This window comes from Spirosoma sp. 48-14, from assembly GCF_001898575.1.
In the GTDB taxonomy this organism is placed as follows: Bacteria; Bacteroidota; Bacteroidia; order Cytophagales; family Spirosomataceae; genus Spirosoma.
Window position 1 is genome coordinate 57672 of the sequence record NZ_MKUD01000063.1, and the last position, 57671, is coordinate 115342.

Sequence of the window (57671 nt, forward strand, 5' to 3'; positions counted from 1 at the left end):
AACAGAGGAAATCACCGGATTCGTAGTAGCGCGAATTGCTTCCGTTGGCCCCCGTAGCATTGCGAAACAGGTTGTTTTGCGCGTTCTGATCAGCCCAGTAATATTTCGGAACCTCCGTCTGATCGCCCGGCTTCTTCCATGACTGAAGGGCTTCCTTCGAGATGTTAATATCTCCCTGAAACTGCCCGATCATCTGGGCGCGGGGATAGTTGAAAATAGTATGTCCCGTTGTGTAATCGGCCCGAGCGTAGAAACTAAGACCCTTGTAGGTCAACGTATTCGAAAAGCCACCCGTCCAGGTGGGGTATGGATTGCCTACATACACCCGGTCGCGGGCATCGATGGAGCCGTTGCCATCGGCATCCAGCCAGATCACATCCCCGCCGTATTTGGTGCGGTTGCTCCGGGTAATCAGATAGTCGATGGGCGCTTTGGCTGCTTGCTCGTCGGTGGCATAAATCCCGAGTTGTTTATACGAGAACATATCCCCAACCCGACCGCCTTCCTGCAAACCACCTTTGTAGACGTACGATTTGGTGGCATCGTCCCAGATTTCAATACCACCGATCCGATTATTGGCGTTGCCATTTTCGGGAAGTTTGAGTATTTTCTGCTGCGTTTTGGTCGCATTCACTGAAACAACCCATTGCAGTGCTGAGTTAGACGGTAATACGCTGGCCCTCAGTTCGAGTTCGATCCCTTTGTTTTCGAGACTACCCAGGTTGGTACGCACACTGGAAAAGCCGGTCGATAAGGGTAAGCTCAGGTCGGTCAGCAGATTATCGGTTACCCGACGGTATACATCGATAAGCATACTGATCCGGTTGTTCCAAAGGCCAACATCGGCTCCCAGATCCACGGTTTTCGAGCGTTCCCATTGCAGGTTCGCATTTGGCAGAATGGTGTTGGTGATAGCCGAATTGCCATTATACAACGATCCGACGCTATACTGGCCCTGTGCCTGAAAGTCGTTCAGGCCCGCAATATTGCCATTGACACCGTAGCTGGCCCGTAGTTTCAGCCGTAACTTATCCTCCGAAATACTTTTCCAGAAATTTTCCCGATGCAGGTTCCAGCCTACAGAAACCCCCGGAAAGAATCCCCACTGATGCGATGCTCCCAGATTGGAGGCTCCATCGTACCGGGCATTCAGCGACACCAGGTACTTGTCCATATAGTCGTAGTTGATCCGGGAGAAATACCCCACCAGCACCTGACGACTTTCGTAACCCGATACCGACACTGGCGTTGCCGAAGCATTCAGCGTTGGTATCAGATCGGACGATGCCCCCTGACCAGCCGCGCTCAACCCCGTCGTATCCCTCTGGTAATAAGAAAAGCCCAGTTTGACCTCCACATTATGAACGCCCTGAATCAATTTGGCATAGCTGAACACCCCATCGGCCTGGTACTGCGTCCGCTTGCCATACAGGCCCGTAGCCGCACGGGAGGTTATATACGACGTAGGCCCATTGTAATAAGCCTGCTGAAACGAACGGCCATCGCCACTGGTTTCATAAAGCGAAAGTTGTGGATCGAACGAAAGACCGGGCAGAATTTGCCAGTGTCCACCAACGGCCATCGACAGGTTGGTAGTCAAATTTTTACCTTTCAGCTTGTTTAGATAATACTCTGGGTTCCCGAGCGACATGGCCAGACCGGGAGCCAACGAACCATCCTCAAAAACGTATTTGGTCGTCATCGGAACATCGAGTGAACGTTCGAAAATACTGTTATTAGAAAACACCTGGTTATTCCCCGACCGGGAGTACATCATCCGACCAAACAGTTTTAGTCGATCATTGACCAGCAATTCGCCGTTCATGTCGAAGTTCAGGCGCTGGTAGTTGGTGGTGATGACAATCCCCTGCGCATCCATATACCCCAATCCGGCACTAAACGTAGCCTTTTCACTCCCGCCCGAAAGCGACAGATGGTGATTCTGGGAGATAGCCGTTCGAAACAAAACATCCTGAAAGTTCGTCCCTTTGAAGATGATCGTTTTGGACGGATCGGCCGGATCAGGCATACTTTCCCAGCCTTCGTTCAGCTTATATTTGTTCTGATCGGTCAGGTATTGAGTCGTAAAGGCGGTCGAGTTCGTTAAATCGTTACCCGTTCCGTAGCCCGACTTTCCTGTCAACTGGGTCAGGTACGTAGCGTTTCCCGAAACCTGTGCCGTCGCCAGAACGCCCAGCCGCTGGTAAGTCAGTAAATCTCGGGCCGAAGCCAGTTCATAGCCCTTCGCCAACTCAGACGATGACAGATTGTACTGATAATTGACCCGCAACTTGCCCGTTTTACCCGACTTGGTCGTTACGATCACAACCCCATTGGACGCCCGCGCTCCATAAATAGCAGTCGAAGCAGCATCTTTCAGCACCTGCATGGATTCGATTTCTTCGGAACTGATGTCGTTCAGGTTAGGGCGAATCACACCATCGATAATATAAAGTGGAGCCGCCCCATTCGGGTTATTGATTGATGTGCCGCCACGCAGAATCACACGGGGAGCCGCGCCGGGTTGTCCCGAAACACTCTGTACCCGCACGCCCGCAATAGTCCCCTGTAGCGACGAAGCTGCATTTTGATACGGTATGTTTTCGAGTACCTTATTATCGAGTCTCGAAATAGCCGTTGTCACCTTATCCCGAGCCTGCGTGCCATAGCCTACTACCAGCACTTCGCTCAGGTTCGTAGATTCGGGCTCCAGCGTAATGTCCAGCGTTGTCTGTGCAGCAAGCGTTACTTCGCGGGCCTTATACCCTACAAAGCTGAACACCAGCGTTTGGCCAGAAGCGGCCGCTATTGAGAAGTTCCCTTCGGCATTGGTAGTTGCCCCGGTTTGAGTCCCTTTTACCAACACACTGACGAACGGCATGGGAGCCTCATCTTCCTTAGAACGTACCGTTCCTTTCACTAATTGCTGAGCCATCGACGGTATACACGAACAGATTCCGACGACAACCAAAAGAACTAGCGGCAATGTTGACTTTAGCTTCTTTTTCATCAAGATAAACGTTTTGGCATACATTGTTTATTCGTTAACTCGGTCAATAGAGGAAATTTTCTTCTTAAATTTATTTGTAGGACAAATGTAATGATCCTAATTAATTATCAATGTAATTGTATAAAAAAATAAATTTTTAATCTGACTTTCTTCCCAATGCGCTATCTTGCATAACCTTTATCGGGAAACTGTATGTCTGTCACCAAATTAGATACCCTGGAGCCGCTGGAAAGCTTGTCGATGACTGATCGAGTCGAAAACAGTCTTAGAGGCTATTTCACCGAGAATGGCTTTAAGCCAGGTGACGCGCTGCCCAATGAGCAGGAGATTGCTCAAAAACTCAACGTTAGCCGGAATGTAGTCCGGGAAGCCCTCAGCCGGTTGCGGATGCTGGGGATGGTCGAAGCCCGGCCACGACGGGGAATGGTCATGGCCCAGCCCGATCTGCTGGTTGGTATTGAGAAAGTATTGAATCCAGCGCTACTCAGCCAGGACAACCTCAAAGATATTTTTGAGATGCGGCTTATTCTGGAGATGGGAATTCCGGAGTTTCTGTTTGCTCGAAAAACGGAGAAGGACCTGAATGAACTGGACGAGATCCTATCCCGGCAGCAAGACGCCACGACGGTAACCAAAGAAGAAGAAATTGCCTTTCACGGCAAACTGTATGAAATGACGGGCAATGATGTGTTCAAACGGTTTCAGACTCTGCTCATGCCCACCTTCGATCATGTTTTTACGGGATATTACGATCAGGAAAAAAAGATTGAAATCGCCAACCCCATTACGCATCACGACCTGGTTGCCATTCTGAAAACCGGCACTCCCGACGAGTTCCGCAAGGCAATGTACACTCACCTGGCCGTTTACTTTGCTTCAATTATTTAAAGCAGGTTACTGGCCGGTCAGTTTTCTATACATGTAGCAAGGTTGAAAAATTAAACTACTGAGCATAGCATACCTATATTTAATCCCTATTCGCTACTACCTATGGGGTCGCCGTTGTGAAGACCTCCTGACCATGAGTTTGGTTTTTAGAACATTGCCTACCGAAGGCATCTGGCCACCGGGGTTCTTAATCATATTGATTAACAGATTTGCTGCCGTTTGCCCCATCTCAAAGGTAGGTTCGGCTACGGAGCTTAAAGGAGGATTTAACAGGGAGGCAATCGGTAAATCGGCAAATCCAATCAGGGCGATCTCCTGCGGCATGGACAGACCTAATTCGTTAATGGCAGCATGACTTCCTAACGCAATGGCATCGCTGGCGGCAAAAATACCATCGGGCCGATGGGGCCTACTTAGCAGTTCCCGGGTAACGGCTAACGATTCTTCGGGGCTAAACGGTAAGGGAATAATCCACTCATCTACAATCGGGCGGTGGTGACGTTGCAGGGCAGCCCGGTACCCATCAATCCGCCGTCGACTCGTGAGCAGGTGTTCAGGCCCTGACAGGAGCGCAATCTGCTGACAGCCCTGGTCAATCAAATGCTCCGTGGCCATATACGCCCCTTCAAAATCATCGACAGACACGCTAGGTGTATCGATGTCTTCACAAACCCGGTCAAAAAAAACGATAGGAAAACCACGGTCACGCATCGCCTGGAAATGCGCAACGTCTTTGGTTCCCGTTGCAATTGATACCAGTAAACCATCTTTCCGTTGCTGGAGGATATGCTTTACATTCAGAACCTCCCGCTCGTAACTGTCATGGCTTTGGTAAATAACCACCTGGTATCCCTGCGCGAAGGCAATATCTTCAATACCCGCAATGACGACGGCAAAAAAAGGGTTGGCTATTTCGGGAACGATCACTCCGATTTCCCGGCTATGACTGCTCAGTAAATGCAGGGCCGCTGGATTTGGATTGTATTCCAGCCGTTTCGCCAGTTCGATTACCCGTTGCTTGGTGGGTTCGCTGATCTCCCAACTATCCCTCAAGGCTCTGGAAACAGTGGAAATGGACAGGTTCAACTCTTTAGCAATGTCTTTAATCGTCACTTGTTTCATTACGAGCACTTATAAAAATAATCCTATTTCATTAACAAACGACCCAAAGTCATTACACGAAGCGGTCACTGCTTAAATCTGATTTTGCTTCCTGGCAAGCCCTGAACAGGCACCCGAAAACAAGGTTTACGCAAAGGTTCCCGAGAACCTTTGCGTAGAAAAATACATCTATTTTCGGCTTTTTTTTTGGTTTTCTATCAAACTGGACTCTACCTTTTGAAAGATTTCTTTACATACTTCTGCATTGGTCGGCCGATTGGTTCGCTATTTTTTACAATAACTGAAATGTGAGCCTATGATCCCTGCCGAACAAACAAGACGAAGAAGTACGACAAAATGACTTAACCTAGTCGATACCGGATTCTTTGCCCGGCCGTTTTAACTCGCTTAGGAAACGATACACCGTCTAACTTGACACGAATGATTCAGACTACCCAGTCGAAGGGCCGAATTGGAAATTACCGCTGGTTTATCTGTGCCATGCTGTTTGCCGCTACCACCATCAATTACCTGGACCGGCAAATTCTGGGCTTGTTAAAACCTACCCTGGAGAAAATTTTCAGTTGGACGGAATCCGATTACAGCTATATCGTAATGGCTTTTACGGCAACCTATGCACTGGGGCAATTGCTCTATGGACGCGTAATCGACCAGATCGGAACCCGGCTGGGCTATATTATTTCGGTGAGCATCTGGAGCATCGCAGCCGTTATGCACGCGTTCATTCGTACGACCGTCGGGTTTGGCCTGGTCCGGGCTTTGCTGGGTATAGGTGAATCGGGCAATTATCCGGGAGGGGTAAAAACGGTGGCGGAGTGGTTCCCCAAAAAAGAACGGGCGCTGGCAGTCGGCATTTTTGATTCGGGCTCCAACATTGGTGCCTGCGTGGGCCCTATTCTGGTGCCTTTCATACTGGCGCTGTACGGCTGGCAGATGGCGTTTATTATTACCGGCTCGCTGGGCTTTATCTGGCTGCTTGTCTGGCTTTTCGTTTATGAAGTCCCTGCGCGGCAAAGCAAGCTGAGTCGCGCCGAGTACGACTACATCCATAGCGACAACGACGTTGAAACGCCTTCGGCAGGAGGTTTATCGTGGGGGAAGCTGCTGCGTCTTCGGCAAACCTGGACGTTTATTGTCGGCAAGTTTTTTACCGACCCCATCTGGTATTTTTTTCTGTTCTGGCTCCCCGCCTATTTCAACGCGTCGTTCCACCTCGACCTGAAAAAGCCCAGCCTGCCCCTGGTTATCGTGTATACGGGTACCATGATTGGTAGCATCGGTGGAGGGTATCTGTCATCGTGGCTGATTCAGAAAGGGTGGCCCGTTTATAAAGCCCGTAAAATGGCGCTGCTCGTATCAGCCATTGCTGTCGTCCCTATTCTGATCACACGTTATACAAACGATATGTGGCTGGTCGTATCACTGATCAGCTTGTCTGTAGCGGCCAACCAGGCCTGGAGTGCCAACATTTTCACCATCGTGTCCGACATGTTCCCCAAAAGGGCGGTGAGTTCGGTGGTTGGATTGGGCGGTATGGCCGGGGCTGTCGGTGGGGTATTGTTCGAAAGCCTCATCGGATACATTCTGGATGTTTTCAAAGCATCGGGCAACATCGTCCTGGGCTACAACATCATCTTCCTGGTGTGCGGCAGTTCATTCCTGATCGCCTGGCTCATCATCCACTGGCTTACCCCAAAAATGGAGCCGGTAAACCTCTGAACTATTCCTAACCTCTAACCCGACTCAACCGTGAATTTCATCCGAAAAACTGAATTATACGCTCTGGATTAATCGCTTTGGGCGCGCCAACTGAGCACTGGCGGAATCTGTGATCAACAGGTTAATCGTGGATTTGCAGGGAAATTTTACCGCTAATCGATAGCGGGCTGCTAAACACGTCCCTAAAGAGCCAGACTCAGCTACAGTTGGTACACAGTTGCCTATAGGTCATTTACCAAATCATTGTACGAAGCCGGCGAATCATCGCTTTTTCTAACCCGGCCAACTTATGAACGCTTTACTCCTTAGTACCCTCATCGCCCTATCTACAGTAGCCAGTGCTACGGATTTCAACGTGTTGACGTTTGGAGCCAAAGGGGATGGCAAAACCGACAACACCACCGCCATTCAAAAAACCGTTGATGCCTGCGCGGCATCGGGAGGGGGCCTGGTGATTTTTCCCGCCGGTAATTTTCTATCCGGCACCATCCAGCTCAAAAGCCATGTTGTACTTCACCTGTCGGCAGGCTGTCAGCTTACAGGCACGACCGTACTGGCCAAATACCCTTATCAACAGCATGGATTCAGGTTTTACGGGGCCGAATGGGCCAGGCAGAGCTTAATTTATGCCCATAAGGTCGACGATGTAGGCATTGAAGGGTATGGCACCATCGACGGACAAGGGGCCAGCTTTGTCACGACGACCTTGAAGAAACCCGACCGCTACCGAAATCGACCTTACCTGCTCTGGTTCATCGAGTGCAAAAAAGTCAGGGTCAGCGGGATCACCCTGCGCAATTCGGCTTTCTGGATGCAGCATTATCTGGGCTGCGAGGATGTGAGCATCAACGGCATCAGCATCTGGAACCACTCCAACAAAAATAACGACATGATTGACATTGATGGCTCACGAAACGTGACCATCCAGAATGTCAAAGGCGACTCGGACGACGATGGGCTGACCCTGAAAAGTACCTCTCCCCTGATCACAGAAAACGTTACGGTGATGAATTGCGTACTGAGCAGCCACTGCAACGCCCTGAAGCTGGGGACCGAATCGACAGGGGGCTTTCGGAATGTGGCCATTACCAACTGCGTCATCAGACCATCAGCTCAGAAAACCACCATCTACGGCAAACCGGCAGGCATCAGCGGCATTGCCCTCGAAATGGTAGACGGGGGTGTCATGGAAAATATATCCATCAGTAATATCGTGGTGGAGGGTCCCGAAGTACCGATTTTCATTCGCCTGGGCAACCGGGCCCGCAAGTATGACGAACAGGCGTCTATACCGGGTACCGGACGCGTCCGCAATATCCGCCTGTCGGGGATAACGGCTACGGGAAGCGGCCAGACGGGCTGCTCCATCACAGGGATCGAAACGGCGAAACTCCACGAGATCAGCCTGAGCGACATTTCCATCGACGTTGCAGGCGGGGGCGCTGCCAGCGACATGATGAAATCGGTTCCCAGGCTGGACGATCAGTACCCCGAAGGGACTATGTTCGGCATGCTGCCAGCTTATGGTTTTTACCTGGCCCACATCGAAAACATTCAGCTCAGCAACGTACGCTTCACCTGCCTTACACCGGACAACCGGCCCGCTCTGGCACTGGACGATGTTCGTGATTTCGCACTGGATCGGTTAACCATGCCCACTACCGCAACAGCCGCAGCAGCCGTGTATGTGACAGGCGATAGCCGGGGAGCGATCCGTCATAGTAAAGCTACCGGCGCTGCCAAAAGCTTTGTCGCAAAATCAGGAGCCAGCACGCAGGTAAAACTGATCGAAAACGACCACCCACAGATACGCATCACCGAAACGAGTGTTCAATGAAACGAATCAAGGCCATTTTGCTGGGTGTGCTGATCGGTTCTGGACAGAATCCAGCCGCGGCTACGACTGTTCCGGTATTACCCTATCCACAGCAGGTTACGGTGGGCGACCCGCTCCCGCCAATCGGTACGGCTATTGCCTTTACAGGCTCCGGTCTCGAATCGGGTGTGACCAAACGACTTGCAGCAAACTGGCAACTGGCAGGCCTAAATCAAGCAGCACAAGCCCTTCAGCAGACCGTTACCTTGATTGTATCCGGCAAATCGGCCAAAGCCAATGCGCTGGTCGACGCCTACACGGCTGGCTGGTCCGGCAAAGTGGGGGCCGAAGGCTACGTCCTTGTCCTGAATGCCCGACACAAATTCATTGCCGCCAACACCGAAACCGGCCTTTTCTACGGTCTTCAATCGCTGAAACAACTCGTCCGTTCAGGCTGGAATCAGGAGATAACGATTACAGACTGGCCCTCGTTTGCCAATCGGGGGATTTATGACGACATCAGCCGGGGGCCAACACCTAAAGTCAGCACAATCAAAAAGCAGATCGAACGGCTGGCCGAATTAAAGATCAACTCCCTCTCGTTTTACATTGAGCATGTGGTGCAGCCCCGCTCCTACCCCGACTTTGCCCCTGCCGATGGCAAGCTGACGATGGACGACATTCGGGAGCTTTCGGCCTATGCGGCCCAGTTTCATATGCAACTGGTAGGCAGCTTTCAGTCGTTCGGCCATTTCGCGAATATACTGTCGCAGCCCAGGTATCAGCCGATGGGAGAAACGTCCACGATGATTTCGCCACTCGATCCGAAAGCCAGGGCGTTTCTGGCGAGTGTCATCACGGAATTATGCGGTGCATTCAACGCCCCCTATTTCAACGTTAACTGCGACGAAACATTTGATCTGGGCAAAGGCAAATCCAAAGCGTACGTCGATCGTGTGGGCGTGGCGAAGTATTACGCTGACCACATCAAATTTCTGTACGACGTAGTTAAAAAGCAGCACAAACAACTCATGATGTGGGGCGACATTGCCCTGCAGCACGAAGAGATTCTGGACCTGCTGCCGAAAGACATTATCTACCTCACCTGGGAGTATGGCGATCAAAAATCCTACGACACCTGGATACAGCCCTTCGTGAAACGGGGGCTCCCCTTCGTCGTCTGCCCAGGCATTGTCAACTCTAATCGGCTCTTCCCCGATATGGTCATGGCCCGAGGCAACATCAACGGTTTTCTTAAAGCGGGTAAGCAGGCAGGTACAGCGGGCGTTTTGACAACCATCTGGGATGAAGGGCCTATGTGCTTCTTCCACAGCGACTGGTACGGCGTATATACAGCCGCCGAAAAAAGCTGGAACATCAGCCAGGCCGAGACAGGCTCTTTCAATGAGCGGTTCGAGCGTACGGCTTACAACACAGATAATGGGAACTACGTAAAAGCGCTGTTCACCCTGATGGAGCTTCGCGGCATTCCGCTGACATATAACCTGGCCGAGCAGATCTGGCTACAAAAGCTCCTGCCCGACAGCGGAAAGAAGCTCATTATCAACAATCAGGATGTGCCGAAAATTCAGGCTATCGTCAATACGGGCCTAACCTACATCAGGACCGCTGAGCCGCAATTGAATCGTACGGACGCACAGTTTCTAGAATTTACCCTGCAACAGTATCAGTTGCTGATGGACTCTCGGCTGCTGCTCGCTCAGGCTGCCGATACATACCGAACTGCCCAGAGCCAGCACCATACCGCAGCTTTACAGGCCACAATACAGGCCATTGAGAGCTTGCAGGCCCGCTATCAGTCCCTGAAAGAAACGTACCGCAGCTTGTGGGAAGCCGAAAATCAACCCTATTACCTGGCCATCAACCTGAACGGGTTCGACGGCAAGATTACCCAGTTGCAACAGCTTACAACCCGGCTGCAAACCCTCATTTCGTCATCGCCCCCTCTACCCGCCATTGCCGCCGTCGGGCTGGATATCAAAGCCAGCAATGCCTTCTACTTCCAGAACTGGCTCCTGACAGGGCCGTTTAAAACGCCGACGCCACCCCGTTTTCTATATTCCGAAGACCCTGCCTACAACGTACCACCCAAGCCCGGCGATATGGCCCAGTTTCAGGGCAAGAGCTATCGCTGGCAGAAATACATCTCCCAGGAAGGCGGTATTGTCGACCTGAGTGACTACTACAAAACCGCTTCCGGAGCCGTGGCCTACGCCTACTGTTCGATCACGACCGATAGTGCTCAGGCTGTTACAGCACAGGTAAGCGCCCAGGCAGCAGAGCTGTTTGTCAACGGAGTTCAGGTAAAACCCGGCAACGCCGTCGATCAGGACGAAACACCCTTTGCGCTCAACCTGACCAAAGGCGTCAATCATGTACTACTCAAATTACCGGCGTCGGCTTCCTGGAATTTTGCCTTTCGGCTGGACACCCGGAAACCCATCACCAATCATAAACACAAGTATTCCCTAAATGCCAAAACGTCCGTTCATGAAGCCGACTAACCGATTGTTAATCATAGCCACCTGGATGGTCCTGGGATCGCTGCCAGGTGCCCATGCACAGGTAAAAAAAGAGGTTGCTGTAAAAGCCATCAACGATATGGCAACCTACATATCGACTACCATGCTCGACGAACAGGGTAAATCGCGCTGCGATTACAACCTGACCGAAGGCAAGTGGTACCCTTATGAAGTGCCCTGGCATACCGGTCAGGCGGTGTATGCCATGCTGGCAGCTTATAAGCAAACCAGAAATCCGAAATGGCTGGCGACGGCCCGAAAAGCAGGCGATTACTGGATTAGTCTGCAAATCAACGATCATCCCAAACTCAAAGGTATGCTGGGGGCCGTGCATGGTGACGCTATCGGCGATTCGACCATCGTGTTTGCTACGATTTCTGACGGTACACCGGGCCTTTACGAGCTGACCCGCGTGACAGGCGACAAAAAGTATGCGCAGGTAGCTACCACAGCGGCTGAATGGATGCTGAAGAACATGTACTACGCCGAAAAAGGCGTTTGCTACGATGCCGTCGATCTGGGTACGGGTGTGGTCGAGAAAGAACATAGCGAGTTCTGGAAGGGCAAAAAAGAGCAATCGCTCTACGACGTTTCCCGGCCCAACACAGAAGGCTGGCTCTTTCTGGACGCTTACGAATTCAATAAAAACAAAGCCCTGCTGGACGCCCACCTCAACCTGTCGAACAAGGTGGTCGAGCTGGAAGAGAAGGGGTTGTGGATGCAGTTTACGCCGAACTCCATCGAAGAAAAATCCTTTCACCCCCGCTTCAATCTATGGTATGCCGAATCGCTGATCCATACCTGGAAAAAAACCGGCGACAAGAAATACCTGGAAGCGGCTGCAGCTACGGGTCGCACCTACGCTAAAGCCCAGCAAAAAGACGGCACCATCTTTTACGTGAACTACATCGATGGCCGGGCTCCCGACCGGAGTTCGGTGACAGGCTCGGCCGTAGCCATGGCGGGCATCGTCTGGATCGAACTGGCGAAGGCAGGCTATACGGAATTTCTACCCTATATCGAGAAATCGGCGACCTGGGTTGTTCAGAATCGGTTTGGTATGGATCATCCTGACAAAAACCTGCGCGGTGCCATTCTGGAAACCCGGATGCGTAGCCGTAAGGACAAGATCTGGCTCGTCAATCGGGATATAGGCACCAGCTTTTCCATCCGCTTCCTGGTCGACTATCTGAATTTCAAGGGGCTCAACTAGCCAACTTTCCCTGCACATCTTTTCCCCACTCTATACCAAACGTATCTTCTATGGAACGCTGTACTGTTCATTTTCTTCGATCCACCTGCCTGGTGGCTCTGCTGCTAGCCCTATGTTTAGTATCTGCCCATGCACAAACCAAGGGGATTATCCGGGGTAAAATTGTGGATGAGCTGGGGGGCGCATTACCGGGCGCTTCCGTACGCATCAAAGGCACAACACAAGGTACGGTCACCAACCTTACCGGCGACTACACCCTTAGTGACATTACCCCCGGTACTATCAATCTGGAAGTCTTTTACATGGGGTTTCAACCATACGACCAACCCGTTTCGGTCACTACCGGCGAAACAACCGTCCATAACATCACACTGGCCAGCACCACAACGATGCTGAAAGGGGTGACCGTTACGGGCATTATGGAAGGCCAGCAAAAGGCGCTGAACCAGCAGCGGAATGCCGACAACTTCAAGCAGATCGTGTCGGCCGACCTGATGGGCCGTTTCCCCGACCTGAATGTGGCCGAATCCCTGCAGCGGCTCCCCGGCGTAACCATTGGCCGGGAGCAGAACGAAGGGTCGACGGTACAGCTGCGCGGTACGCCGGGCAACTATACGAACATCAACATGAACGGCGAACAGATTATGGGCACCCAGGAACAGGGGCAGCGAAATGCCCAGCTAGACCTGATTCCGGCCAACGTACTGTCGTCGATGGAAGTGGTGAAGACCCTGACGCCCGATCTGGATGGGGATGCCATTGCCGGAGCCATCAACATGAAAACCCCAACGGCCGTTAGCCTGAAACCCCGCATTTCGATTGACCTGGCGGCTGGCTACAACAAGCTACGCGACAAAGCGAATGGTATCGCGAACCTGAGCTATAACCAGCGTTTTTTCCAGACCGACAAAAGCCCGAACGGCAAACTGGGCCTAGCGCTGTACGGGAGCTACTACCGCACCAACAACGGTTACGATGAGATCAACGCACAGGTGTGGCAGGCCAAGGATTTCAATGACGGGCAGGGTTCGATTCTGTTCCCAACCGACATCCGTATCGTTCACCTGAACAACCTCCGCACCCGCAAAGGCCTTACTGCCACAATCGACTACAGCTTCAATCCAACGGCTTCGCTTGTTTTCAACGCGACCTATACCAATCTGGATAACGACGCGGACCGCTACCGGAAACGGACGCGGATGCAGACAGCCAATACCACCCGCACAGCCGATGGTGTCTACACAACAACACGGGGGCGTGGCTACAACGAGTACCTGAACCGAAGCATCGACAACGGCAACTTCAACATGAGTCTGGAAGGTGAAAAACAGTTTAGTCGGCTCAAGCTGGACGGGGGCTTATTCTATACGAAGTCGTTGCTCGAACAAACGGCCAACTCGTACAACTACATCACCGGAAACGTACCGCTGACAATTTCGCAGATAGCCGGTGATTATATTCAGGCGACGGGGTCGACGGATGCCAAAAACAATGCTTCGCTTTATACCTACAACACCTACGAAGCGAACAACTACAACAGCGAAGGCACCAACTTCGTAGCCCGCCTGAACGGCACGTACAACTACAAGATCGGTGCGAACGATGCGTATGTCAAGGCAGGTTTCAAGCTGAAACGAATGCACAACAAACGGTATCGCCCCAGCTACAGTACAGCCACCTACAACGGCCCGGCGGCTGCGGGTAATCTGACCAACTTCCTGGGCGAAGCCGAACTGGATGATCAGTTGCTGGATGGTAATCTGACCTTTGGCCGGGCCGTCAATGGCGATGCGACCATCGCTTTCCTGAACAACAACCCTACCTATTTCCCGGCCAATGCGCTGGGTAACCAGGTGGCCGTCGACACCTATTTTTACGATGCCGAAGAGAACGTTACGTCGGGTTATGTCATGAACCGGATTCAGTTCAGGAAGGTCATGCTGCTGGCCGGGCTACGGTTCGAACGAACCGGGGTAGACTACAACGCGCGGCTCGTCAATCAGGACGCCAATGGCAATCTGACCTCGTCGGTGCCGACCAATGCCGTCTACAACTACACGAAGTTCCTGCCCAACGTACAGACTAAATTCGATCTGGCGCCCAACACCATCGCGCGGGCAGCGCTGTCGTTCGGCTATTCCCGTCCAAACTTCAACGAACTGGTTCCGAGCCGGGTGGTTAGCATTCTGAACGCTACCCTCACCGACGGCAACCCGGACCTGAAACCAGCCGGAACTACGAACTACGACGTTTCTATCGAGCATTACCTCAAAAACCTCGGTATCCTCTCGGTAGGCGGCTTCTACAAGCACATCACCAATTTCCAGTACAACAGCGTGGTAACCCTGACAGGTACGGAGTTTCCGGGCGCTGACAATTACCTCAACTACCAGTACTTCAAAACCTATAACGGTGATGTAGCTACGGTGTATGGGCTCGAAGTAAACGCCCAGACGAACCTGACGTTCCTGCCGGGCTTTCTGAAAGGGTTTTCGCTGTACGCCAACTACACGTACGTGTACTCGAAAGCTGATGCGCAGTTGCGCAAAGGACTTCGGTTGCCGGGTCAGGCCGACCATACCGCCAACGGTTCCCTGTCGTACACCTACAAAGGCTTCACCGTACAGGGCAATGTCAACTATAATGGTGCCTATACCGTCCTGCTCGGGGTCAACGATGCCAACGATGTGATCCGGGCCGAACGGGTTCAGATGGACGCCAATGCCTCCTACCGGATCACCAAAAATCTTACGGTCTATGCCGAAGGGACCAATCTGCTGAATGCGCCACAAACAGATTACCTGGGCATCCGCTCTCGTCTATATACCAAGCAATTCTACGATTATACCGGTCGGGCCGGCTTCAAATATCGCTTTTAACAACCTGAGGGCCGGACATTCAACCAGCCCGGCCCTTTTCTTTCCGTATTTCATAATGGACCAATTTACTGTAGACCAGCTTTCGGTCGCTGTTTATCCTACTCGCCAGCAAATGGGCCAGGCGGCCGCCAACGATGCCAGTGCCTGCATCCGTCAACTGCTTGCGGAGCAGGATGAAGTAAACATCATATTTGCGGCTGCGGCCTCCCAGAACGAATTTCTGACGGCTCTCGTGGCGGCTCCTCAGATCGACTGGAACCGAATTAATGCATTCCATATGGACGAATACACGGGTCTGCCCAAAGATCACCCGCAACGGTTCGGCAATTTTCTCCATGAAAAGATATTCGGCAGGGTTCCGTTCAAACAGGTCTTTTATCTGAACGAAAACAGTACCGACGACGAAGACGAATGCACCCGATACAGTGCTCTGCTGGAAGCCCACAGGACGGATATAACGTGCATGGGTATTGGCGAAAACACCCACCTGGCCTTCAACGACCCACATGTAGCGAACTTCAACGATCCGTATCTGGTCAAAATCATCGACCTCGACGAACCGTGTAAACAGCAGCAGGTCAACGAAGGCTGTTTCGCATCCGTTAGCGAAGTGCCGCCCATAGCCTATACCCTCACCATACCTGCCCTGCTTCGGGCGCGGTATATTTTCTGTATGGTACCGGGGGCCAACAAAGCCGCTGCTGTTAAGCACACCCTAGTGGAAGCCATTACCGAAAAATACCCATCAACCTCACTGCGTACACACCCTAACGCCCGGTTGTACCTTGATGAAGACAGCGCAGCGCTGATCGAAAAAGGTATAAACGCGTAACCAGAACCCGGTTTTAAAAATCATCCCTAAACGGGCCTTCTGCTGAGTAGATTGTCGATGTATCTGACATTGACTGTCTGTTCAGCAGAAGGCCCGTTTTTTGCTTCGGCCGTATAAATTGCTCAGCCCTTCCGACTCGCTAAACCCTGGAATGAACCCCCGAATTGGAGAGCCATAAACGGCAAATCAGAAAATAAACGGTGGAGTGTTAAAACCGGCAAACACTTCGCTTAAACAAGCTGTTGAACTGTTTCAAAATCCGCCAAATCTACCTGTTCTTTGCACGTTCGTTCGCTACACAGGCAACGGGTGTAACATTACAGGCAGACGAATTAACCACCAGGATCACATAAACCGTAAGCAGTTTTAATGAAAAACTATTTAGTTGTTGGGCATAGCTCTGGCATTGGGAAAGCTCTCTCTAAAAAATTGGCCGAAAGTAACCAGGTAATAGGCACGTATTACAAAAACGAGGTTTTGTCTTCTCAAAACGTCTCTTCTCATTACTTAAACGTACTGGACGACCAGCCAGACTTCAGCTTTCTGCCCGAGACACTGGATGGATTAGCCTATTGCCCTGGCGCTATACAGCTTAAACCATTTGCCCGGCTAAAAGAAGATGACTTTATTGCTGATTTCAAATTGCAGGTATCAGGAGCCATTAAAGTCATTCAGCACTGTTTACCGGCCCTGAAAAAATCAGAAAGCGGCAGTATCGTCCTGTTCAGTACGGTAGCGGTAAAAATGGGCTTTACGTTTCACAGCCTTGTGAGTACGAGCAAAGGCGCTATTGAAGGATTAACCAAAGCGCTGGCAGCCGAACTCGCTCCAGCCATAAAAGTCAATTGCATTGCTCCATCCATCACTAATACACCTTTGGCAGGCAGCCTTTTAAATACCCAGGAAAAAATCGACGCCAATGCCCAAAGACATCCTCTGAAAAAAATAGGCACGCCTGAAGATATTGCCACTATGGCAGCCTATTTATTGAGCGATGAAAACTCCTGGATTACCGGGCAGATTTTTTCTGTTGATGGTGGAATAAGCAGCATTCGATAACGTCATTTTTCCAGTTCGGGGATGTTTACGACCGTATACCGTGAGATTTTAGAATCGATTGACCAGATAGACCCCATACGATATGGCCAGACACGAAACTATGTGGATGGCGCTGTCACGAAGCTATCACCCTATGTTTCCAGAGGAGTAATCAGTACCCGACAGATCGCCCAACACGTTCTTAGCAAAGGATTTACACCTGATCAAATAAGTCCATTTTTAAAAGAACTGGCCTGGAGAGACTATTTCCAGCAGGTCTGGATCGCCCAGGGTGATGCCATTGATCATGACCTCAAGCAGCCACAGGAAAACGTAGAACACCACCAGACACCCTCTGCTATTCTCAAGGCCAATACGACTATAGAAGCCATTGATACAGGCATCAGGGACTTGTATGATACGGGCTATATGCACAACCATTGTCGAATGTACGTGGCTAGTATTGCCTGCAACATCGCCCGAAGCCATTGGAAAAATCCAGCCCAATGGATGTACTACTATTTACGGGATGCCGATTGGGCAAGCAACGCACTTAGCTGGCAATGGGTAGCAGGCAGCAACAGCAACAAAAAATATTTTGCTAATCAGGAGAATATCAATCGCTACGGCTATACGAATCAGGAAAACACGTTTTTAAGTAAACAGTATGAAGAGTTTCCATTAGAGAATATTCCATCTGAGCTAGCAACAACTGAATCATTTGCTCTACAAACTAATTTACCCGTTACAGAACCGCCCGTTATTGATGATACATTACCGATTTATGTTTATAACTTTTACAATGTAGACCCCGCCTGGGATGCACACGTAAAAGCCAATCGAATTTTACTACTCGAACCCAGCTTCTTTAAAAAACATCCAGTCTGTGATAATACGATAAATTTCCTTTTAGACTTATCGAAAAATATCGATGCTATACAAATCGTAGTGGCTGAATTTGATGAACTATTGGCAAATCGGTCAACACCAATCCACTACAAAGAGCACCCGACGACCCGGCATTATAAGGGTATACAGCATGAACGGGACTGGCTATCGCCTATCGTTCGCGGGTATTTCCCGTCGTTTTTTGGTTATTGGAAAAAACTGGAAAAGCACTTACCAGCGTTGCTGAACGTATAGCGTCTGTCCGCAAAAGGTTGTTCAGGGATAGCCGTTGCCATTATGAAACGTGTAAAAAAAGAGAATCTGCCCTATAAAGTCTGTATCGTCTGCAACCGGCCGTTTTCCTGGCGTAAAAAGTGGGAAAAAGTCTGGGACGACGTTAAATATTGTAGTGATAAATGCCGAATGAATAAATGTAAGAGCTGAATAGGCAGACCTTTCGGTTTTGAGAAACCACATAGGTCAGGTTGAAGAACCTGACACCACAGAGGCAACCCGTCAGTGCGGGCAGATTCTCAAATCTGCCCCAGTGCGGTTTTGAGAAACCGCACTGGGGCAGATCAACCGTTCGGTTTTGAGAAACCGCACGCGTCAGGTTGAAGAACCTGACACCACCAAGAAAAAAGACGGACCCGTCAGTACGGGCAGGTTGAAGGACCTGACATCACGAAGGCAATCAACATGCTAAAGACCTGCTTTATGGAAGGAATGCGCAATACAACCCCATAATGTGCAATAAGTATAGTCGTATGTGCTATTGAAATGCGACCATCTCTACGATAAATACAATATTTATTACCCCCAGCTTGCTTTTCATTAAACTATTTTTTACCTTTGCACCAGATTTTCTAAAGCGACATCCGTCGCGTCTCTGTTTCTCTCCTTTTTAACACGCTGAGTTAGGTCTGACAGAGCTTATGTACGGATGTACAGATGGGTTTCTGGGTGGACGCTTCATTGAGTGAAGTTTTTGCGCGTGGGCTAATCGTTGAATCGGTCATAATCAGTACGTCGTGCGTCGGCACACTGGTTTGTTGTCATCTCCCCTTTGAAGAGGTTAGGGGATAGTTGGGGGCCTTTGTTGGGTCGTTGGGCAGCTTCGTTGGGCAATTCTCGCAGTATCGCGCCGTTCACCGGCATACACTCGTCTTCGCTTGGAGAGTTTTAACTCTTATATTCCAGGTTAATGAAAACGAAAACAACTAAATCCGCTGATCAGGCCGATCTGCTGGATATTGAAAAAATTGCTACCGAACTGGCAGCACAGGCCGAACCTAAAAAAGCAAAAACCACTAAAAAGAAAGCAACACCCGAAGACGAGCTGGCTCCTGATACCGCCGTCGAAACGGTAGCAGAAGGAGTGGCCGACAAAGTAATCATCGTAGCCGACGAGTCCACAACGCCTGCTACCGAAGCCCCTCAGGCAACGGTTGAAACTACACCTAAAGCGGATCCTAACCAGATTTTATTCTCTAGTTTAGATATTTCGGACGAAATTCTTCAGGCCGTAACGGATATGGGTTTTGTGAGCCCATCGCCCATTCAGGCTGAAGCCATCCCTCCTATTCTGGCAGGCCGCGATGTGATTGGTCAGGCCCAGACGGGTACAGGTAAAACAGCCGCGTTTGGTATTCCGGCCCTCGAGCTGATCGATGTTCAGGACCGTTCGGTTCAAACACTGATTCTCTGTCCTACTCGTGAACTGGCTCTACAGGTAGCCGACGAAATTCGGAAACTGGCCAAATACAAGCGTGGAGTTCGCATAGAAGCCATCTACGGAGGTGATTCCATCGAACGCCAGATTCGCTCCCTCAAGAGTGGTGTCCATATCGTGATTGGTACACCCGGCCGGGTGATGGACCACATGGAGCGCAACACGCTGAAGCTCGACAATGTTAAGATGATGATTCTCGACGAGGCCGACGAAATGCTGGACATGGGCTTCCGTGAAGATATTGAGAGCATTCTGGACGACATGCCCGAAGAACGGCAGACAATTCTGTTCTCGGCTACCATGTCGAAACCCATTATGCAGATCACGCAGAAATTCCTGCAAGATCCCGTTCTGGTGAAAGTGGTTAAGAAAGAGTTGACCAACACCAACATCGAGCAGGTCTATTTCGAGGTGAAGCCCAAAGCAAAAGTGGAGGTGATGTGTCGGCTGATCGATACCTACGACCTGAAACTGCTGCTGGTATTCTGTAACACCAAACGCAAAGTAGACGAAATCGTTGAAGATCTGCAAATCCGTGGCTATCAGGCCGAAGGGCTTCACGGCGATCTGCGGCAGGCACAACGGAACAACGTCATGAGCAAATTCCGGGCAGGTACGACCAGTATTCTGGTGGCTACTGACGTTGCAGCTCGCGGTATCGACGTCGACGATGTGGATGCGGTGATCAACTTCGATATTCCGCTCGATGAAGAATATTACGTACACCGGATTGGCCGGACGGGCCGGGCTGGTAAGTCGGGCCGGGCGTTCTCGCTGGTCGGCCGTGACGAAAAATTCCGGTTCCGCGAAATCCAGAACTATACCAAAGTTCGGGTCGAAAAAGGTGTTATTCCGTCGTTCGAAGATATTGTGGGTATCCGCAAAGCCCGCTTCATCGAGCAGCTTCAGCAAACCATTGCCGAAAGTAATGACCTCAATCTGTACGATGACCTGCTGACCCAACTGCACCACGCTGGTTTCTCAACCGAGCAAATCGTGGGCGCGCTGGTAAAACGTAGCATGGGCATCGAGAAAAACGAATTTGCCGACCAAAACCTGGGTCTGGACGACGACCGTCGTCGGGAAGACCGCCGGGATCGCTTCGGTGATCGCCGGGGCGAAGGCCGGGATGACCGTCGTGGTGGTCGTTTTGGCGACCGGGATGATCGCGGAGGGCGCTTTGATCGCAATGATCGTGGTAACTCACGCTTTGGCGACAGAGACCGCCGTGGCGACGGACCGGACCGGGGTGGTTTCGGAGATCGTCCACGCTTTGGCGACCGTAATGACCGGGAGCGTTCATTTGGCCCACGGGATGGTGGCCGTGGCGACGGACCAGGACGTAATGGCTATTTTGATAAAGACGACAAACGTCAGCCTCGTGAGCGGGAAGCTAATATGACCCGCCTGATGGTAACCATCGGCCGTCGGGATTATGTACGTCCGGGCGACATCGTCGGGGCTATTGCGGGCGAAGCCAATATTCCGGGCAACAGCATCGGCAGCATCGACATCTTCGATAAATTTACGTATGTCGACGTACCGAAAGATGTAGCCAACCGGGTTGTGGATGCTATGGAAGGAAATACCATCAAAGGACGCCGGGTAAACATTGAAGTTGCCCGTTAACCGTTGATTTTTGATCATAGAAACAGGCTGGGAGGTTCGACTTCCCAGCCTGTTTTGTTTTGGGGCTTACTCCGTTTATCATTCAGCAATACGCCTGTTCAGAAACGGACAAACGTTGTACGGTTTCGGACAGAATTTATCAGCCAAACGGCCCAATCTGGCCAGTTTAGGCCGTTTGGAGGCCATGGCACAGTAGTTGACCTTGTTAGCTGTGCTAACAAACCTTAATCGTTGATGGTCCTGTGATGGTCCTGCCATTGAAAAGCCAGTACACAGCGGTAAGCAACGTTTTGCGACCTGGGCTGTCTTTGTGCAGTAACTCGTCTGGATGTCTCCACAAAGACCTTCCTAAACCCTTAGCCCTATGCTCAGCAATTACCTAAAAATTGCCTTACGAAACCTATCTAAAAACAAGGCTTATTCAGCGATCAACATCATCGGGCTGGCAGTTGGCATGGCCATTGCGATGTTGATTGGTCTATGGATTTACGATGAGCTGTCGTTCAACAAATTCCATAAGAACTACGACCAACTGGCCCAACTCTACGTCAATCAGACCTTTAATGGCACTACGGGTAGTAGCCGAGCGGTTTCGCTCCCATCGGCCAATACGATCAAAAACAACTACAAAGCTGACTTTACAGCCGTCGCCCTGGCTTCATGGAATTTTGGCCATCTGTTAGTCAACGGCGACCGGAAGATCAATAAAGAAGGTATGTATGCCGAGCCGGAGCTACCGAAGATGCTCTCGCTCACCATGCTCAAAGGCGACTATGCCACGGCGCTAAAAGAACCTTCGTCCATTCTACTTTCCGCATCAACGGCCGAGGCTCTGTTTGGCAGTGCCAATCCACTTGGCAAAATCGTTAAAGTGGATGCCAAACGCAATATGAAGGTGACGGGCGTTTTTGAAGACCTGCCCTTCAACTCCAATTTTTATGAAGTCAATTACTACCTACCCTGGAGCGCCTACCTGGCCGACGAATCCTGGGTAAAAGAATCACTGCAACAGTGGGGGAATCACTCATTCCAGTGCTACGCCCAGATTGCCGACCGCGCCGATATGAACAAGGTGTCGGCTAAAATCCGGGATGTGGAGAAAAAGCACGGCTCGGAGGGCGAAAACCCGGAATATTTTCTGCACCCCATGAGCCAGTGGCACCTGTATTCCGATTTTAAAGATGGCAAAAACGTAGGTGGCGGGATTCAGTTTGTCTGGCTGTTCAGCCTGATCGGTGTGTTCGTGTTGCTGCTGGCCTGTATCAATTTCATGAATCTGAGCACCGCCCGAAGCGAGAAACGGGCCAAAGAAGTGGGGATTCGGAAAGCGGTAGGCTCCCTTCGCCAGCAACTGATTTTCCAGTTTCTGAGCGAATCGATGCTGGTCGTTTTTTTCGCGCTGCTCATCGCCCTGATTATTGTTCTGATCGCGATACCCTCCTTCAATGACCTATCGGGCAAGAAGGTCGGCATTCCCTTCGCCAACCCCGTTTTCTGGTTACTGCTCATCAGCTTTTCCCTCATCACGGGTTTCCTATCGGGCAGTTATCCGGCTTTGTACCTATCGTCGTTCAATCCGCTGAGTGTCCTGAAAGGAACATTCCGGGTGGGTCGCTGGGCGGCTCTTCCCCGCAAAGTGCTGGTCGTGGTTCAATTCACAGTATCCATCACACTCATCATTGGTACGCTCATCGTATTCCGGCAGATTCAGCACGCCAAAAACCGGCCGGTTGGTTATGATCGGTCCAATCTGCTGCAAACGTCTCTCAGTCCGGGTACGTATGGGAAATATGACCCTCTGCGGGATGACATGCTTAAGACGGGTGTCGTGTATGAAATGAGTCAATCATCGAGCCCCACCACGGGCGTATGGTCCAATCAGATTGGGTTCGACTGGGAGGGTAAAGACCCAAAATCATTACCCCTGTTCGGTATCGTGGCCTGTACGCATCACTTCGGCAAAAGCATCGGCTGGCAGATTCTGGAAGGCCGCGATTTCTCCAAAGACTTTTCGACGGATAGTTCGGCGTTTATACTGAACGAAGCTGCTGTTAAACTGACCGGACTGAAAAACATCGTTGGGAAAACCATTCGCTATAACGGGAAGCCAATGCAGGTAATCGGCGTGGTGAAGAATATGGTGATGGAGTCGCCCTATGAGCCTATCAAACCCACCATTTTCCTGATCAATTACGGCTGGGCGAATGTGCTTACGATCAAGCTTAAACCGAATGTACCTGTTGATGATGCGATTAAGCAGGTCAAAGCCGTATTCAAAAAATACGATCCCGATACCCCGTTCGATTTTAAGTTCACCGACGAAGAATACGATGCCAAGTTCAGAACCGAAGAACGAGTGGGCAAACTGGCGCGGGTCTTTGCTGTCTTAGCTATCTTCATTAGTTGCCTTGGTCTGTTTGGACTGGCTTCGTTCGTGGCTGAGCAACGTATCAAAGAAATTGGCGTTCGGAAGGTACTGGGTGCATCGGTTTTCAGCCTGTGGGGGCTGCTTTCCAAAGATTTTGTACGACTGGTCGCCATTTCATTCCTGATTGCCACGCCCATTGCCTGGTATTTTCTGGACGACTGGCTTCAGCAGTACGAATACCGCACATCCATTTCCTGGGCCGTTTTCGCCTTGTCTGGTCTAGGAGCCACCATGATTACCCTAATGACCGTTAGTTATCAGGCCATTCGGGCCGCTTTAATGAACCCTGTAAAATCGTTACGAACGGAATAATTGTAGAGACGCAACACCTTGCGTCTCCTGACCGGATGGCTCTTTAACCGGATGGTTTTGGCTGACACTAGGTGTTGCTGACGCATAGGAGACGCAAGGTATTGCGTCTCTACCACAACCCTCACACTCTATGCTACGCAACTACATCAAAATTGCCTGGAGAAACATCTGGAAAAACAAGACGTTCTCCTTCATCAACATTCTGGGGCTGGCCTTGGGCATGGCCTGTAGCCTGCTCATCATGATCTGGGTGCAGGACGAACGCCATATGGATCACTTCCATAAGAACGACGCCCGGCTGTATCGGGTGATGGAAAATCAGCACTATGTGGGCGTTATTAATACGTTTCCATCAACACCGGGGATTCTGGCCGAAAACATCGTAAAAGATATTCCTGAAATTCAGATGGCAAGCCAGATGCTTTGGGAAGAACAAACGCTGTTTACGGTAGGCAATACGTTCGAGAAAGAAAAAGGGCGTTCGGTGCAGGGCGATTTCCTGACGATGTTTTCGTTTTCGCTCAAGGAAGGCGACCCAAAAACGGCCCTCAAACGACCCGATGGACTGGTTATCAGCCAGAAACTCGCCGACAAATATTTTAAGGGGCAGAACCCGATGGGCAAAATCATTCGGGTCGATAATACCGACGACCTGATGGTGACGGGGATTCTAGCCGATATTCCCGAAAATTCATCCCTGAAATTCGATTACCTCAAAAGCTTTGATCACTGGCTAAAAAACAACAAATGGGCCAAAGAATGGGGCAACAATGGTCCGCGCTGTTATGTGATGCTGGCCAATAACACATCGGTCGAGAAAGTCAATACCAAGATCAAGAACTACATCAAGAGCAAAAATAAAGACAGCAACGTAGAACTGTTTTTGCAGAACTACGGCGATTCGTACCTGTTCTCGAATTGGGAAGGCGGGGTGCAGAATGGTGGCCGGATCGAGTACGTACGCATCTTCTCAATTGTTGCCATTTTCATTCTGGCGATTGCCTGCATTAACTTCATGAACCTGGCTACGGCCCGTTCGGTGAAGCGGTCGAAAGAGGTAGGGGTTCGGAAGGTAGTGGGAGCCTATAAAGCCAGTCTGATCGGGCAGTTTCTGGGCGAGTCTATGCTCATAACGATGCTTTCGCTGGTGTTTTCGGTCCTGATTGTACTACTAATTCTGCCTGTTTTCAATGAGTTGACCAGCAAAAAGCTCTCGCTTGACTTTTCCGATCCTACCTTCCTCCTGCTATTGCTCAGTTTGTCGGTAGTGACGGGGCTTGTGTCGGGAAGTTATCCGGCTCTGTTCATGTCGGCGCTCAATCCGGTAGTTATTCTGAAAGGCTCGCTGAAGTTTAAGTCGAGTGCCACGTATTTCCGAAAAGGACTGGTTGTATTGCAGTTCGGCCTGTCGATCATGCTGATTCTGGGAACGTTGGTCGTGTACCGCCAGATCAACTATATCCAGACAAAAAACCTGGGTTACGATCGCGAAAATCTGCTGTACATGCCTCTGGAGGGCGACCTGCAACGCAATTTCCCATCGTTCCGGCAGGAACTGGAGCATCAGCCGGGTATTAAATCGGTCACCTGTGCCCAGTCGGACCCGCTCGAAGTAGGTAGCTCTACCCAGGGAGTACGCTGGCCCGGAAAAGATACGACCCAACTCATGCTGTTCAGCCAGAACGCTGTTTCGTACGACTACATCAAAACGATGGGGATCAAATTGCTCGATGGTCGCGATTTTTCGAAAGACTTCACCACCGACACCAGCAACTACATCATCAATGAAGCCTCGGCCCGAAAAATCGGCTATAAAAATCCGGTCGGCAAAGAATTAACGATGTGGGGCCGGAAAGGGAAAATTATCGGCCTGATGAAAGATTTCCACTTCAACTCACTCCATAGTGCCATCGAGCCCCTGATTTTACACTTGCAACGTGGCAACGACACCACCCGAAACTGGGGGACGATTCTGGTACGTACGCAGCCCAACGAAACCAAACAGGCTATTGCCAGCATGGAAACGCTGCATAAGAAATTCAACCCGCACTTTCCGTTCAAATACCTGTTTACCGATCAGGAGTTTGGCAACCTGTATAAGGCCGAAAACACGGTCAGCAAACTGGCAAGCTACTTTGCTTTCCTGGCGATTTTCATTTCCTGCCTGGGTCTGTTTGGTTTGGCTGCGTTCACTGCGGAACAACGCACGAAAGAAATCGGCATTCGGAAAGTGCTGGGTGCCAGCGTTCCCAATCTGGTCGGTATGCTATCGAAAGAGTTTATGCTGCTGGTACTCTTGGCTGCTTTCATTGCTTTTCCGCTGGGTTGGTATTTCCTCAATGGCTGGCTCGAAAAGTACGCCTACCGGATCGAACTGGCCTGGTGGTACTTCCTGGTTGCCCTGGTTGGAGCCATGCTCATTGCCCTGATAACGGTCAGTTTTCAGAGCATCAAAGCCGCCTTGCTGAATCCGGTCAAATCCTTGAAAACGGAATAACCTGTAGAGACGCGATCCCTCGCGTCTCCCGTGCGTCAGCAATAAACCATCCAGCCGAAGAACCATCCGGAAAGGAGACGCGAGGGATCGCGTCTCTACAATGGTCACAAAGGCAGTGAGCCACGCTGCCTTCAATTATTTTGTTCTGCCCGCTAAAAATTCAGGTTTATTGACCTATGTTCGTTGCCAATCCCACGACTTCGTTTTTGGACTATGAGGCAACTTATCGCCGTTTGTATTGTACTCTATTTTTTTAGTTCATGCACGACTAAACAGCAAACTGACAAAACGGAATTTGATGACTTAGCTGTTTCCGGGCTTTCTGGCAAACAACTGGCGGTAGCCCACTGTAGCCGTTGCCATGCATTTGTAAGTCCTGATGCATTGGCCAAAGCAAACTGGCGGGATGTGCTCCCCGCTATGGGCCATCGGATGGGTATCTATAGTAGTGGCACCAGACCCGACAGTTTGTTTGACGCGGGCGAAAGTGGCGAAACGGTTCGTGAAGCTGCTATTTTTCCGGAAAAGCCCACACTAGCTAAAGATGATTGGCGAAAGATAGAACGCTATTATCTCAACAACGCTCCTGATACCATCCTGCCTCCTATTCGCAAAACGCCCATTCGGATTGGCCTGAAGCATTTCAAGTATAGAGAAGCTTCGTTCGCAAATCGGCCTGCTCTGACTTCAATGGTCAAGATTCTGCCCGATAATCATGGAATCGTTTTCGGAGATGGCAAGCCCAGGCGTAACAACCTGACGTTTCTAACCACCGAACTGACGGAGAAGTATAGTGTGCGTTTGGCTACAACCCCGATTCAGTTTGACGAAAAAGCCAATGAGCTATACCTGACCACCATCGGGAAAGGCGTTTTTCCGACCGATGCCGCCAACGGATCATTGACCCGCCTGCAAAAAAGCGGGTCGGGGCCGGGCTATCAATCAGAGACGGTTGCTATTTCCCACTTACGCCGACCCGTATTTATGGCGTACGGCGATTTGACTAAAGACGGATTTGAGGACGTAGTAGCCTGTGAGTTTGGCAACCAGACCGGCCAACTGGCGTGGTATGAAAACGATAAAAAAGGTAGTTACACCAAACACGTTTTACGAGAAAAGCCGGGAGCAATCACTGCCATTATTAAGGATGCCAATCGGGATGGATTGCCCGATATTTATGTGTTGATGGCGCAGGGCGACGAAGGTGTTTTTCTGTACGAAAATCAGGGAGGAGGTACATTCAGGGAAAAACGATTGCTCACCTTCCTGCCGCTCAATGGGTCTCAACATATTGAACTGGCCGATTTCAACAAAGATGGATTTGACGACATTGTCTATGTCTGTGGCGACAACGCCGACAAAACCCCGATCTTAAAGAAGTATCACGGCATCTACATTTTTCTAAATAACGGGAAATCAAACTTCACCCAATCGTACTTCTACCAACTGAATGGTGCCTATAAGGCCATGGTACGAGATTATGACCTGGATGGCGATCTGGATATAGCCGCTATTTCGTTTTTCCCGGATTACCAGCGCTACCCAACGGAAAGCTTCATCTACCTGGAAAATAAAGGCAAGCTAAGCTTCGTCGACTATTCGTTTCCTGAGGCCACCCGAGGAAGATGGGTCGTCATGGATGCGGGCGACATGGATGCCGATGGCGATATTGACCTGGTGCTGGGCTCGTTTGTCTATTTTATCCCGCAGGGCGATACGACCGGACTAGGTAAAAAGTGGCTTTCAGAGGGTCCTTCGGTCATCGTTCTGGAAAATACGACCCGGTAGATGTTTACGTCGAAAGCTCTGGAAACGATACGAGGAGGGACGAAAGGAATGCGATTCCCTCCTCTTCGCCCCCTTGCCTGTCTTTTATTGATTCACCATTTTCTCCAGCACAATTTCATATTGCTTGTCAGTTGCATTGTAGCGGATGGCATAGGCGCTGGGGTAATAGCCTGCCGGTGCTATTTTCTGAGGCTGCTTAATAGCGATGTGCTCATGAGTCGCTTTCTTCAGATAATCGACCGTAATCATGGGCTCGTAGAAAATAACATCCCCCTTATTGCTTCCGTATAGGAACGTCTTGGTGAAGGTCTGACCATTCAGTTCGGGGCTGGTAGCATCGACCCAGTGGGCACCCATCATCGGCACAGGTCCGGCACTTACATAATTCGCAGGCAGATAAGCAGCATCCGGTGCTTTGCCGATTTCATCCATTTTGTCCGGCGTCATGGTTAGCCGTTCGGCATTCGTGATTTTGTAGAAATGGAAGTCGAAGTGCGGAAGATTGTAAATGCCATCGGGTTCATGGCCGTGTGGCATATACGTTACATAGGCATGTTTGAAGGGCGTTTTACTACCCTCGGCAGGCAGGTCCAGAACGAGTTCTGCCATATCGGAAGGCAAGCTGTTCAGCGCACTTTCCGAAACAACGATACCCACTTCATCAGGATTTTCGTTGCCATCCAGCTTAACGAAGGTACGGGCGGTACCCTTGCCCAACGTCTGCGTGGTACCATAGTGAGGTGCCGTTGGGTCAGGAGTGGTAACCTCGTCTTTTTTGCAACCCGTCAATTGTAAGGTAACAGCCAGCAAGGGTAAAGCAATTAGATAAGCAGTTTTCATAAAAAGAGATTATTTGTTGTTTAACAGCCCAAAAGTAGCGGGGCTCTCCAGGCTCGCTGAATGCTTACCTCTGCGAACTGGCGATTCCACGGCGTGAAACGGCCAAAGCGGCAAATGAACTGTTCGACTAGTGTAAGCTTTTATAGGTAACTCACCGCCTGAAACGCAAACGACCCGATTACCGATGAGGGTAACGGGCCGTTCGTGAAGTATCCCGATCGTTGGTTTGTTAGTTGTTATCGTCGTCAACGACCTCGCCTGATGCTGTTAACCCGGAAGCCGTTTTGACCAGGCGCACAAATTCGCTCCGATACCCTTCCGAATCGTCAGTCAAAGCACCCTTTGCCAGTTTAACAACCTGTCTATAACGCGCTGACCCTTTGTAAGAAGATTCACTCAATAACAGGCCAAATTCAGCCACAGCAGCCGCAAACCGGAAATCGTTCGTTGCCCGGTCAAAGGATACCGACTTCGTTTTAACCACCTGTTGCAGTTGCCGACTAACCGAATCGGCAGGTTGCTTATATCGAACTTTGAGCGTCAACAGTTCGCCCGATTGAGCCGATGCTTTGGTATCAACCAGTGTCTGGTATTTCAGTGAGTCTGTTTTTGGGAGATACTGACTTTTCGTACCGGCAGGAATCAGTTCGTAAAGCGCCGTTACACTATGACCAGCTCCCAGGTCGCCCGCATCTTTCTGATCGTCTTTAAAATCTTCGTTGGCCAACCGTCGATCTTCATACCCTAACAGCCGATACGCCTGCACATACGCTGGGTTAAACTCCAGTTGTAGCTTGACATCTTTGGCCACCGTAAACAGCGTGCCGCCAAACTCATGAATGAACACCTTTCGGGCTTCGGGCAGGTTATCGATGTAGGCATAGTTGCCGTTGCCCTTATCGGCTAACGTTTCCAGATGGCTATCTTTCAAATTACCCATGCCAAAACCCAGTACACTCAGAAAAATACCCGTTTTTCGTTGCTGCTCAATCAGTCGCTGTAGCTCGCCCTCGCCCGAAATCCCCACGTTGAAATCGCCATCGGTAGCCAAAATGACCCGGTTATTGCCGTTGGGGATGAAATGGTCCTTCGCCACTTTATAGGCTAATTCTATACCGGCTCCTCCGGCGGTAGAACCTCCAGCCTGCAGTTGGTTGATCGCATCCTTAATCCGCTGCGGCTGATCGCCCGACGTTGGTGGCAACACTAACCCAGCCGCACCTGCATACACCACAATAGCTACACGGTCGACGGGGCGAAGCTGATCCGTCAGCAAATTAAGCGAGGCTTGAACCAGAGGCAATTTATTGGGAGCACTCATAGATCCCGACACATCCAGCAGGAACACAAGGTTCGACGGAGGAAGCTGATCATTTTTGACACGACGCGCCTGAAGGCCGATCCGTAGCAGTTGCAGGCCAGAGTTCCAGGGCGATTCGGCTAGTTCAGTCGTGATCGACAGAGGGGCTTCGCCAGTGGGTTGTGGGTATTGGTAACTGAAGTAGTTGATCATTTCCTCCAGTCGGACCGCATCTTTCGGTGGCCGCTGTCCATTATTGAGCAATCGGCGGATGTTGCTGTATGAAGCCCGATCAACATCGGCAGAGAAGGTCGTAACAGGTTGCCGACGAACATCCAGAAACCCCGTTTCCTGCATGGCTTTATAGCTTTCCGTCGATGGGTTTGGCAGAGGATGGAAAGATCTGGGTTGAGCGCCCATTGGGGCAATACTACCGGTTATGCTTCGTCTGACCTGCGTTTTATAGCCCGTCACAACAACTTCGCTTAATACCTTGGTATCCTGGGCTAATTCGACATTGATCGTTTGCCGATCGCCAATCGCAATCTCCTGGCTCGCGTAGCCGACATAGCTAAATATTAGATGCGTATTACCAGCGGGAACCTCAATAGAATAGTGGCCTCTGGCGTCTGTAGTAGCTCCCTTTTTTGTGCCTTTAACAACGACTAACACACCAGGCAACGAATCGTGGGTGATCAAATCGGCTACTGTTCCAGTAATGGTACGCCCCTGATTGGATTGGGCGTTGGCGCAGGTGATCAGCCCCAGTAGCATCCAGCATATAACGAGATTTTTCATGATCGATGGAATTTAGGATAGTGCACATTCTGGTTTCCAGAACAGATACAATTTACACTAAAAAAAGTACACGTTGACTCACAATCCCATTTTCTGATTCGCTGTCAACGCAACTCTATTGGCCAGCGATTTTAACGAACGGCCTTCCAGCCAGTTGATGCAAGTGACTCTATTTTTCCACAAATCGTTGGAACGAGTCAACTCCGGCTGACCACAACATACATCATCCCCTTTTCATCACTCATTTCCATTCACTTCATCTGGTCAAACTTCCGTTTCACCCATGAGCTAAGTGGCGGTCAGACGAGCGGCCCGCAACTTTGAGCCAGCAAACAACAAATACTGGCTCAAACGCGCCATTCATCATGAAGATTTTTATCGCCTTTTTCCTCTTTGTCAACCTCCGCGCTACTGGCTGGGCTCAGTCTGTAACTTACCGGGGCGTTGTGATCGACGGGCAAACTAAAGAACCCATACCCGGTGCTACGGTTCGCCAATCAGGATTCACTGCCGGAACAAGCACGGATGCCCAGGGGCGTTTTACGTTGACTACCCAGCAGGCCGTTGATAGTCTGGTTGTGAGCACAATGGGTTATCAGGAGCGTCGGATAGTCGCATCCAATAACCTTACCATCGCCCTGAATCCGAAAGTTGAAGACCTCCAGCCGGTGGTTGTAACGGCCAGCCGGGAAGCTCAGGCCCGCTCGGAAGCACCGGTAGCCATCAGCCGGATTTCGCCAACCATGTTACAGGAGACAAAAGCCGTGAACCTGTACGAGGTGATCAACAAAACACCCGGCGTGGTGATGCCCAATCTGGGCAATGAACAGCACATGATGGGTATTCGGCAACCGTTCGGCACCAACGCTTACTACCTCTATCTGGAAGATGGCTTACCTGTACGGCCAATGGGCATTTTTAATCACAACGCGCTGATCGAACTGAATTCACTGGCAATCAGCTCCGTGGAAGTAGTAAAAGGTCCTGTCTCGTCGCTCTATGGGCCCGAAGCGGTGGGTGGAGCGGTCAATTTCCTGACGCACCGGCCTACCGCAGTGCCTGTTATTCGCGTTGGCGTGATGGGCGATGGCTGGGGATACCGTCGGGCACAGGCTGGCGTAGGCGGAATGCTGACCAAACGACTGGGGGTTTTCGTTGGCACGTCGGTAGCCCGGCAACGCAATAGCTGGCAATCGCAAAGTGATTTCGATAAATTCTCCCTGAATCTTCGAGCCGACTATGCACTCTCCGACAAAACACGCCTGATAGGAACCACCACGTATAACCAATATCACTCTCAAACGGGTGGTAGTGTCGATAGTGTGGCCTACTACAGCCGAACGTATACCAGCACAACCGATTTCACCTACCGCGATGTGATGGCGTTCCGGTCACGGCTGACGCTGGAACACCAATGGGCAACCCACAGCGAAACGGCCATAACCGCTTTTTATCGCGATAATAGCCTGAAACAGAACCCAAACTACAGCATTCGCTGGAAAACGGGCGCCACTACAGCCACGGGCGAAATCAACGAAAATAGCTTTCGTAGCTTCGGGTTGATGGCCCAGCACAGCCAGCGATTTACCTGGATGGACAGCCGATTGCTGGCGGGCCTTCTGTACGATAACTCACCGAACACCTACTACGCCTACCAGACCGAATTGCAGGCAGTGTTACGCCCCGATGGCCGTTCGGTTGAGTGGTATAATCAGGTGCGGAAACTGCCCGACCAGTTTCTGAGCCGCTACGAAGCCTCGATTTATAATACAGCGGTGTATGCCCAGTACGACTTTATGCCTGTATCCCATCTGCGGTTATCGATAGGCGCACGCTATGACCGGATGTCGTTCGATTATACCAATTTTCTGGACAAAACAACGGGCAACAAAGCCTATAATCAACTCACCCCCAAGCTTGGCCTGACGTATGACCTGGGACAAGGGCGTGGCCTGTATGCCAACATTAGTCGTGGGTTTTCGCCACCGGGGTTGACCGCCATCTTTCGTAAAAATACAGCCGCAGCTACCGATCAGCCTCCGTTTTATTACAACCTGCAACCAGCTTTGTTCACCAATGTAGAGCTGGGCGGCTGGGCCTCCCTGCTGAATCGGAAACTGAATATCGACTGGGCTTTGTATCAGATGAACGGCCAGAACGAACTGCTAAGCATCCGCCAGCCCGACAACTCGACCGACTACCAGAGCGCGGGTCGTACCCTTCATCAGGGCCTCGAATACAGCCTGACCTACAAACCAAACAGCCAGTGGTTTTTCCGATTCGGCGGCACCAACCCGGTCCATCGCTTTATCGACTTCGCACTGAGCAACAAACAGTCCGATGCAGTACAAAATCTGGCGAATTACGACATGCCACAGGCCCCACGCTGGGTCGCCAATACGGAACTAACCTACAAACCACGCTGGGCCAAAGGATTACGGCTTGCTATGGAGTGGCAGCGAATCAGTACCTGGTACCAAAATCAGGTCAACACGGTGCGCTACGACGACCGGGGGGCTTTCGGAGCCAGGGGTGTTAGCGTGCTAAACCTGCGGACAGGTTATGCATACAAAGGAATCGAGTTGTACGCCAACGTCCTGAATTTAACCAACGAACTCTACGCCAACAACGCCACCCGTGGCAATGCCGCTACCGACCGCACCACGTTTACACCAGCCGCACCGCGCACATTTGTCATTGGCCTGCAATACCAGTTTACGGGAAAATAATCAACCAATATGAAAACTACCTTCCTCTTTTTCAATCTGTTTTTTACGATTCTGACTGCCCTGGCAGGTCCACCTAGTCCGTCACTGACCATTTCTAAATCGTCGTTTCCCCGGCTATTCACCGACCAGAATGGCAATCCGGTTCTTAGCTGGATTGAACGAACGGATGCTAATCTGTCGCTGGTCTACCGCGTTTCTACCGATGGTGGAGATACCTTTGGCGAGCCTAAGCAGATTTTGTTACCGCCATCGACGGCAGCACATGGCGAAGATGTACCGAAATTAATTTTTAAGCGGGATGGGACCCGGATGGTTGTTTTCAGCCTGCCGAAACCAACGCCAGAGGCTCTTCGGGCCGGGAATCTGCTCTATCAAACGTCGACCGATCAGGGTAAAACCTGGACAACGGCCCAACCCGTTCATCGCGACACCACAGCCGGTAAGAGCCACTCGTACGCTGACCTGACCCAACTACCCAATGGCGAAATTGGCCTGATCTGGCTGGATGATAAACTTCCGGGTAACGAAGGGCGTAGCGTCCGGTTTACCCAGACATTGGCTTCCGGCGGTTTTGGTCCCGAGGTAATCGTCGATTCCAACGCCTGTCAGTGCTGCCGCCCTGGTATAGCGGTCGATAAACAGGGACGCATCTACCTAACCTATCGCGACTGGCTTCCTACCGAAACCGGCCCCGGTGCCCGCGATATTAGTTACGTTGTATCGACAGATGGGGGGCAGTCGTTTTCAAGGCCAGCGGTAGCCGGATATGATAACTGGCAGATCAATGCCTGCCCCCACTCAGGCCCCCAGTTATTCGTGCGCGACGAGGCTGTGTATGCAACCTGGTATTCGGGTGCCAGCGGCCACGAAGGCATTCGGCTGACTCGGCTGGACAAGCTCCAGTCGCCCGAACTCATCCTGGGACCGCAACGGACGCATCCACAACTAACCGGCTGGGCCGACGGTCGATTGGCGCTGGTTTGGGAGGAGCTGATCGGCGAAGCACCCAATGCCTACCATCAAATCCTGTTACGGACGTATGCACCTGATGGAAAATCCAGAACCGTTGCGCTGACCGCTCCTGGTGAACTGACCTCGCTGCCTGTACTTCTTCCAACTGAGAAAGGGCTACTGGTGGCCTATCAGGTGTGGCATGGTCAGGATACCAGTGTGACCCTTAAGCAAATTTCTTTTTTTCAACCATAAACAATCAAATCCAATGAACCTAATTGCTCTGGCTCTTGTAGCCGCCACAACCCTTACCGGATCCGTCCAGACTGGGTCCATCGACACGCCTAAAGGCGACAAAAAACCAGCTACCACCATTCACTACGGTGAAGCTGTAAAAGCGGGTAATGGAACCCTGCGCTCATTTGTGCGCACCGACGAAAAAGGGAATCCAACCCAGTTTGGTGTAGCGATTTCGGAGGCTACGCTCAACAGCCTTTCTCCAGAAATGTCGCACTGGATCATCAGTCCGCCTAAAGAGGCCGACAAAACTCTGATCAAGCACGTTGCTTTTGGCTGGATGCCACATGGTCACGAACCGGATGGCGTTTACAATGTCCCGCATTTCGATTGCCACTTCTATTACACCTCCAGCGAAGAGCGGGATGGCATTCAGCCGAATGACCCTCGCTTTGTGAAGAACCCGGATATGGCGTATCTGCCCCAGGGATCAGTACGAGACGCAGGCGTTCCGCAGATGGGTGTCCACTGGATTGATCCGACTAGTGGCGAATTTCAGGGGAAACCATTTACCACGACGTTTATCTATGGTGCCCTCGATGGGAAAGTTACGTTCCTGGAGCCTATGTTTACGCTGGCTTTCCTGAAAAATGTAAAGGATGAACGTCTGCCCATCAAGCAGCCGCAGAAGTTTGAAAAAGCGGGTTTTTACCCCACCGAGTATCGGTATGTATACAACGCAGCCGAAAAACAGTATGAGGTGATTCTGGAAAATCTGCAAAGCCGCCAGTAAACCTATCAGAAAAAGCAAGGAACACCTGGTTGCTGGGTGGTCCTTGCTTTTTCTGGTTAGTGGCTACCTTCAACCAACTTACCATCCTGCTCCTGAATGATTTCCTGGTCGATGAGTCGAGTGAGGTAGTTCTCAATACTCCAGTCGCCTAAACCATAAATTCGATCCGTCGACAACCATTCACCTACGATCTGGCGGGACGTTTTAGGCGCTGCCTGAACCAGATTCAGCAATTGGTTTTCGATCATCGACAACCCATTTGCTCCTACCTGTAAACGAGACAGATGCGCCTGCAAGGCTTCGCGCAGGAACCGCAATCGGCCAAAATCTCCCGCTATTATCTGGTTCAGGGCCACCACATCCGAGGCAGCATAGGCAGCCCACACACGAGCCGCCAACCTCAATTCAAAATCGGTCAAGGGTTCGGCCTGCGGATACAACGAAGCCAGTTGAGCACCCGTTAGCTGGCCAAGTCCTTTAAAATCGGAAATACCGTCGAACTGATTGATGGATACTTGTTTCAATACGGTATTACCCCGTTCAGCACGCGAAAAACGAGCCAGCAAAAAGACCAGATTGATCTGGCAAAACAAGTCGTGTTCAAACCAGAGTATAATCTGATCGTAGGCGTTGGGCTGATAAATTTGGTCAAATTCGGCAACTACTTTCTGCTGATAGGTATCTGTTTCGTCTCGCCGATCGCCAAACTCAGCACGTAGCCAGTTTTCGCGCAATTTCCATAAGGCAGTATCCGGCTGCGTGGCATCCAGCAATGGTCCTTCGGACAGCATTTCGCGCCATATAGCTAGTTCGCCGGGCAGGCCAGCTTCTGCAAACGAATAGGCTGTAGCATCGCCATTTAATACGTGCAAGATTTTTTCCATTAGTCTGTGTTGTTAATTTAAACTCTTGTTCTCTACCAGTTAAAGATAACCTCCTCCGCGAAGAAATCCTTGTGAGTCAGCCATTAAACAGGCAAATACACCCAAAACGTGGCCCCTTCACCGGGAGAACTGGTAGCCGTAATAGCGCCCCCATGCGCTTCCGCTACACGCTGGCAGATCGCCAGTCCCACACCTGTTCCGGCATATTCGTTTTTACCATGCAGGCGCTGAAAAACCTGAAAGATGCGATCTACATACTGGACGTCGAAACCGATCCCTTTATCACACACACTGACTTCATGAAACAACGTAGCAAGGCTGGTTGGCTTAACGGATTGGGGGAGTTCATTTCGTGGCCGCAGGTCGCTTTTTATCTGCACAAATGGACGATGGCCGGGTTTATTAAACTTCAGGGCATTGGCAATCAGATTCTGGAAGAGCTGCCCCAATTGCGAAGTATCCCCGTTCACCATCGGTAAACTATGGACAACAATCTCGGCATTCTGCTGACTAATAGCCCAGTCGAGTGTCGTCAATACATCGGTTACTACGTCAGTCAGAGAAACTATTCGAAAATCCTGGGGGCTTAGTGGTGTTCGTGAATAAGTCAATAGATCCTTGATCAGAATCGACATGCGAGCCCCTGCCAGGTTTATACGCTGGAGATAATCGCTGCCGGTTTCGGTTAGTTGCCCATCCAATTGATTTTCCAACAACGTACTGAACGACTGAATTTTACGCAGCGGCTCCTGAAGGTCGTGGCTGGCAATGTAAGCGAACTGTTTCAAATTCTCATTCGATCGGTTCAACTCGTCAATCTTCGCTTCAAGCTGGAGTTGCAGTTGCCTCAACCGAGTGAAATCGGTAAAGTGAATAACCACCTCGTCGTCCAGCTTGAACGTACTCATCAGATTATACAGGTCAAGCCCATCTTTATCATAATGGATTTCAAAGGTGAGCGGTTGACCCGTTTGGTAGGTTTCGACGGGATTAGTAAAACTTACTGTTTCAAAATAGCCCGGAAACACCTCTCCTACCCGTTTCCCCTGCAACTGGTCGGGCGTAGTGTTCGCATAGGCGGCATACGCCTGGTTGGTCAATCGAAAGCGAAAATCCACAATTTCGCCATTCTCGATTATTGGCTGAAGAACCTGCAACGGCTCCTTTAACAAATTGATAAGGGTTTGCAGGTACTCATTTGCCTGGGCCACTTCCATCAGTTGTACCTCATGAGTCACATCCTCAACCGAATGAAGGATATAGGCCAGCTCACCATCAGGCCCTAAAACGGGTTTATTGACCGGTCGCCAGGCACGCCCTTCCAGCACACCCGTATGCGTATTAAGCCACTGATGGCGCTGGTCAGCCATTGCGTGAACCTGTTTGGTTTGCAACACCTGCCATAGCGATTGCCGAAGCTGATCGGCAATGCCATCATGATGTCCATCGCTGAAGAACGAATCAAATACACCACGCCCAACCAGAGGTTCCCGTTGCAGGTCGAGTGCCGCCAGGTAATCGTCCGACACAGCCAGAATCGTGAAGGTCGGTGCATCTGGCTTAAGTACCAGGTGCTTACCAGGCATCGCATTAAAAAGAAAAACAGGGATGGATTGTCCATCCGGGTCATTTACAGAAAAAGGCATCATCAAGAACCATCCTGGTGGGTTTTAATGATCGTTAAGCATTAGCGGGTACGGCAGGAGCGAATCAAAAAATAAAAGGAAACACCTATTACCGATCTAAAATTATAGGCAAAATAGTTATTTACCTAAATCATATGTACAAAACACCATAGACTACGATTTAAAAGGAAGACAGAAACCATCCTATGCCTATTTGGTATTGCGAAAAGTCTATAGACTTTACAACGGCGACCTTCATTGCTACGCGCTGAATTCGTACCTTGCAGAAAAATTAAGCCTAGATAGTACGTACACGATTCGCTCATGAAAACCAACCGATTTTTAGTTCTTTCAGCGGCTACCCTGCTGACCGTAAGCGCTATTAACACCACCTTCGCCCAGTTAAAAATACCAGCGGCCAGCCCCTCGCAAACGACCAAACAGAGCTTTGCCCTTGGCGAAATCACCCTTGAGTACTCTAGACCTGCCACGAAAGGCCGGGCCATTTTCGGCGATCTGGTTCCTTTCGACAAAGTATGGCGTACGGGCGCCAATGCAACCACCAAAATCACGTTTTCGAACGACGTAAAAGTGGGAGGTAAAGAGGTCAAAGCCGGTACATACGGTTTATTCACGATTCCTGGTAAGTCGAGCTGGCAGGTGATGCTATCGAAAGATTTGAACCTGGGTGCCAACGTTGCCGACTATAAAGTGGCCAATGAGGTGGCACGGGTTGAGGTAAAACCGACAACCTTACCCTTCAAAGTAGAGACGTTTACCATCAACATCGCCGATATTCTACCCAACTCGGCAACCCTGGAAATCATGTGGGATAAAACCCGTGTAGCTGTACCGCTCTCGGCCGACATCGACCAAACGATTACCCAGAACATAAAGGCGTCGATGGCCTCTGAAAAACCCGCATACTTCGAAGCGGCCAGTTACTATTATGAAACCAACCGGGATTTGCCACAAGCGCTGGCCTGGGTTACCAAAGCAACGGAGCAAAACCCGAGCGCTTTCTGGATCATGCTGTTGAAAGCCCGCATCGAGCTAAAAATGAACGAGAAGAAAAACGCTATTGCCAGTGCCCAGAAGACAGTCGAACTGGCCACCGCTGCTAAAAATGGCGACTATGTTAAAATGGCCAACGACCTGATCGCCAGCGCCAAGAAGTAGTATTCATGTAGTATCCGTACTTAAAAGCAGACCGGAGCACCCCGGTCTGCTTTTATTTTAGCCCTATCCAGCCCAGCTCTCGCGGTCAAGGCTGCGGTACTGGATGGCTTCGGCCAGGTGTTCTATTTTGATTTCTTCACTACCCGCCAAATCGGCTATAGTGCGTGACACCTTCAGAATACGGTCGTAGGCACGGGCCGACAATCCCAGTCGTTCCATGGCCGTTTTGAGTAATATCCGCCCGGCATCGCTGATTACACAAACCTCCTTAACCATTTGCGAGGGCATCATGGCATTGGAATAAATACCAGCATTTTGCTCGAAACGAGTCGTTTGAAGCGCCCGCGCCCGAATGACCCGTTCCCGAATCACTTCGCTGGACTCAGCAGGGCGGTTGGCAGTCATCTGATCGAACGAAACGGGCGTCACCTCAACATGCAGGTCGATCCGGTCCAGCAACGGACCACTGATTTTAGCCAGGTACTTCTGGACCACACCCGGTGCGCAAACACACTCTTTATCGGGATGATTGTAATACCCGCAGGGGCAGGGATTCATACTGGCAATGAGCATGAAACTGGCCGGGAATTCCACCGCCCATTTTGCCCGTGAAATGCTTACTTTGCGGTCTTCGAGCGGCTGCCGCATCACTTCCAGCGCCGATCGTTTAAATTCGGGCAACTCATCCAGAAACAGTACCCCATTGTGCGCTAGCGAAATCTCTCCGGGTTGTGGAAAACTGCCACCACCTACCAGTGCGGCATCAGAGATTGTATGGTGTGGGGATCGGTACGGTCGGGTTGCAATCAAATTTGCCTTTGCCCCCAGCTTACCAGCCACCGAATGAATCTTGGTTGTTTCCAGCGCTTCCTGCAACGTAAGCGGTGGCAGTATGGTTGGCAAACGCTTCGCCAGCATGGTTTTACCGGCTCCGGGAGGACCAATCATGATGACGTTATGCCCACCAGCAGCCGCAATTTCGAGCGCCCGTTTGATATTCTCCTGCCCCTGTACATGCGAAAAATCTACGTCATAAGCATTTACCTGAGTCATAAACAGATCGCGTGTGTCGCTTACCAATGGGGCAATGTCTTTTTTGCCGTCAAAAAATTCAACGGCTTCCTGCATGGTCGATACCCCAATGACATCCAGATTATTGACGATGGCGGCTTCCTGAGCGTTTTCGACGGGCAGAACGAAGCCTTTATAACCCCGTTTTCGGGCTTCGATTGCGATGGGCAATACGCCTTTAATGGGCCGCAGTGAACCATCGAGGGCTAACTCGCCCATAATAACATACTCCTCCAGGCTGCGCTGAACGGTTATCTGTTCCGATGCCTGTAATACACAAAGCGCTATTGGCAAATCGTAGGCTGACCCCTCTTTCCGAATATCGGCTGGCGCCAGGTTGACAACAACTTTCTGTCGGGGCATCCGATAGCCAAAAAACTTCAGCGATGCTTCCACACGCTGCTCACTTTCTTTAACGGCACTATCGGGCAGGCCCACTAAATGAAAATGCAATCCCTGGGCAACAACAACTTCAATGGTAATCAGGCTGGCATTAACGCCATAAACAGCCGCTCCAAACGTTTTGGCTAACATACTGGGGAACAAGTAAACGAATCAGGTCTATTTGTTTCAAAACTACACCCTCCAGAGGCAATAAAAAAGAAAGGAGAGGTTTAATGTATTTCAGGCTCGCCCCCGGCAAAATAAACTGATTTCTGAAGGGCAAATCAATCGGTTCGGCTTATCTTCGTACAGGGCAAATCAAGCACCGTAATTCGTACCCTATTACTCAGTATGTCTTTATTTATTACCTCGTTGAATTCGGGGAGCAATGGAAACTGTTATTATGTTGGCAATGAGCAGGAAGCCGTCCTGATCGACGCCGGTATCTCGTGCCGACAAACCGAAACCCGCATGCAACAACTGGGTTTGTCGCTTCGAACGGTCAAAGCCATTTTTGTATCGCACGAGCATTCCGACCATATTATCGGCATCCCGCAACTGGCCCGAAAATACCAGCTTCCGGTTTTTATCACGCCCCACACGCTACGTCACGCCCGATTGCCTGAAAAACTGTTCCCGATTCGCCCCTTACGGGCTTATGAACCGATACAGATTGGTGACCTGAGCATTACCGCATTCCCGAAATTGCATGATGCCAGCGACCCGCATAGTTTTCTCGTCAGCTTTCAGGGTACCAACGTTGGTGTTTTTACCGACATCGGGGAGCCGTGTGAGCATGTTATTCATCATTTTCGGCAATGCCATGCTGCCTTTCTGGAAGCCAACTACGACGACGACATGCTGGAAAAAGGCCGGTATCCCTACCACCTGAAACGCCGGATTCGGAGCGAAAAGGGGCACCTGTCCAACCAGCAGGCACTGGATCTTTTCCTGGCGCATAAACCATCGTACATGAGTCATGTGCTGCTATCGCACCTCTCAAAAGATAACAACTCCCCACAACTGACCCGCGACCTGTTCACTCCGCATCTCAATGGCACCGAGCTGATTGTAGCCTCGCGCTCTGAAGCCACACCGATTTTCAGGATCAATGCGGAAATCGAAAATTCAGTAAGCGTTTAATATAGAGCATATAAGGCATAAAAGTTAATTCCATTGCTTTTACCCTGTAGCTATCTGAAATGCATATTCTGACCCAACAAGCTATCAATATTGTAAGTCAAAAGCTTCACTTACCCATTACAGGTCTTGAACAAGATTGGGATATTGAATTAGCTGACTCATCCAGAATAGATGAGTTCCTTACTCTATTTAAACAGGATAATAACCTGGATAATGAGCAAAAGTATGTACTGATGGCACTTATCTTAGCCTCTTGCGACGATGCGTTACAAGAAGGAAAAGCGCTTTCAAGAGACAGTTGGACATATATTGAATGGGTTCTAAAAACCCATTCAATATATCATGCTTTAATAGATTATTGGGGTTTACCAACTTCAAAAAATGAAAACGATCTATTTGCCTTAACCCCTTATATTCGAGCTATTTATTAGCTTGACAACAAATTGTTACACAAATAGATAGCTTTAAACGTACTTAGCAACCAGGTGTCCTATAATGGAGTCTAGGTTTAATCATTCTTCTTTAATTATAGATTTTTTAGACGTTGATTTTAACAGCGATCAACTAAGTAATAAGTTTAAGCCAATGGTTGATAAAGTCTTGTTTAGTCAGGATGGTTCTTCTAATAGTGACTGGATTGTTAGTTTTTGGATAACCTATAACAACGGTAAACAGCTTCTGATTAGTAGGAATAAATTGGGCACTTTACATAGCCAAAAGATCAAGGAAATCTATATCGCTATTCCTATTCCGTCAATAAATATAGTTTCTTGGGGTGTAGAAGACAATCAATACATATATGGACCTGATCACTACCACACGATATTGAAAAACTTTTGGGTAGAGCAGGTCGATTTCAATCTATTTTCTAACCGCACTGACTGTATATATGATTGTTTGAGAAGGGCAATTCAACGAGCTTTTTTTGAAGGTTTTACAGTAGGAGGCATCAAAGTGAAGGATAGATTAATATAATCTGATGGTTGTTTTGACTTTTGCAACAGCCACTAAACTTATGTTATGTAGCTAATCTAGTTTACCATTTTCAAAATGATAATGCTCTTGGCTTCCACTGGTGAATTGTTGAATAAAACTGGGCTTAGATTGCTCCTCTTTTTTTATCTCGAAGTACCCATTCTCAAGTGACCAATCATAGATGCCTATATCGAGTGGATACAAGGTAAGTACCCCAGAAAGTTGATGCTGACTAATCCAAGATTCAGCCTTGGACTTATCAGTGAACACACCACTGGAGCACCGACCACCTTCACCGTGAAAGACCCAAACCCCCGTTATATCTTCCATTTTCTGTTGTATAATCTGTATTGCTATTGCAAAAGCCCAGGATCGGTTGATGAAGCTTAAAGCGTGAACCCTTTTCGGCTAGAAATTGTGTCATCACTGAAAGCGATGAGGATTCAGTTCTTTACCAACTTCTGCAATAGCCCCTATATGGTAAACCCGACGATGATGACGCTTTAATCGTCATCATCGTCGCCTTCTTCGTCGTCATCATCCATACCTTTGCCCGGACGAACGAATGCCCCACGACGAGGAGCGGGCATGACACTCTTCGGTCCACGGACTGTTTGCCAGACAATCTCGCTGAAGATCAGATCGTCGATATCGTCGGGATGGGTCAGGTTGAATTGCTGAGACCGTTTCGAGTTGTAATTGACCGCTACATTTTTCTCGTTCAGATCGATGCCCGCTTCGCGTGATTTGAAGGGGGTAGCATCCACTTTTTTCGAGAAGCAGCGCCACATGGGCGTAGCCGCTGCGTCGTACTGGCTCATGGGTTTCAGCCCTAAAATCAGTTCGATAGTTCGCAGCATCCCCGAGGTCGAATACATGGTATGATCGACAAACCCCCGCTTAACAAACCCTCCAGCCACAAACGCAATGGATCGGTGGGCATCGACGTGATCAGGACCATTCTGTGCGTCATCTTCCAGGATAAACACAACCGATTCATTCCAGATAGGACTTTTCGACAGATGCTCCACCAGTCGACCAACGGCCAGATCATTGTCGGCCACAGCGGCATCGGGCGTGGGTAATCCGACGCGAGCACCCGACGTATGATCATTGCCCATACGGATGGTATTCAGTTTGGGGAGGTTGCCAGCCGCCACCAGCTTATCGAACTCGTTCTCCCAGGCTTCTTCCCGTTTTACGTCCAGATACCCCAGATCGAACCCTTTAAAATCGGGGCAGTAGTGTCCCTGCAAAACTTTATCCTTTGGTTTTTCGTCAGTAAACCAGCCGTAGCTTCGGTACGAAACTCCGGCCCGCTCGCAGTGATTCCAGATGAAACCGTCTCGCGGGTAGGCAATCTCTTTCTGCCCTTCGTAATCGTAGGTACCACCCCGGCCGCCATAGCTGGTCACCCAGTTTTTCTCGACGTAATCGTTCGCATACGCTGCGGACGACCAGTTATGCCCGTCGGCACTGACTTCGGCATCAACGTAGAAATTATCAAGCAGCACAAACTCTTTTGCCAGGGCATGTTGGTTCGGGGTCACTTTCTGTGGGAACAGGCACAGGCTGGCGTCGCCGTTTCCTTCGGACATATCGCCCAGAATCTGGTCATACGTCCGATTTTCCTTGATGACGTAAAACACATACTTGATCGGTGATTTGTCGCCTACCCGCATCGGGATCGGGTTGCCGGGTTCGCCTTCGGCCTGAAGCTCTTTACGTTTGGTATAGGGCGTATTGGCATACACCAATCGCGAGTAAGCAGACAACAAAACCGCATCAGGCTTATCGATAATGGAAAGGGTTCCCTTGAATAGTCCCGCGATGTACTGCACCGGCCCCGGATTGGCTTGTGGGTTAGGACCAACCTGCTGTGGCGTTCGCGTACGAACGGGGTTCGGCCCACGCGGATTCGCCTGCGATGAAAACCCTTTTCCGTTAGTTACGAAGATTTTTGATCCAATGACTTTAACGGCCGTCGGATACCAACCCGTTGGAATAAAACCGCTGGACTGGCTGTGCCCTTTTCGGGTTATATCGAAAACCGCCAGACAGTTATTATCCGCATTAGCAATGTACAAGGTATTTTCATCGTCGCTCAGCGTCAGTCCATTCGGCGTAGTACCCACGGGCGCATTCGGGAAAAGTGATGCAGTGAGGGTTTCGATGACCTGTCGTTTAGCCACATCGATCAGGGCGACAGTATTGTCATTCCCATTGGCCACAAACAAGTACTTCCCATCGCGGGTCAGCAACAGGTCGTTTGGGTTTTTGTTGGTTGCAATCCCGGTCGTTATGGCTTGCGTGGCGGTATTGATGACCAGCACTTTTGCCCCGCCCCATACCGACACAAACAGTTCCGTTTTATCGGGCGAGAGCAGGCAGGTATACGCAGCCGCTCCCAGGTTCAGTTTTTGAACTGTTTTTCGGGTTTTTGTATCGACAATATAGAGTGAGCTATCCTCTTTCGTGACAACGTACAGCCGGTTTTTAGCGGCATCGACACACAGTCCTGCCGGAGAAATTTTCACCGGCCACGGCTTGCCCAAACTGATCGGTTCATCGGCTTGCAGATCGCCGTTGCTAAGTTTATACACCAGAATTTTATTATCGTTCCCGCCCGATGCATAGACCCATTTTTCATCATCGCTGAAGGCCAGTCCGAGGTAGGCTTTCCCGACTTTAGCGGTATCGACAATCTGTTCGGTTTGAGCATCGATCAGGGTAATACTCTGCGTACTCTGCCCATTGTTGGTAACGGCCAGGTATTTCTTCGATGGCGATACAACCAGATTAAGCGGCAGATCGTCGAGTTTGAGGCTGCGCCCCGGTGGGGTCAACGCCCAGCCATTGGGCAGCTTCACCCGCGTAGCTGCCAGTTTTTGGTAGGCTTCGTTCTCTTCGGAGGACGAAACATTTCGTCGGCAACTGCTGGCCAGCGTAAGAGCCAGCAGCGCACAGAGGCTGTAAATAATACCGGAACGAGTAGCCATGATTGACATGCGTTAAGAGGTGATCAAATCTAAGGAGTTGGTTCGAGTTAGCAGTTTCCCTGCTTGAGAACCCGTGCGGTCAGATTCGCCAATCTGACCCAGCGAGGTTTCTCAAAACCGGACAAAAAAGCATCACTCGGTTTTGAGAAACCTCGCTGGGCGGGTTTAAGAACCCACCCTCACGCACGTGATGCAAAATTCATCCTGTAAATCTTGTGAATCCTGTCAGAAAATTAAAATCTAATCGTCGTCGTCATCTTCCTCCTCGGCTCCTGCCAGTTCGGCGGGGTAGCGTTTTTTCCCTTTGGCGGCAAACCATAAAATTCGGTTCAGTAGATCATCATGTCCACGGTCAATCTGGTAAAATCCATGCTTGATGGACTGGTTGGCAAACCGAAGTGCTGGCCCTTTCAACCCGGTTGGCGATGGGTTCATTTCGGCCAGATTGACCCGGTTAGGCTGAACCTTGTACGTAAAGGATCGGTCGGGCTGATCCGTGAAGCAGTCGAACATAGGTAAGGCCGTTGCGTCGATCACATTCATGGGTGGTAATCCCAGAATCTGCTCCATCGTTCTGACCATCGATGTCTGGTTATAATTGGTATGAACCGTTTTCTTTAAGCGGGAATACTGACTGACGATGTACCCTGTTGTTCGGTAAGCAGACATATGGTCCCACCCCGCCTGAGAATCGTCTTCCGTAATAAAAATAACCGTTGATGCGGCAAAGCGGCTGTGTGTAATGGCGTCGACAATCCGGCCCACTGCCAGATCGTTATCAGCTACCATGGCCCTGGGTACGGGAAAAGCAGGATTCAAGCCAGATGTATGGTCGTTGGGCAGCGACATCACCATCAGGTTCGGCAGATCGGCATTGGGATTCGCTTCAATTTCCTTCAGTTCCTTGATAAACGCATCGGCCCGCATCTGATCACTGATGTTCTCATCGTCGCAACCTGGAAAGTCCATCGACAAATAGGGCCGGATGCGCGAAATGGTCGTGGTATTCGTATAGGAGAATGGCTTGCTCTCCTGACGCATCTGGTAGAGATTTTTCCAGTTATACTGTTTGCTATCGAAATGACAGGTACAGGCTTCCCCGTAGAGCCGAACGGTTTTACCGTGATCAAGCGCGTTATTCCAGATCAACCCTTTTTTGTCGTATACCAATGCATCGTACAACACATGGGGGTAGCTTCGAAACCATGCCCGGACGTTCTTTTCGGTATAATCGGTCACCATAGCGGCACTGGCCCAATGGTGGCCCTCCGCCGACGATTTGCCCGATACGTGGTAGTTATCCATGAGCAGATAATCGCGGGCAATCCGGTGCTGGTTGGGCGTTACGCTATCACCGAAAATACAGAGATCGGGCATTCCTTTTCCCTCCGGCATGTCGCCCAGTACCTGGTCATACGTCCGGTTTTCTTTAATGATGTAGAGCACATGCTTAAAAACTGATGGCTCGCCAATACGCTCAGGAACGGGCCGTGGGGCCACATTAGGCCGGGGAGCCTGTTCGGTCAGCGACAGCCGAAACTGAAGGCTCTGCTGTTTGACCTTTTCGGTGTAGGCGTTTAACTGGCTCTCCGTTGGCAAAGGAATAAACGAGATGGACGCCAGTTGCTTGTGCGAGTTAAAGGCACTCAACTCCTTTTTGTTCAGCTTTCCACCCTGCCCACCCTGATCGACAGGATTCGCAATTCGGGGGCCAATTGCTTCCAGATTCGTTACGTAGAGTTCACCGTTGTTGAGCACCAGCCCGGATGGATACGCCTGCGTTGGAATGTACCCTTTAATCTGATGGTTACCTTTACCATTTGTTGAGGCAGTCTTCCCCAGCGAAACCACACAGACAGCGTTATCCATGCCATTCGCTACGTACAACGTTGTTCCTTGCGGATCGATAGCCAGTGCGTTGGGGGTACTGCCGATGTAGCCATTGCCCCGGTTGAATAATCCGACAAAAATGGAGTCGGTCACCTGTTGTTTTTGTGCATCGATAACCGACACATAATCGCTGTTACCATTGGCTACGTACAAAAATCGACCATCGGGGCTACTAATGATGGCGTTGGGGTGCAGACCGACCGACAACTCCGTTTCTGGCCTGCCCTGTTGAAGCTCAATCACCGAAACCGTACCCCGTGCCATTGCTCCCGTTTTTGGATCGACGTAGGCACTCCCCCAGGGAACACCCGCCGTTTCAAAACCATTGGTGAGGTCAGGCACCGGGCCAGCCCAGTTAGTTACGTAGGCTTTTTGTCCGAGCAATGTGAGCCCATATGGGGCAACGCCAGTCGAAGCCGTCCAGATGGTGTGCTGATCCCTGACCCGGATTTTTACGAGCTGATTATTGCCGTTAAGCACCGTATACAGATATAACTCGCCCGACTCTTCCCGAACAGCCACTTCATTCGGCAGGGCAATAGTAGCCGGAGCCAGCGGCTCAAACGGAATCGTCCGAACCAATCGGGCGCGGGAGCCGTCCCAAACTGCCTGCACCACATACGAATTGGGCTTTCCGCGCCCACCGGCACCCCAGAAAATATAGGTCGAATCGTGGTGAACGATGGCTTTGATCCCTGAAAACGAACTCATACTCCCGCGCAGGTTCGAGACTTTAGCATACTCCCAGCGAGAAATAAGCTGATGGGCTCTGGCATCAAAAAAAGCCACGCCATACCGATCCTCGACCGCTAACGTTTTACCATCGGGAAGTAATACGGCATCCAGGCTATGGTTTTCCTGGCTCGCATCTCCAAAACTAACCGATTGCCCGGCCGCATCGATAATCCGGTTATAGGGCATCAGGAAAGGCGATTTCAGATTGTAGAGTGTACTATCATCCGTTGCAGTTTTATAAGCCGATGGCCCGTAGCCAGATGAAGGGCTCAGCGAATGACGGCATCCTTGCAGCAGGACGCACAAAAACAGGGTAACCAGCCAGTAGAGAAGCGATGTAAAGTAGGTATTCATAAAACGCAGTTTCCAGCGGAGCCAGAAAGATAGCCAAAGAATCGCTATCCGCTGGCAAATCGCAACGATACGCTTTACGATTTAATCGTATGAAAACATAGATCTACCCACGTCTGTCAAGGAAAACTGATCAGGAATATAGTTTACCATTCATCTGGAGATTTTCTGCTTTACCAGTGTTTGTAAACGAACGATTAGTTTACCCATAGCCGCTTTATCATTCGCCAGAAGTACGCAACCGCTGTTGAGTTCCGGAAAGGCAGAAATATGCGACGTAAAGCCCGGTGTGCTGCCATTATGCTGAATATCCCGATAATTGTCTACCTGACGAACACCCCAGCCCAGGCCCGTACTGTTTCGCGTGAGCTGATGCGTCAGGAGAATAGCTTGATCTTTTTCGGCTAGTTGTGCCAGCATGTACCGCACCATATCCACAAGATCAGCGTGAATATCCCCAGCAGCGCCAAACAAACCCTCATCCTGAAAAAGAATCGGTCGACCATTTTCACTATATGGGGTTGCCAGTTGCCTTTTATCCTCGTTGACCAGTTGGTAGGTTGTATGAACCATACCGAGCGGACCCGTGATATACTGCCGTAGCAACTGGGCATACGACTGATGATACACTTTTTCCAGAATATGTCCTAGTAGGGCCATACCCCAGTTAGAATACATAAACTTATAACCCGGTACTGTATCCAATTTTATAGACCGTAATGCCTGGTAACATAAAACGGAGTCATAATTCGCTTCAGGCATTAAGGGGTTATACCCTCGCTGATCACCTATATTAGCGGACATTGCGGGTAACTGAGACGTATGATTCGCTAAATACTGTAACGTAATCGGATGATCGGCATAACTCAAATTAGGAAATTCCCCAGGCAAATAACGCCGAATATCGTCCGATAAAGCGACTTTGCCATCCAGCACAGCCTTGCCTAGAAGGGTAGCGGTAAACGTCTTGGTAATCGAGCCTATTTCGTAAATTGTTTGTGAAGTAGGCAGATGGCCACTTCCTTTCTGCGTTTCACCGTATTGATACATAGACACTTTACCAGCCTTTACCAGCCCAATGGAAAGTCCGGTTGCTCTGGGGTCACGAAAGTAATCTCGTACCAGGCTATCCACCGACCGATCCATATCTGTTTTCAGTGGATTATCGCTTTGTACCTGAGGAGCAACGGCCGATAAAGTAATCGGCACATTCGATAAACCGAAACTATTGAATCGTCGATCAGGTGTCACTTTTAAGAAGAGAAGCATGTCCCTGATTTCGAATTGCAGATGATACGAAATCCCACCCTTAGTCTCTTCCTGCGATACCACGGAGATAATATTGCCACTATTGCGATTGCTCTTCAGGTAGCTAACCAGTCGATCTTCCGAAATATGGTTGGAGAAGGCTGTATCAGCCAACTGATAGATACCTTTGAAATCATTCCGATTGAACCGGGCAATAATCGAATCCCTTACCGAATTATAGACCACGGAATTGACCTGGGCAACCGCCGGACTGAAACGAAGTAAGCCGATAACAAGGATACAAATTCGATAAACCATACCGGAGAACAGATTAAATTGTCTTATCAAAGGCAGCAGAAATCACCAATGTACCCCCAATGAGTCAGTCACTTATCAAATTGTTGCACAGCACATAGCCTCTCGCCCTGATTAATTCTTTATTATTTTTTTCTGCCTTTTTTAGCGTAACGTTAGCCATTTCGCATGATCGGACACTTTTTACCCCTTTTTGCCTCTGTATCAAGAGCATTTTATACGGAATAAAATTTTGTGGAACATTCCGTGGAACATTTCTTGCTTTCGTGAAAACTATCCGGCATCTTTGGACCTGCAACGTACAGACCGATGGGTAAAGTCATTGCTATCGCCAACCAAAAGGGGGGCGTCGGTAAAACTACAACAACGATAAATCTGGCCGCCAGTTTGGCCGCCCTCGAATTTCAGACGCTCATTGTTGATGCAGATCCTCAGGCGAACTCTACGTCGGGACTGGGATACAATCCGAAGGAAATCGAAAACAGTATTTACGAATGCATGGTCGAAGGTGTTCGGCCGCAGGATGCTATTATCCAGACGGATTTTCCGAACCTGGACCTGCTGCCTTCCCACATCGACCTCGTAGGTGCTGAAATCGAAATGATCAACCTCCAGAATCGGGAGGATAAGATGAAAGAAGCACTCGGTAGCCTGCGCGACGAGTACGACTTCATTATCATTGACTGTTCGCCTTCGCTCGGATTGATCACCATCAACAGTTTAACGGCTGCTGACTCGGTTATTATTCCGGTTCAGTGCGAATATTTTGCGCTCGAAGGATTAGGCAAATTACTGAACACGATCAAAATCATCCAGTCGCGGTTAAATACGCATCTGGCCATTGAAGGCATTCTGCTGACCATGTATGATTTGCGGGTTCGGTTGTCGAATCAGGTGGTAAGTGAAGTAACAAGTCACTTCCAGCAAATGGTATTCAATACCATCATTCCGCGCAATATCCGGCTAAGCGAATCACCCAGTTTTGGGGTTCCGGCTCTGGCTCAGGATGCCGACAGCAAAGGAGCTGTTAGCTATTTGAACCTGGCCCGTGAGATTTTGATTAAAAATGGCATGATGCCACAAGAAGCTTAAAATATGTATGATGTATGATGTGTGATATATAACGTATATGGATGGTTGCTCACTTACAGTAATAGATATCCTATAGTATATATCGTATATCATACATCCTATATCATACATCTTTACGCATGGATAACACCAAAGCACCGAATAAGAAGATGATAGGATTGGGCCGTGGCTTAGGTGCCTTGCTGCACGATACCGAAGCGGTCAACCGACAGTCGAAACCGTCTCCGTACGAATCCATCAGTACGATGACTGAAATCAGTCTGTCGCTGATTGAAACGAACCCCTTTCAACCTCGTACCCGATTCGATGAAGAAGCGCTCCAGGAACTGGCTGATTCGATTCGGACGCAAGGCATCATACAACCGATTACTGTTCGGCAACTAGGCAAAGAACGCTATCAGCTCATTGCTGGTGAACGCCGTTTGCAGGCCTCCAAAATAGCCGGCCTTACGCATATTCCTGCGTATATCCGCACGGCCAATGACCAGCAAATGCTGGAAATGGCGCTGATCGAAAACATTCAGCGCGAAAACCTCAACGCCATCGAAATTGCGCTCAGCTATCAGCGGCTCATTACCGAATGCAGTCTGAAACAGGAGGAACTGGGCGAACGGGTAGGCAAAAACCGGACAACGGTCAATAACTACATCCGATTGCTGAAGCTTCCGCCCGTGATACAGGCTTCTCTTCGCGACAATAGAATTTCGATGGGTCACGCGCGGGCCATTATCAACATCGAAAACCCTGAAACACAAATTCGACTTTTTACGAAAGCCGTTGATGAAGAATGGTCGGTGCGAAAAGTGGAAGAAGCCGTTCGGAATTTATCCGATGGAATTGAAGAAACCAGTAAAAATCGCCGGATAACGTTACCCAAGCAGGAAATCCGTAGCCTTCAATTCAAGCTATCCTCTTTATTTGGTACCCGCGTGTCGATCAAAGCCGATGAGAAGCATAAGGGCGAAATCAAAATCCCGTTCACCTCACAGGAGGAGTTGGCCAAAATCCTGGAAGTACTGAATTCTCAGAGTTGAACGCATCGGTTAGTCGTGTTAAATTACCTTAAACGGGTAGACCAACGAATCCAGGCCAATGGATTCGGACGTTGTCTATGTATGAATTCATTATCAACTTCATGCATTGCTGCACTGTTAGTCGTCTTAACAGTTGGCTCGCTCTTTGCCCAAAGCCCAGCTATTAAACCTGCTCCCACACCAGCACCAACGGATTCGACCCGACAACTCCGCTCTGCTTCCGACTCCATACCGACGACCATCCGCCGAAATGGCGTTCGTGTAGGCACCTCCATCCTGACTCCCGAAAACGATTCAACGTCACTGGATCGCCCCGATACTGTTCGGCTAACGGCAAAGCAGGAGCGTGAGATCCACAAAATTGTACCCCGTAAAGCAACCATGCGGGCACTTGTTCCGATCCTGGCATTGGGGCAAGCCTACAATCGGCAATATTATAAAATGCCGTTTGTATACGCAGGTTACGCCGTTATGGGATACCTATTCGTCAAATACCGGGGTCTGGCTCAGGAAGCGGCAACAGGCTATCGACGACTCCTGTTCGGCGATGTAGTAGCTGGTGCCTATAACATTGGACTTGACACTGGCATTTATCCCTCCAATCTGACTGGCGATCCTACTCTGGTAAGTGCTACATACGTCAAACCAGAGTATGTCGTCATTGGCCCGTATCAATACCGTTCGGCGACGGGCGCCAAAAATGCGTATGATACCTACCGACGCTACAGGGATCTAAATGTTTTATTATCGGTGGCACTTTATGCGGTTTCAATTGTTGAAGCCAATGTAGCGGCCCACTTAAAAACTTTTGATTTATCCGACGACATTTCCATGAACGTCGAACCCAGTGTGCTACCTACCCCCGGTGTTGGCTTAGTCCCCGGTGTTCGGGTAGCGTTTACGTTTAAATGATATGAATATACTTCTGCTTGGCTATGGCAAAATGGGTAAGACCATCGAGCAAATTGCGCTCGACCGGGGTCACCAGATTGCGGGCCGTATCGATGCTGATAACCACGCTGACCTGGCGAATCTAGAACCCGACGATGTTGATGTTGTCATAGAATTCAGCTCGCCCGAATCGGCAGTCGAGAACCTATCGTACTGCTTAAAACGTGGCTGGCCAGTCGTTTGCGGAACAACCGGCTGGCTGAGCCATCGCACCGAAATCGAAGCCCTGTGCCGTGACAATAAAGGCGCTTTTTTCTACGCATCGAACTACAGCATTGGTGTCAACCTGTTCTTCCGACTGAACAAAATACTGGCGCAGTTTATGCGGAATTATCCATCGTACCATGTGTCGATGACCGAAATTCACCATACCGAAAAGAAGGATGCACCTAGCGGAACCGCTATTACCCTGGCCGAAGGTGTACTGGAACAATTACCCCACAAACACCGCTGGGTAGTCAACGAACCCGATAAAGAGCCCGCTATTGTGGGTGAAGACGATATTGAAATCAAGTCGCTTCGTGAAGGTACGGTTCCCGGAACGCACATTGTTCGGTACGAATCGGATGTTGACCGGATCGATATTAAGCATGTAGCCCACAGCCGACAAGGGTTCGCACTGGGAGCCGTTGTAGCGGCCGAGTGGCTCGTTGGGCGTGAGGGCGTATTTGGGATGGACGATCTGTTGGGGATGCTGACGGAGCCGTCTGCGCGGTGACAAATGATGAATGATGAAATAAAACCATTTCATCTTCGTAATTTCGTTGTTTATTCCAGGAGTAGCCGATTGCCTTCTACCTCAACATCGATAATTTATAATTCATAATTCATCAGTATTGAACGTGTCTGAAGTTAAAACCAAGGCCGAAGCACCGGCTAAAACCAAGAAATCGCCCATTCGGGAATGGTTCGATTCCGTCTTATTTGCGGTTGTAGCGGCTACGCTTATCCGGTGGTTGTTTATGGAAGCGTTTACCATTCCAACACCTTCGATGGAAAACAGCCTGATGGTAGGCGACTTTCTGTTTGTGAGCAAGTTGCACTATGGCACCCGTACCCCACGGACGCCTTTGCAAGTGCCGCTGACGCACCAGAAAATCTGGGGAACCGATATTCCCTCTTACAGTACGCTTATTCAGCTTCCGTCTTATCGGCTGCCGGGTTTTACGCACGTCAAGAACGGCGATGTAGTGGTGTTCAACGTACCGCCCAAATACCTCAACGACAACATCGATTATCCGGTCGATCTGAAAACCAATTACATCAAACGGTGCATCGGTATTCCGGGCGATGTGGTTGAAGTACGGATGCGTGAGGTATTTGTCAATGGTAAACCATTTCCGAAACCACCCCGCTCAGAACAGAAATACTTTATCAAAACGACCGAAGAGCTGGATGATACGTTCTTCCGTAAGTACGACATCGTAAATGACTACCGCGACCCCAATCAACCCACCGAAAACTGGAAACCGCTGGTACAATACGACGATTCGACCAAAACACAAAAGCTGGTAGGTTATAGCCTCAATACAACCGAAGAGACAATCGCCAAATTCAAAGGGTTTGACTGGGTGAAAGGTATTGAACCCATGACCGAAAAACCCGGTGAAGCGGCTCCGATGATTTATGGAGCACCCACCTTCAAATGGAATCACGACAACTTTGGCCCGCTCACCATCCCGAAAAAAGGGGTTACGATCCAGATCAATCCACAGACCATTGCGCTGTATGGTCCGGTTATTCAACTCTACGACGGTAACGAAAAAGTTGAGCTCGATTCGGCAAGTATCAAAATTGCGGGCCAGCCTATCAAGTCGTATACGTTCAAACAGGATTACTATTTCATGATGGGCGATAACCGCGATAACTCCCTCGACTCACGGTTCTGGGGCTTCGTTCCCGAAGATCATATCGTTGGGAAGGCTGTCTTCGTCTGGATGTCGCTCGATCCGAACCCGGCCAATATCTGGAACAAGATCCGCTGGAACCGCTTGTTCCGAACGATCGACTAACGAACGAGTCAGGCAAACAAACGGTCAGCCCCTGGTTTTGTGCATAGAGCCACAAAATCAGGGGTTTATCATACACGCAATCTGGTGACTCTTTTGTCCGTTCTAAGTCCGAATCTAAAACGTTTTATCCCCGAAGCATGCAACAGTTATTACTCCAACGTCGTCGTACCAGCAATTCGATAAGGCTTCTGACCTTAGTGGCTTTATTACTTGTCCAGGGAAGCACTCAGTTGGCCGTGGCAAAAGGCAAGGAAAAGTCGTCTGCACTTCGGGCTCGTTCGGCCAAAAAACGGCTTTCGGCCGCCACTACTAAACGGAACCATTCATCCAAAATCCGATCCGTTAATCATAAATCGGCCAAAAAGGTAGCGGTCACCGCCAGAACAGCCGCTAATGTAACGTCGATAGCCCTGATGGGGCCTAAATATGCCCATGTGACCGTTAAAGATCAAACCTTGGGAGGGGCTGTTTACTATCTCGCTTCGGGACACGGTGGCCCTGACCCCGGCGCCATTGGCCAGTATGGAAAGTATGCGCTGGCCGAAGATGAATATGCCTATGATGTTACGATCCGACTGGCCCGTAATCTGATGGAACATGGCGCCACCGTCTACATGATGGTTCGTGACCTTAACGATGGCATACGCGACGGGAGCGTTCTGAAACTGGATCATGATGAGGTTGCCTATCCCAATCAGCCCATTCCCTTAAACCAAACGCTACGGCTCCGTCAATGTACAGATGCCGTCAATCGGCTCCACAGCAAGCATAAAGAGCGGTATCAACGCTTCGTAACGATCCATGTCGACAGCCGGAGCGAAGGCCAGAATATCGATGTGTTTTTTTACCACCACGAGAATAGCAACGTAGGGAAACAACTGGCCAAACACATCCATAAAAGCTTCAAATCGGGCTATAAACGGAGCCAGCCGGGCCGAAGCTACCTCGGCACCGTATCGGACCGAAGCAGCCTATACGTTGTTCGGAACAGCCACCCACCCACCGTTTTTATTGAGCTGGGCAACATTCGCAACGATAAAGATCAACGACGATTCCTGCTGGCCGATAACCGACAGGCCCTGGCCAACTGGATCTGCACTGGCCTGCAAACGGATTATACGACGAGATAATTTACCATTCGATTGGCGGTAAGCCTTTGCTTTCCAGATAGGTATTGGCCTGACTGAAATGTTTGTTGCCGAACCAGCCCCCGTAGTTGGCTGCCATAGGCGATGGATGCTTGGCTTTCAAAACCAGGTGCTTTTTACCATCGATCACGGCCCCTTTCTTCTGTGCATACGCTCCCCAGAGCATGAACACGATGTGTTGTTTCTCAGTCGAAAGCAGTTTGATGACAGCATCGGTAAAGGTTTCCCACCCTTTGCCCTGATGCGATCCAGCCTGGCCAGCCCGAACCGTTAGGGTAGCGTTCAGCAGCATGACCCCCTGCCGGGCCCACCGTTCGAGATTACCCGACTTCGGAATGGGTTTGCCCAGATCGTCCTGAATTTCCTTGAAGATGTTGATCAGCGAAGGTGGCTTGGGGATACCATCTGCTACTGAAAACGCGAGTCCGTTCGCCTGACCTTCACCGTGGTAAGGGTCCTGCCCCAGAATCACTACCCGTGCATCGTCGAAACTGCATTTATCAAACGCGTTGAAAATCAATCGGCCGGGCGGATAAACCCGTTGCGTATTATACTCGTGCCGTAGAAACTCCGCTAATTCAGCAAAATATGGTTTGTCAAATTCGGGCTGGAGCCAAGCTTTCCACGATTCGGCAATGGATACATTCATGAAT

General features: G+C 50.1%; 39 protein-coding genes (1 of these 39 only partly in view). 27 read left to right on the forward strand and 12 right to left on the reverse strand.

The annotated features are described in order from the left end of the window. A protein-coding gene (locus BGO59_RS27345) for a TonB-dependent receptor (RefSeq protein WP_293689042.1) crosses the window boundary here: on the reverse strand, positions 1 to 3010 show its 5' portion. Its footprint begins 203 nt before the window's first position; only the first 3010 of its 3213 coding nucleotides appear in the window; its start codon is at positions 3008 to 3010; the stop codon falls past the left edge of the window. Positions 3011 to 3202: 192 nt separating this feature from the next. Here BGO59_RS27345 and BGO59_RS27350 point away from each other — a divergent pair, with 192 nt between their 5' ends. After that, positions 3203 to 3898 carry a FadR/GntR family transcriptional regulator gene (locus BGO59_RS27350; protein WP_293689044.1) on the forward strand — a complete coding sequence of 232 codons (696 nt, stop codon included), beginning with the start codon at positions 3203 to 3205 and terminating at the stop codon, positions 3896 to 3898. Between the two features lie 96 nt (positions 3899 to 3994). On the opposite strand, the gene BGO59_RS27355 is transcribed toward BGO59_RS27350, so the two are convergent. Then, the gene (locus BGO59_RS27355; RefSeq protein ID WP_293689046.1) at positions 3995 to 5020 is read right to left on the reverse strand and encodes a LacI family DNA-binding transcriptional regulator; all 1026 of its coding nucleotides are present in this window, start codon (positions 5018 to 5020) and stop codon (positions 3995 to 3997) included. Positions 5021 to 5440: 420 nt separating this feature from the next. Here BGO59_RS27355 and BGO59_RS27360 point away from each other — a divergent pair, with 420 nt between their 5' ends. The 13 genes from BGO59_RS27360 (at position 5441) to BGO59_RS27420 (ending at position 28334) form a co-directional block, all read left to right on the forward strand. After that, positions 5441 to 6739 carry an MFS transporter gene (locus tag BGO59_RS27360; RefSeq protein ID WP_293689048.1) on the forward strand — a complete coding sequence of 433 codons (1299 nt, stop codon included), beginning with the start codon at positions 5441 to 5443 and terminating at the stop codon, positions 6737 to 6739. A 289-nt stretch (positions 6740 to 7028) separates the two neighbouring features. Next, positions 7029 to 8576, forward strand: coding sequence for a glycosyl hydrolase family 28 protein (locus BGO59_RS27365; RefSeq protein ID WP_293689050.1), 1548 nt, complete (start codon positions 7029 to 7031; stop codon positions 8574 to 8576). Beyond that, a complete protein-coding gene (locus BGO59_RS27370; protein ID WP_293689052.1) occupies positions 8573 to 11080 on the forward strand; it encodes a family 20 glycosylhydrolase in 2508 nt (835 codons plus the stop codon). The genes BGO59_RS27365 and BGO59_RS27370 overlap by 4 nt, the downstream gene beginning before the upstream one ends. Further along, complete coding sequence (locus BGO59_RS27375) at positions 11067 to 12311, forward strand: hypothetical protein (protein WP_293689054.1); 1245 nt, start codon at positions 11067 to 11069, stop codon at positions 12309 to 12311. Before BGO59_RS27370 ends, BGO59_RS27375 begins: the two co-directional genes overlap by 14 nt. 50 nt (positions 12312 to 12361) lie before the next feature. Beyond that, on the forward strand, positions 12362 to 15190 hold the full coding sequence (locus tag BGO59_RS27380) for a TonB-dependent receptor (protein WP_293689056.1): 2829 nt from the start codon (positions 12362 to 12364) through the stop codon (positions 15188 to 15190). A 55-nt stretch (positions 15191 to 15245) separates the two neighbouring features. Beyond that, the gene (locus BGO59_RS27385; RefSeq protein ID WP_293689058.1) at positions 15246 to 16022 is read left to right on the forward strand and encodes a glucosamine-6-phosphate deaminase; all 777 of its coding nucleotides are present in this window, start codon (positions 15246 to 15248) and stop codon (positions 16020 to 16022) included. A gap of 369 nt (positions 16023 to 16391) precedes the next feature. After that, positions 16392 to 17081 (forward strand): SDR family NAD(P)-dependent oxidoreductase, encoded by a 690-nt coding sequence (locus BGO59_RS27390; protein ID WP_293689060.1) that lies wholly within the window; start codon positions 16392 to 16394, stop codon positions 17079 to 17081. A 21-nt stretch (positions 17082 to 17102) separates the two neighbouring features. After that, positions 17103 to 18203 (forward strand): FAD-binding domain-containing protein, encoded by a 1101-nt coding sequence (locus BGO59_RS27395; protein ID WP_293689062.1) that lies wholly within the window; start codon positions 17103 to 17105, stop codon positions 18201 to 18203. Between the two features lie 42 nt (positions 18204 to 18245). Continuing rightward, on the forward strand, positions 18246 to 18392 hold the full coding sequence (locus tag BGO59_RS27400; RefSeq protein WP_293689064.1) for a DUF2256 domain-containing protein: 147 nt from the start codon (positions 18246 to 18248) through the stop codon (positions 18390 to 18392). Between the two features lie 760 nt (positions 18393 to 19152). Continuing rightward, positions 19153 to 21309, forward strand: a complete 2157-nt coding sequence (locus BGO59_RS27405) for a DEAD/DEAH box helicase (protein ID WP_293689066.1) — start codon at positions 19153 to 19155, stop codon at positions 21307 to 21309. 364 nt (positions 21310 to 21673) lie between these two features. Continuing rightward, positions 21674 to 24049 carry an ABC transporter permease gene (locus BGO59_RS27410; RefSeq protein ID WP_293689068.1) on the forward strand — a complete coding sequence of 792 codons (2376 nt, stop codon included), beginning with the start codon at positions 21674 to 21676 and terminating at the stop codon, positions 24047 to 24049. A gap of 130 nt (positions 24050 to 24179) precedes the next feature. Next, the gene (locus BGO59_RS27415) at positions 24180 to 26546 is read left to right on the forward strand and encodes an ABC transporter permease (protein ID WP_293689070.1); all 2367 of its coding nucleotides are present in this window, start codon (positions 24180 to 24182) and stop codon (positions 26544 to 26546) included. 213 nt (positions 26547 to 26759) lie between these two features. Further along, positions 26760 to 28334 (forward strand): VCBS repeat-containing protein, encoded by a 1575-nt coding sequence (locus BGO59_RS27420; RefSeq protein ID WP_293689072.1) that lies wholly within the window; start codon positions 26760 to 26762, stop codon positions 28332 to 28334. Between the two features lie 84 nt (positions 28335 to 28418). Here the strand turns inward: BGO59_RS27420 and BGO59_RS27425 are convergent, their stop codons facing one another. Together BGO59_RS27425 and BGO59_RS27430 are read right to left on the reverse strand one after the other, a co-directional pair. Further along, the gene (locus BGO59_RS27425; RefSeq protein WP_293689074.1) at positions 28419 to 29174 is read right to left on the reverse strand and encodes a DUF5602 domain-containing protein; all 756 of its coding nucleotides are present in this window, start codon (positions 29172 to 29174) and stop codon (positions 28419 to 28421) included. A gap of 229 nt (positions 29175 to 29403) precedes the next feature. Beyond that, complete coding sequence (locus tag BGO59_RS27430; RefSeq protein ID WP_293689076.1) at positions 29404 to 31272, reverse strand: von Willebrand factor type A domain-containing protein; 1869 nt, start codon at positions 31270 to 31272, stop codon at positions 29404 to 29406. Positions 31273 to 31637: 365 nt separating this feature from the next. Here BGO59_RS27430 and BGO59_RS27435 point away from each other — a divergent pair, with 365 nt between their 5' ends. From BGO59_RS27435 to BGO59_RS27445, 3 genes are read left to right on the forward strand one after another with little or no spacing between them, the layout of a single operon-like run. Next, a complete protein-coding gene (locus BGO59_RS27435) occupies positions 31638 to 34001 on the forward strand; it encodes a TonB-dependent receptor (RefSeq protein ID WP_293689078.1) in 2364 nt (787 codons plus the stop codon). A 9-nt stretch (positions 34002 to 34010) separates the two neighbouring features. Beyond that, positions 34011 to 35207 carry a sialidase family protein gene (locus BGO59_RS27440; protein ID WP_293689080.1) on the forward strand — a complete coding sequence of 399 codons (1197 nt, stop codon included), beginning with the start codon at positions 34011 to 34013 and terminating at the stop codon, positions 35205 to 35207. A gap of 13 nt (positions 35208 to 35220) precedes the next feature. Then, complete coding sequence (locus BGO59_RS27445; RefSeq protein ID WP_293689082.1) at positions 35221 to 35982, forward strand: hypothetical protein; 762 nt, start codon at positions 35221 to 35223, stop codon at positions 35980 to 35982. 56 nt (positions 35983 to 36038) lie between these two features. On the opposite strand, the gene BGO59_RS27450 is transcribed toward BGO59_RS27445, so the two are convergent. Together BGO59_RS27450 and BGO59_RS27455 are read right to left on the reverse strand one after the other, a co-directional pair. Next, positions 36039 to 36866: a DUF1835 domain-containing protein gene (locus BGO59_RS27450; RefSeq protein ID WP_293689084.1), complete on the reverse strand. Its 828-nt coding sequence runs from the start codon at positions 36864 to 36866 to the stop codon at positions 36039 to 36041. 83 nt (positions 36867 to 36949) lie between these two features. Then, the gene (locus tag BGO59_RS27455; RefSeq protein ID WP_293689086.1) at positions 36950 to 38515 is read right to left on the reverse strand and encodes an ATP-binding protein; all 1566 of its coding nucleotides are present in this window, start codon (positions 38513 to 38515) and stop codon (positions 36950 to 36952) included. Between the two features lie 300 nt (positions 38516 to 38815). Between BGO59_RS27455 and BGO59_RS27460 the strand changes: the two genes are divergently transcribed. Then, positions 38816 to 39670 carry a DUF2911 domain-containing protein gene (locus BGO59_RS27460; RefSeq protein ID WP_293689088.1) on the forward strand — a complete coding sequence of 285 codons (855 nt, stop codon included), beginning with the start codon at positions 38816 to 38818 and terminating at the stop codon, positions 39668 to 39670. Between the two features lie 63 nt (positions 39671 to 39733). Here BGO59_RS27460 and BGO59_RS27465 read toward each other — a convergent pair whose 3' ends face one another. After that, on the reverse strand, positions 39734 to 41275 hold the full coding sequence (locus tag BGO59_RS27465; RefSeq protein ID WP_293689090.1) for a YifB family Mg chelatase-like AAA ATPase: 1542 nt from the start codon (positions 41273 to 41275) through the stop codon (positions 39734 to 39736). A 201-nt stretch (positions 41276 to 41476) separates the two neighbouring features. Here BGO59_RS27465 and BGO59_RS27470 point away from each other — a divergent pair, with 201 nt between their 5' ends. The 3 genes from BGO59_RS27470 (at position 41477) to imm9 (ending at position 43243) form a co-directional block, all read left to right on the forward strand. Continuing rightward, positions 41477 to 42268 (forward strand): MBL fold metallo-hydrolase, encoded by a 792-nt coding sequence (locus tag BGO59_RS27470; RefSeq protein ID WP_293689092.1) that lies wholly within the window; start codon positions 41477 to 41479, stop codon positions 42266 to 42268. A gap of 59 nt (positions 42269 to 42327) precedes the next feature. Then, on the forward strand, positions 42328 to 42699 hold the full coding sequence (locus tag BGO59_RS27475) for a hypothetical protein (protein ID WP_293689094.1): 372 nt from the start codon (positions 42328 to 42330) through the stop codon (positions 42697 to 42699). Between the two features lie 64 nt (positions 42700 to 42763). Next, the gene (gene imm9 / locus BGO59_RS27480) at positions 42764 to 43243 is read left to right on the forward strand and encodes an Imm9 family immunity protein (protein ID WP_293689096.1); all 480 of its coding nucleotides are present in this window, start codon (positions 42764 to 42766) and stop codon (positions 43241 to 43243) included. A gap of 51 nt (positions 43244 to 43294) precedes the next feature. On the opposite strand, the gene BGO59_RS27485 is transcribed toward imm9, so the two are convergent. The 4 genes from BGO59_RS27485 to BGO59_RS27500 all read right to left on the reverse strand — a co-directional run bounded on the left by BGO59_RS27485 (position 43295) and on the right by BGO59_RS27500 (position 50784). Further along, positions 43295 to 43573, reverse strand: a complete 279-nt coding sequence (locus BGO59_RS27485; RefSeq protein ID WP_293689098.1) for a hypothetical protein — start codon at positions 43571 to 43573, stop codon at positions 43295 to 43297. A gap of 173 nt (positions 43574 to 43746) precedes the next feature. Beyond that, positions 43747 to 46242 carry an alkaline phosphatase family protein gene (locus BGO59_RS27490; RefSeq protein WP_293689100.1) on the reverse strand — a complete coding sequence of 832 codons (2496 nt, stop codon included), beginning with the start codon at positions 46240 to 46242 and terminating at the stop codon, positions 43747 to 43749. Between the two features lie 240 nt (positions 46243 to 46482). Beyond that, complete coding sequence (locus tag BGO59_RS27495; protein WP_293689102.1) at positions 46483 to 49221, reverse strand: beta-propeller fold lactonase family protein; 2739 nt, start codon at positions 49219 to 49221, stop codon at positions 46483 to 46485. A 150-nt stretch (positions 49222 to 49371) separates the two neighbouring features. Next, positions 49372 to 50784: a serine hydrolase gene (locus BGO59_RS27500; protein WP_293689104.1), complete on the reverse strand. Its 1413-nt coding sequence runs from the start codon at positions 50782 to 50784 to the stop codon at positions 49372 to 49374. Between the two features lie 306 nt (positions 50785 to 51090). Between BGO59_RS27500 and BGO59_RS27505 the strand changes: the two genes are divergently transcribed. From BGO59_RS27505 to BGO59_RS27530, 6 genes are all read left to right on the forward strand, one after another. Then, complete coding sequence (locus BGO59_RS27505; protein ID WP_020594914.1) at positions 51091 to 51873, forward strand: AAA family ATPase; 783 nt, start codon at positions 51091 to 51093, stop codon at positions 51871 to 51873. A gap of 119 nt (positions 51874 to 51992) precedes the next feature. After that, positions 51993 to 52907: a ParB/RepB/Spo0J family partition protein gene (locus BGO59_RS27510; RefSeq protein ID WP_293689108.1), complete on the forward strand. Its 915-nt coding sequence runs from the start codon at positions 51993 to 51995 to the stop codon at positions 52905 to 52907. A gap of 81 nt (positions 52908 to 52988) precedes the next feature. Further along, complete coding sequence (locus BGO59_RS27515; RefSeq protein ID WP_293689110.1) at positions 52989 to 53819, forward strand: DUF5683 domain-containing protein; 831 nt, start codon at positions 52989 to 52991, stop codon at positions 53817 to 53819. A gap of 1 nt (position 53820) precedes the next feature. Continuing rightward, positions 53821 to 54576 carry a 4-hydroxy-tetrahydrodipicolinate reductase gene (dapB, locus tag BGO59_RS27520; RefSeq protein ID WP_293689112.1) on the forward strand — a complete coding sequence of 252 codons (756 nt, stop codon included), beginning with the start codon at positions 53821 to 53823 and terminating at the stop codon, positions 54574 to 54576. A 124-nt stretch (positions 54577 to 54700) separates the two neighbouring features. Continuing rightward, entirely contained in the window at positions 54701 to 55870 is a 1170-nt protein-coding gene (gene lepB, locus BGO59_RS27525) for a signal peptidase I (RefSeq protein ID WP_293689114.1), read from the forward strand. A 137-nt stretch (positions 55871 to 56007) separates the two neighbouring features. After that, positions 56008 to 57000 carry an N-acetylmuramoyl-L-alanine amidase gene (locus BGO59_RS27530; protein WP_293689116.1) on the forward strand — a complete coding sequence of 331 codons (993 nt, stop codon included), beginning with the start codon at positions 56008 to 56010 and terminating at the stop codon, positions 56998 to 57000. Position 57001: 1 nt separating this feature from the next. Here the strand turns inward: BGO59_RS27530 and ung are convergent, their stop codons facing one another. Then, a complete protein-coding gene (gene ung / locus BGO59_RS27535; protein WP_293689118.1) occupies positions 57002 to 57667 on the reverse strand; it encodes a uracil-DNA glycosylase in 666 nt (221 codons plus the stop codon). Positions 57668 to 57671: the final 4 nt, after the last annotated feature.

Bases quoted from the DNA above. Each gene is read 5' to 3' on its own strand.
- BGO59_RS27385 (WP_293689058.1), top strand. From the start codon at position 15,246: ATGGACCAATTTACTGTAGACCAGCTTTCGGTCGCTGTTTATCCTACT.
- BGO59_RS27365 (WP_293689050.1), top strand. From the start codon at position 7,029: ATGAACGCTTTACTCCTTAGTACCCTCATCGCCCTATCTACAGTAGCC.
- BGO59_RS27415 (WP_293689070.1), top strand. From the start codon at position 24,180: ATGCTACGCAACTACATCAAAATTGCCTGGAGAAACATCTGGAAAAAC.
- BGO59_RS27350 (WP_293689044.1), top strand. From the start codon at position 3,203: ATGTCTGTCACCAAATTAGATACCCTGGAGCCGCTGGAAAGCTTGTCG.
- BGO59_RS27465 (WP_293689090.1), bottom strand. From the start codon at position 41,275: ATGTTAGCCAAAACGTTTGGAGCGGCTGTTTATGGCGTTAATGCCAGC.
- BGO59_RS27445 (WP_293689082.1), top strand. From the start codon at position 35,221: ATGAACCTAATTGCTCTGGCTCTTGTAGCCGCCACAACCCTTACCGGA.
- BGO59_RS27390 (WP_293689060.1), top strand. From the start codon at position 16,392: ATGAAAAACTATTTAGTTGTTGGGCATAGCTCTGGCATTGGGAAAGCT.
- BGO59_RS27375 (WP_293689054.1), top strand. From the start codon at position 11,067: ATGAAGCCGACTAACCGATTGTTAATCATAGCCACCTGGATGGTCCTG.
- BGO59_RS27360 (WP_293689048.1), top strand. From the start codon at position 5,441: ATGATTCAGACTACCCAGTCGAAGGGCCGAATTGGAAATTACCGCTGG.
- BGO59_RS27530 (WP_293689116.1), top strand. From the start codon at position 56,008: ATGCAACAGTTATTACTCCAACGTCGTCGTACCAGCAATTCGATAAGG.
- BGO59_RS27515 (WP_293689110.1), top strand. From the start codon at position 52,989: ATGAATTCATTATCAACTTCATGCATTGCTGCACTGTTAGTCGTCTTA.
- BGO59_RS27355 (WP_293689046.1), bottom strand. From the start codon at position 5,020: ATGAAACAAGTGACGATTAAAGACATTGCTAAAGAGTTGAACCTGTCC.
- BGO59_RS27430 (WP_293689076.1), bottom strand. From the start codon at position 31,272: ATGAAAAATCTCGTTATATGCTGGATGCTACTGGGGCTGATCACCTGC.
- BGO59_RS27495 (WP_293689102.1), bottom strand. From the start codon at position 49,221: ATGAATACCTACTTTACATCGCTTCTCTACTGGCTGGTTACCCTGTTT.
- BGO59_RS27440 (WP_293689080.1), top strand. From the start codon at position 34,011: ATGAAAACTACCTTCCTCTTTTTCAATCTGTTTTTTACGATTCTGACT.
- BGO59_RS27410 (WP_293689068.1), top strand. From the start codon at position 21,674: ATGCTCAGCAATTACCTAAAAATTGCCTTACGAAACCTATCTAAAAAC.
- BGO59_RS27395 (WP_293689062.1), top strand. From the start codon at position 17,103: ATGTTTACGACCGTATACCGTGAGATTTTAGAATCGATTGACCAGATA.
- BGO59_RS27470 (WP_293689092.1), top strand. From the start codon at position 41,477: ATGTCTTTATTTATTACCTCGTTGAATTCGGGGAGCAATGGAAACTGT.
- BGO59_RS27510 (WP_293689108.1), top strand. From the start codon at position 51,993: ATGGATAACACCAAAGCACCGAATAAGAAGATGATAGGATTGGGCCGT.
- BGO59_RS27425 (WP_293689074.1), bottom strand. From the start codon at position 29,174: ATGAAAACTGCTTATCTAATTGCTTTACCCTTGCTGGCTGTTACCTTA.
- BGO59_RS27370 (WP_293689052.1), top strand. From the start codon at position 8,573: ATGAAACGAATCAAGGCCATTTTGCTGGGTGTGCTGATCGGTTCTGGA.
- dapB (WP_293689112.1), top strand. From the start codon at position 53,821: ATGAATATACTTCTGCTTGGCTATGGCAAAATGGGTAAGACCATCGAG.
- BGO59_RS27460 (WP_293689088.1), top strand. From the start codon at position 38,816: ATGAAAACCAACCGATTTTTAGTTCTTTCAGCGGCTACCCTGCTGACC.
- BGO59_RS27475 (WP_293689094.1), top strand. From the start codon at position 42,328: ATGCATATTCTGACCCAACAAGCTATCAATATTGTAAGTCAAAAGCTT.
- BGO59_RS27405 (WP_293689066.1), top strand. From the start codon at position 19,153: ATGAAAACGAAAACAACTAAATCCGCTGATCAGGCCGATCTGCTGGAT.
- BGO59_RS27505 (WP_020594914.1), top strand. From the start codon at position 51,091: ATGGGTAAAGTCATTGCTATCGCCAACCAAAAGGGGGGCGTCGGTAAA.
- ung (WP_293689118.1), bottom strand. From the start codon at position 57,667: ATGAATGTATCCATTGCCGAATCGTGGAAAGCTTGGCTCCAGCCCGAA.
- BGO59_RS27435 (WP_293689078.1), top strand. From the start codon at position 31,638: ATGAAGATTTTTATCGCCTTTTTCCTCTTTGTCAACCTCCGCGCTACT.
- BGO59_RS27485 (WP_293689098.1), bottom strand. From the start codon at position 43,573: ATGGAAGATATAACGGGGGTTTGGGTCTTTCACGGTGAAGGTGGTCGG.
- BGO59_RS27450 (WP_293689084.1), bottom strand. From the start codon at position 36,866: ATGGAAAAAATCTTGCACGTATTAAATGGCGATGCTACAGCCTATTCG.
- BGO59_RS27380 (WP_293689056.1), top strand. From the start codon at position 12,362: ATGGAACGCTGTACTGTTCATTTTCTTCGATCCACCTGCCTGGTGGCT.
- BGO59_RS27490 (WP_293689100.1), bottom strand. From the start codon at position 46,242: ATGGCTACTCGTTCCGGTATTATTTACAGCCTCTGTGCGCTGCTGGCT.
- BGO59_RS27420 (WP_293689072.1), top strand. From the start codon at position 26,760: ATGAGGCAACTTATCGCCGTTTGTATTGTACTCTATTTTTTTAGTTCA.
- BGO59_RS27500 (WP_293689104.1), bottom strand. From the start codon at position 50,784: ATGGTTTATCGAATTTGTATCCTTGTTATCGGCTTACTTCGTTTCAGT.
- BGO59_RS27400 (WP_293689064.1), top strand. From the start codon at position 18,246: ATGAAACGTGTAAAAAAAGAGAATCTGCCCTATAAAGTCTGTATCGTC.
- BGO59_RS27455 (WP_293689086.1), bottom strand. From the start codon at position 38,515: ATGATGCCTTTTTCTGTAAATGACCCGGATGGACAATCCATCCCTGTT.
- imm9 (WP_293689096.1), top strand. From the start codon at position 42,764: ATGGAGTCTAGGTTTAATCATTCTTCTTTAATTATAGATTTTTTAGAC.